Origin of the sequence: Streptomyces sp. NPDC102402 (assembly GCF_044765765.1) — a bacterium.
Taxonomy (GTDB): domain Bacteria; phylum Actinomycetota; class Actinomycetes; order Streptomycetales; family Streptomycetaceae; genus Streptomyces.
This window is the reverse complement of record NZ_JBIWKR010000003.1, coordinates 872,750-928,670: the sequence shown is the minus strand read 5'-3', so window position 1 is coordinate 928,670 and position 55,921 is coordinate 872,750. Positions and strand designations below refer to the sequence as shown.

The 55,921-nt window shown below is 70.9% G+C and carries 54 protein-coding genes, 1 pseudogene and 1 riboswitch (2 of these 56 cut by a window edge); of the genes and pseudogenes, 18 read left to right on the top strand and 37 right to left on the bottom strand.

Annotation, left to right across the window (positions count from 1 at the left end; genetic code table 11):
* From ACIRJR_RS13745 to ACIRJR_RS13730, 4 genes are all read left to right on the top strand, one after another.
* On the top strand, positions 1–218 hold the 3' end of the coding sequence (locus ACIRJR_RS13745; protein WP_403778641.1) for a thiazole synthase. The gene continues 577 nt to the left of window position 1, outside the view; the window shows 218 of its 795 coding nt (coding positions 578–795); its start codon lies beyond the left edge, outside the window; the stop codon is at positions 216–218.
* Between the two features lie 124 nt (positions 219–342).
* Positions 343–2,268: a Stk1 family PASTA domain-containing Ser/Thr kinase gene (pknB, locus tag ACIRJR_RS13740; RefSeq protein ID WP_403778638.1), complete on the top strand. Its 1,926-nt coding sequence runs from the start codon at positions 343–345 to the stop codon at positions 2,266–2,268.
* Positions 2,269–2,366: 98 nt separating this feature from the next.
* Positions 2,367–3,224: a deoxyribonuclease IV gene (locus ACIRJR_RS13735; protein ID WP_403778635.1), complete on the top strand. Its 858-nt coding sequence runs from the start codon at positions 2,367–2,369 to the stop codon at positions 3,222–3,224.
* 80 nt (positions 3,225–3,304) lie between these two features.
* Positions 3,305–3,787, top strand: coding sequence for a DUF4396 domain-containing protein (locus tag ACIRJR_RS13730; RefSeq protein WP_403778632.1), 483 nt, complete (start codon positions 3,305–3,307; stop codon positions 3,785–3,787).
* 17 nt (positions 3,788–3,804) lie between these two features.
* On the opposite strand, the gene ACIRJR_RS13725 is transcribed toward ACIRJR_RS13730, so the two are convergent.
* Complete coding sequence (locus tag ACIRJR_RS13725; protein WP_403778629.1) at positions 3,805–4,437, bottom strand: sulfite oxidase-like oxidoreductase; 633 nt, start codon at positions 4,435–4,437, stop codon at positions 3,805–3,807.
* Between the two features lie 156 nt (positions 4,438–4,593).
* Between ACIRJR_RS13725 and bfr the strand changes: the two genes are divergently transcribed.
* Positions 4,594–5,073 (top strand): bacterioferritin, encoded by a 480-nt coding sequence (gene bfr, locus ACIRJR_RS13720; RefSeq protein ID WP_383567477.1) that lies wholly within the window; start codon positions 4,594–4,596, stop codon positions 5,071–5,073.
* 38 nt (positions 5,074–5,111) lie between these two features.
* Here the strand turns inward: bfr and ACIRJR_RS13715 are convergent, their stop codons facing one another.
* On the bottom strand, positions 5,112–5,381 hold the full coding sequence (locus ACIRJR_RS13715) for a bacterioferritin-associated ferredoxin (protein ID WP_403778738.1): 270 nt from the start codon (positions 5,379–5,381) through the stop codon (positions 5,112–5,114).
* A 161-nt stretch (positions 5,382–5,542) separates the two neighbouring features.
* Positions 5,543–6,889, bottom strand: a complete 1,347-nt coding sequence (locus ACIRJR_RS13710) for a class II 3-deoxy-7-phosphoheptulonate synthase (RefSeq protein ID WP_403778625.1) — start codon at positions 6,887–6,889, stop codon at positions 5,543–5,545.
* 91 nt (positions 6,890–6,980) lie between these two features.
* Between ACIRJR_RS13710 and ACIRJR_RS13705 the strand changes: the two genes are divergently transcribed.
* Positions 6,981–7,049 carry a trp operon leader peptide gene (locus ACIRJR_RS13705; protein WP_383567791.1) on the top strand — a complete coding sequence of 23 codons (69 nt, stop codon included), beginning with the start codon at positions 6,981–6,983 and terminating at the stop codon, positions 7,047–7,049.
* A 96-nt stretch (positions 7,050–7,145) separates the two neighbouring features.
* Positions 7,146–9,032: an anthranilate synthase family protein gene (locus ACIRJR_RS13700; protein ID WP_403778622.1), complete on the top strand. Its 1,887-nt coding sequence runs from the start codon at positions 7,146–7,148 to the stop codon at positions 9,030–9,032.
* Between the two features lie 161 nt (positions 9,033–9,193).
* Here ACIRJR_RS13700 and ACIRJR_RS13695 read toward each other — a convergent pair whose 3' ends face one another.
* The 5 genes and pseudogenes from ACIRJR_RS13695 to ACIRJR_RS13675 form a co-directional block, all read right to left on the bottom strand.
* Positions 9,194–10,198 carry a 2-hydroxyacid dehydrogenase gene (locus tag ACIRJR_RS13695; RefSeq protein ID WP_403778619.1) on the bottom strand — a complete coding sequence of 335 codons (1,005 nt, stop codon included), beginning with the start codon at positions 10,196–10,198 and terminating at the stop codon, positions 9,194–9,196.
* A gap of 114 nt (positions 10,199–10,312) precedes the next feature.
* Positions 10,313–10,471, bottom strand: a pseudogene (locus ACIRJR_RS13690) (6-phosphofructokinase); the annotation flags it as partial.
* Positions 10,472–10,512: 41 nt separating this feature from the next.
* Complete coding sequence (locus ACIRJR_RS13685; protein ID WP_403778616.1) at positions 10,513–11,205, bottom strand: response regulator; 693 nt, start codon at positions 11,203–11,205, stop codon at positions 10,513–10,515.
* Positions 11,202–12,419 (bottom strand): MacS family sensor histidine kinase, encoded by a 1,218-nt coding sequence (macS, locus tag ACIRJR_RS13680; protein ID WP_403778613.1) that lies wholly within the window; start codon positions 12,417–12,419, stop codon positions 11,202–11,204. Before macS ends, ACIRJR_RS13685 begins: the two co-directional genes overlap by 4 nt.
* A 60-nt stretch (positions 12,420–12,479) precedes the next feature.
* A complete protein-coding gene (locus tag ACIRJR_RS13675; RefSeq protein ID WP_403778610.1) occupies positions 12,480–13,199 on the bottom strand; it encodes a lysophospholipid acyltransferase family protein in 720 nt (239 codons plus the stop codon).
* Between the two features lie 215 nt (positions 13,200–13,414).
* Here ACIRJR_RS13675 and ACIRJR_RS13670 point away from each other — a divergent pair, with 215 nt between their 5' ends.
* Positions 13,415–14,194 carry an alpha/beta hydrolase gene (locus tag ACIRJR_RS13670; protein ID WP_403778608.1) on the top strand — a complete coding sequence of 260 codons (780 nt, stop codon included), beginning with the start codon at positions 13,415–13,417 and terminating at the stop codon, positions 14,192–14,194.
* Complete coding sequence (locus ACIRJR_RS13665; protein WP_403778605.1) at positions 14,187–14,858, top strand: hypothetical protein; 672 nt, start codon at positions 14,187–14,189, stop codon at positions 14,856–14,858. Before ACIRJR_RS13670 ends, ACIRJR_RS13665 begins: the two co-directional genes overlap by 8 nt.
* 92 nt (positions 14,859–14,950) lie before the next feature.
* Here the strand turns inward: ACIRJR_RS13665 and ACIRJR_RS13660 are convergent, their stop codons facing one another.
* The 6 genes from ACIRJR_RS13660 to ACIRJR_RS13635 form a co-directional block, all read right to left on the bottom strand.
* The gene (locus ACIRJR_RS13660) at positions 14,951–15,712 is read right to left on the bottom strand and encodes an endonuclease/exonuclease/phosphatase family protein (protein ID WP_403778602.1); all 762 of its coding nucleotides are present in this window, start codon (positions 15,710–15,712) and stop codon (positions 14,951–14,953) included.
* A gap of 72 nt (positions 15,713–15,784) precedes the next feature.
* On the bottom strand, positions 15,785–16,726 hold the full coding sequence (locus tag ACIRJR_RS13655; protein ID WP_376378623.1) for an ROK family glucokinase: 942 nt from the start codon (positions 16,724–16,726) through the stop codon (positions 15,785–15,787).
* Between the two features lie 75 nt (positions 16,727–16,801).
* A complete protein-coding gene (locus tag ACIRJR_RS13650) occupies positions 16,802–17,293 on the bottom strand; it encodes a DUF5304 domain-containing protein (protein ID WP_403778598.1) in 492 nt (163 codons plus the stop codon).
* A gap of 80 nt (positions 17,294–17,373) precedes the next feature.
* Positions 17,374–18,555 carry an ArsA-related P-loop ATPase gene (locus tag ACIRJR_RS13645; protein WP_403778595.1) on the bottom strand — a complete coding sequence of 394 codons (1,182 nt, stop codon included), beginning with the start codon at positions 18,553–18,555 and terminating at the stop codon, positions 17,374–17,376.
* Between the two features lie 4 nt (positions 18,556–18,559).
* On the bottom strand, positions 18,560–19,009 hold the full coding sequence (locus ACIRJR_RS13640; protein WP_073747652.1) for an SRPBCC family protein: 450 nt from the start codon (positions 19,007–19,009) through the stop codon (positions 18,560–18,562).
* Between the two features lie 120 nt (positions 19,010–19,129).
* Positions 19,130–19,939: a metallophosphoesterase gene (locus tag ACIRJR_RS13635; protein ID WP_403778592.1), complete on the bottom strand. Its 810-nt coding sequence runs from the start codon at positions 19,937–19,939 to the stop codon at positions 19,130–19,132.
* A gap of 280 nt (positions 19,940–20,219) precedes the next feature.
* On the opposite strand from ACIRJR_RS13635, the gene ACIRJR_RS13630 reads away from it, so the two are divergent.
* A complete protein-coding gene (locus tag ACIRJR_RS13630; protein WP_403778589.1) occupies positions 20,220–22,016 on the top strand; it encodes an AMP-dependent synthetase/ligase in 1,797 nt (598 codons plus the stop codon).
* A gap of 90 nt (positions 22,017–22,106) precedes the next feature.
* Here the strand turns inward: ACIRJR_RS13630 and ACIRJR_RS13625 are convergent, their stop codons facing one another.
* The gene (locus ACIRJR_RS13625) at positions 22,107–23,249 is read right to left on the bottom strand and encodes a glycosyltransferase family 4 protein (RefSeq protein WP_403778586.1); all 1,143 of its coding nucleotides are present in this window, start codon (positions 23,247–23,249) and stop codon (positions 22,107–22,109) included.
* 77 nt (positions 23,250–23,326) lie between these two features.
* Between ACIRJR_RS13625 and ACIRJR_RS13620 the strand changes: the two genes are divergently transcribed.
* Positions 23,327–24,580: a glycosyltransferase family 87 protein gene (locus tag ACIRJR_RS13620; RefSeq protein WP_403778583.1), complete on the top strand. Its 1,254-nt coding sequence runs from the start codon at positions 23,327–23,329 to the stop codon at positions 24,578–24,580.
* Here ACIRJR_RS13620 and ACIRJR_RS13615 read toward each other — a convergent pair.
* From ACIRJR_RS13615 to ACIRJR_RS13595, 5 genes are all read right to left on the bottom strand, one after another.
* A complete protein-coding gene (locus ACIRJR_RS13615) occupies positions 24,537–25,790 on the bottom strand; it encodes a hypothetical protein (RefSeq protein WP_403778580.1) in 1,254 nt (417 codons plus the stop codon). The two genes, ACIRJR_RS13620 and ACIRJR_RS13615, sit on opposite strands and share 44 nt — an antisense overlap.
* A gap of 16 nt (positions 25,791–25,806) precedes the next feature.
* Positions 25,807–26,829: an NlpC/P60 family protein gene (locus tag ACIRJR_RS13610; RefSeq protein WP_403778577.1), complete on the bottom strand. Its 1,023-nt coding sequence runs from the start codon at positions 26,827–26,829 to the stop codon at positions 25,807–25,809.
* Positions 26,830–27,066: 237 nt separating this feature from the next.
* Positions 27,067–28,092, bottom strand: coding sequence for an NlpC/P60 family protein (locus tag ACIRJR_RS13605; RefSeq protein WP_403778574.1), 1,026 nt, complete (start codon positions 28,090–28,092; stop codon positions 27,067–27,069).
* Positions 28,093–28,388: 296 nt separating this feature from the next.
* On the bottom strand, positions 28,389–29,750 hold the full coding sequence (locus ACIRJR_RS13600) for an NYN domain-containing protein (RefSeq protein WP_403778734.1): 1,362 nt from the start codon (positions 29,748–29,750) through the stop codon (positions 28,389–28,391).
* A gap of 37 nt (positions 29,751–29,787) precedes the next feature.
* Positions 29,788–30,030, bottom strand: a complete 243-nt coding sequence (locus ACIRJR_RS13595; RefSeq protein ID WP_014156692.1) for a hypothetical protein — start codon at positions 30,028–30,030, stop codon at positions 29,788–29,790.
* 165 nt (positions 30,031–30,195) lie between these two features.
* Here ACIRJR_RS13595 and ACIRJR_RS13590 point away from each other — a divergent pair, with 165 nt between their 5' ends.
* Entirely contained in the window at positions 30,196–30,948 is a 753-nt protein-coding gene (locus tag ACIRJR_RS13590; protein WP_403778571.1) for a rhomboid family intramembrane serine protease, read from the top strand.
* A complete protein-coding gene (locus ACIRJR_RS13585) occupies positions 30,945–31,226 on the top strand; it encodes an Lrp/AsnC family transcriptional regulator (RefSeq protein WP_103513978.1) in 282 nt (93 codons plus the stop codon). The genes ACIRJR_RS13590 and ACIRJR_RS13585 overlap by 4 nt, the downstream gene beginning before the upstream one ends.
* Before the next feature lie 77 nt (positions 31,227–31,303).
* Here the strand turns inward: ACIRJR_RS13585 and ACIRJR_RS13580 are convergent, their stop codons facing one another.
* The 6 genes from ACIRJR_RS13580 to ACIRJR_RS13555 all read right to left on the bottom strand — a co-directional run bounded on the left by ACIRJR_RS13580 (position 31,304) and on the right by ACIRJR_RS13555 (position 38,407).
* Entirely contained in the window at positions 31,304–32,680 is a 1,377-nt protein-coding gene (locus ACIRJR_RS13580; RefSeq protein WP_403778568.1) for an aminotransferase class V-fold PLP-dependent enzyme, read from the bottom strand.
* A 181-nt stretch (positions 32,681–32,861) separates the two neighbouring features.
* Positions 32,862–32,979: riboswitch (SAM riboswitch) on the bottom strand.
* 84 nt (positions 32,980–33,063) lie between these two features.
* On the bottom strand, positions 33,064–34,128 hold the full coding sequence (gene trpD / locus ACIRJR_RS13575; protein ID WP_403778565.1) for an anthranilate phosphoribosyltransferase: 1,065 nt from the start codon (positions 34,126–34,128) through the stop codon (positions 33,064–33,066).
* Between the two features lie 122 nt (positions 34,129–34,250).
* Positions 34,251–35,876: a cytochrome bc complex cytochrome b subunit gene (locus ACIRJR_RS13570; RefSeq protein WP_403778563.1), complete on the bottom strand. Its 1,626-nt coding sequence runs from the start codon at positions 35,874–35,876 to the stop codon at positions 34,251–34,253.
* Positions 35,873–36,925, bottom strand: a complete 1,053-nt coding sequence (locus ACIRJR_RS13565; RefSeq protein WP_403778560.1) for a Rieske 2Fe-2S domain-containing protein — start codon at positions 36,923–36,925, stop codon at positions 35,873–35,875. The genes ACIRJR_RS13570 and ACIRJR_RS13565 overlap by 4 nt, the downstream gene beginning before the upstream one ends.
* Positions 36,922–37,731, bottom strand: a complete 810-nt coding sequence (locus tag ACIRJR_RS13560) for a c-type cytochrome (RefSeq protein WP_403778557.1) — start codon at positions 37,729–37,731, stop codon at positions 36,922–36,924. Before ACIRJR_RS13560 ends, ACIRJR_RS13565 begins: the two co-directional genes overlap by 4 nt.
* A gap of 55 nt (positions 37,732–37,786) precedes the next feature.
* Positions 37,787–38,407 carry a heme-copper oxidase subunit III gene (locus tag ACIRJR_RS13555; protein ID WP_103513972.1) on the bottom strand — a complete coding sequence of 207 codons (621 nt, stop codon included), beginning with the start codon at positions 38,405–38,407 and terminating at the stop codon, positions 37,787–37,789.
* A 187-nt stretch (positions 38,408–38,594) separates the two neighbouring features.
* On the opposite strand from ACIRJR_RS13555, the gene ACIRJR_RS13550 reads away from it, so the two are divergent.
* Positions 38,595–38,996, top strand: a complete 402-nt coding sequence (locus tag ACIRJR_RS13550) for a hypothetical protein (RefSeq protein WP_403778554.1) — start codon at positions 38,595–38,597, stop codon at positions 38,994–38,996.
* Between the two features lie 73 nt (positions 38,997–39,069).
* Here ACIRJR_RS13550 and ACIRJR_RS13545 read toward each other — a convergent pair whose 3' ends face one another.
* The 4 genes from ACIRJR_RS13545 to coxB all read right to left on the bottom strand — a co-directional run bounded on the left by ACIRJR_RS13545 (position 39,070) and on the right by coxB (position 43,548).
* Positions 39,070–40,326 (bottom strand): Ig-like domain-containing protein, encoded by a 1,257-nt coding sequence (locus ACIRJR_RS13545; protein ID WP_403778551.1) that lies wholly within the window; start codon positions 40,324–40,326, stop codon positions 39,070–39,072.
* A 125-nt stretch (positions 40,327–40,451) separates the two neighbouring features.
* Positions 40,452–40,850, bottom strand: coding sequence for a cytochrome c oxidase subunit 4 (locus ACIRJR_RS13540; RefSeq protein WP_403778548.1), 399 nt, complete (start codon positions 40,848–40,850; stop codon positions 40,452–40,454).
* Positions 40,847–42,583 (bottom strand): cytochrome c oxidase subunit I, encoded by a 1,737-nt coding sequence (gene ctaD / locus ACIRJR_RS13535; RefSeq protein ID WP_403778545.1) that lies wholly within the window; start codon positions 42,581–42,583, stop codon positions 40,847–40,849. Before ctaD ends, ACIRJR_RS13540 begins: the two co-directional genes overlap by 4 nt.
* Positions 42,580–43,548 carry a cytochrome c oxidase subunit II gene (gene coxB / locus ACIRJR_RS13530; protein WP_403778542.1) on the bottom strand — a complete coding sequence of 323 codons (969 nt, stop codon included), beginning with the start codon at positions 43,546–43,548 and terminating at the stop codon, positions 42,580–42,582. Before coxB ends, ctaD begins: the two co-directional genes overlap by 4 nt.
* 271 nt (positions 43,549–43,819) lie before the next feature.
* Here coxB and ACIRJR_RS13525 point away from each other — a divergent pair, with 271 nt between their 5' ends.
* A complete protein-coding gene (locus ACIRJR_RS13525) occupies positions 43,820–45,202 on the top strand; it encodes a cysteine desulfurase/sulfurtransferase TusA family protein (RefSeq protein ID WP_403778539.1) in 1,383 nt (460 codons plus the stop codon).
* Between the two features lie 73 nt (positions 45,203–45,275).
* Here ACIRJR_RS13525 and ACIRJR_RS13520 read toward each other — a convergent pair whose 3' ends face one another.
* Positions 45,276–46,250: a carbohydrate kinase family protein gene (locus ACIRJR_RS13520; protein ID WP_403778536.1), complete on the bottom strand. Its 975-nt coding sequence runs from the start codon at positions 46,248–46,250 to the stop codon at positions 45,276–45,278.
* Between the two features lie 159 nt (positions 46,251–46,409).
* Here ACIRJR_RS13520 and ACIRJR_RS13515 point away from each other — a divergent pair, with 159 nt between their 5' ends.
* Both ACIRJR_RS13515 and ACIRJR_RS13510 read left to right on the top strand, forming a co-directional pair.
* Complete coding sequence (locus ACIRJR_RS13515) at positions 46,410–46,607, top strand: hypothetical protein (RefSeq protein ID WP_403778534.1); 198 nt, start codon at positions 46,410–46,412, stop codon at positions 46,605–46,607.
* A 119-nt stretch (positions 46,608–46,726) separates the two neighbouring features.
* Positions 46,727–48,172 (top strand): hypothetical protein, encoded by a 1,446-nt coding sequence (locus ACIRJR_RS13510; RefSeq protein ID WP_403778532.1) that lies wholly within the window; start codon positions 46,727–46,729, stop codon positions 48,170–48,172.
* A gap of 150 nt (positions 48,173–48,322) precedes the next feature.
* Here ACIRJR_RS13510 and ACIRJR_RS13505 read toward each other — a convergent pair whose 3' ends face one another.
* Complete coding sequence (locus ACIRJR_RS13505) at positions 48,323–48,679, bottom strand: iron-sulfur cluster assembly accessory protein (RefSeq protein WP_056784314.1); 357 nt, start codon at positions 48,677–48,679, stop codon at positions 48,323–48,325.
* A gap of 221 nt (positions 48,680–48,900) precedes the next feature.
* On the opposite strand from ACIRJR_RS13505, the gene nadA reads away from it, so the two are divergent.
* Positions 48,901–50,088, top strand: a complete 1,188-nt coding sequence (gene nadA / locus ACIRJR_RS13500) for a quinolinate synthase NadA (RefSeq protein ID WP_403778528.1) — start codon at positions 48,901–48,903, stop codon at positions 50,086–50,088.
* A gap of 107 nt (positions 50,089–50,195) precedes the next feature.
* Here nadA and ACIRJR_RS13495 read toward each other — a convergent pair whose 3' ends face one another.
* From ACIRJR_RS13495 to ACIRJR_RS13475, 5 genes are all read right to left on the bottom strand, one after another.
* The gene (locus tag ACIRJR_RS13495; protein ID WP_403778525.1) at positions 50,196–53,351 is read right to left on the bottom strand and encodes an efflux RND transporter permease subunit; all 3,156 of its coding nucleotides are present in this window, start codon (positions 53,349–53,351) and stop codon (positions 50,196–50,198) included.
* A gap of 187 nt (positions 53,352–53,538) precedes the next feature.
* Positions 53,539–54,228, bottom strand: a complete 690-nt coding sequence (locus ACIRJR_RS13490; RefSeq protein ID WP_403778522.1) for a response regulator — start codon at positions 54,226–54,228, stop codon at positions 53,539–53,541.
* Positions 54,225–55,493, bottom strand: a complete 1,269-nt coding sequence (locus ACIRJR_RS13485) for a sensor histidine kinase (RefSeq protein WP_403778519.1) — start codon at positions 55,491–55,493, stop codon at positions 54,225–54,227. Before ACIRJR_RS13485 ends, ACIRJR_RS13490 begins: the two co-directional genes overlap by 4 nt.
* 130 nt (positions 55,494–55,623) lie before the next feature.
* Positions 55,624–55,902 carry a hypothetical protein gene (locus ACIRJR_RS13480; RefSeq protein ID WP_403778516.1) on the bottom strand — a complete coding sequence of 93 codons (279 nt, stop codon included), beginning with the start codon at positions 55,900–55,902 and terminating at the stop codon, positions 55,624–55,626.
* 10 nt (positions 55,903–55,912) lie between these two features.
* A protein-coding gene (locus ACIRJR_RS13475) for a PspA/IM30 family protein (protein WP_403778514.1) crosses the window boundary here: on the bottom strand, positions 55,913–55,921 show its final stretch. The gene runs 774 nt beyond the window's last position; 9 of the gene's 783 nt are visible here — the last part of the coding sequence; the start codon falls outside the window, past its right edge; the stop codon is at positions 55,913–55,915.

Sequence of the window (55,921 nt, the reverse complement as noted above, 5' to 3'; positions counted from 1 at the left end):
CGGCGCTGGCGATGGAGCTGGGCTGTGACGCTGTGATGCTCGCCTCGGCGGTGACCCGGGCACAGGAACCCGAGCTGATGGCGGCGGCGATGCGGCACGCCGTGGACGGCGGGCGCCTCGCGTACCGGGCGGGACGGATCCCGCGCCGCCATTTCGCGGAGGCGTCGTCCCCGGTGGAGGGCCGTGCGGTGCTGGATCCGGAGCGTCCGGCCTTCTGATCCGGCACCGGGGGGCGTCCCCCGGTCACAGCACGTGCATGCCCCTGTCACGGCTCCGCACCGGAAAGTCCCCCGGGGACCGTGACCTCTCCGCGGTGTCCGTGGCAGCTCGTAGACTCGCTCCGTGGACACGACCCTCCAGGACCCCTTGGTCGGGCAGCTGCTCGACGGCCGCTATCGCATCGATGCGCGCATCGCCGTCGGCGGTATGGCCACGGTCTACCGGGCCGTGGACACCCGGCTCGACCGTGTGCTCGCCCTCAAGGTGATGCACCCGGCGCTCGCGACCGACGCCGCGTTCGTCGAGCGCTTCATCCGCGAGGCCAAGTCCGTCGCGCGGCTGGCCCACCCCAATGTGGTGGGTGTCTTCGACCAGGGCGCCCAGGGCGCATACGTCTACCTGGCGATGGAGTACGTCGCCGGGTGCACCCTGCGTGACGTCCTGCGCGAGCGCGGGGCGCTGCAGCCCCGCGCCGCCCTGGACATCCTCGAACCGGTGCTGGCCGCCCTCGGGGCCGCCCACCGCGCGGGCTTCGTCCACCGCGACATGAAGCCGGAGAACGTCCTGATAGGGGACGACGGCCGCGTGAAGGTCGCGGACTTCGGCCTCGTACGAGCCGTGGGGACCGCCACGGACACCACGGGCTCGCTCCTGGGCACGGTCTCGTACCTCGCCCCGGAGCAGATCGAGCAGGGGACGGCCGACACCCGGTCCGACGTCTACGCCTGCGGTGTGGTGCTCTACGAGATGCTGACCGGCGGCAAGCCCCATGCCGGGGACACCGCCGCACAGGTCATCTACCAGCACCTGAACCAGGACGTCCCAGCACCGTCCGGTGCCGTTCCGGGCCTGGCCGGCGGGCTGGACGAGCTGGTGGCCGTCGCCACGGCACGCGATCCCGATCTGCGTCCCGCCGACGCGGTGGCGCTTCTCGCGCGGTCCCGCGAGATACGCGCGGACCTCACCGAGGAGCAGCTCGACGCGGTGCCCCCGCAGGCGATCGCGGAGTCGCGCGACGCCGCCGAGGACCGTACGAGCGTGATCCCCCGGGTGATCCCGGCCGGCCAGGGCACCGCGCACCACACCAGCCGCCTGGAGATGCCGGCCCCGTCGGTGCCCGGGGAGCAGGGGCGCGGACGCCGCCGGTCCTTCTCCGGCCGGGGCCGTCGCGGGATGCTCGCCGTGATCGTGGCCGTCCTGCTGGTGCTGGGGACGGGCGCGGGCGTCTGGTACATCAACTCCGGTCAGTTCACCCGGGTCCCCTCGCTCCTGGGCCAGACCCAGAGCGCGGCCGAGCGGCGGCTCTCGGACGAGGGCCTCGACCTCAAGGGCGTCGACCGTGCCTACAGCGACACGGTGAAGCGAGGCACGGTGATCAGCAGTGATCCCGGCTCCGGTGAGCGGATCCGGGGCAACGACGCGGTGAAGCTGGTGATCTCGCGCGGCCCTGAGATCGTGAAGGTGCCCGATGTCGAGGGCCTCGCCCTCGCGGACGCCCGGCGCGCGCTCAAGGAGACGGGACTCGCGCCCGGGATGGTGACCCGGGAGTTCAGCGAGGAGACCGACCGGGGCAAGGTGGTCCGTACGGATCCGCGTGCCGGCACCGAGCGCCACCCGGACTCGGCGGTCGCCCTGGTCGTGAGCAAGGGCAGCCCCGTCGACGTCCCCGACGTCACGGGCCTCTCCGTCGAGGACGCCAGGACGGCGCTGGACGAGGCGGGCCTCGACGCCGAGGTGCTGACGGAGCGGGTCAACTCCCCCGAGGCGGCGGGCGAGGTCGCCCGGCAGTCGCCCGGCAGCGGTGCCGAGGCCGCCGAGGGCGACACGGTGGAGCTGACGGTCTCCAAGGGGCCGCGCATGCTCCAGGTCCCCGATGTCACGGGGAAGGACGTCGACGAGGCCCGGGGCACCCTGGAGGACGCGGGGTTCGAGGTCAAGGTCGACCGCCCCTTCCTCTCGTTCAGCGACACGGTCGGGAGCCAGTCGGTCGAGGGCGGCGAGACGGCCGCGGAGGGCTCCACGATCACCATCAGGACCAAGGGGCTCTAGGGTCTCTCCGTTCGGATCAGGCCGGATCGCGGAGCGGGGCACGCGAGCCCGGCATGATCCGGACGAGAGGCCCCGGGCACATCGAGGACAGGCGGAACATGCGCAACCCTGTAGGCGGTCACGTTCCCGTGGCCGGTGGACTGGCCAAGACCGGCCTCGGCTACGCACGGGAGCTGGCGGCGGAGACCGTCCAGGTCTTCGTCGCCAATCCGCGCGGCTGGGCGACGCCGTCCGGCAATCCGGCACAGGACGAGCTGTTCCGCTCGCAGTGCGCGGCCGAGTCGGTCCCGGCGTACGTCCATGCCCCGTATCTGATCAACTTCGGCTCGCACACCGAGGCCACGGTCGAGCGGTCGGTCCTGTCGCTGCGCCACTCGCTGCGCCGGGCGAGGGAGATCGGCGCCCTCGGTGTGGTGGTGCACACCGGCTCGGCGACCGGCGGACGCCCGCGCGAGGAGGCCCTCGCCCAGGTGCGTACGCACATGCTTCCGCTGCTGGACGAGCTGACGCGTGACGACGATCCGTACCTGCTGCTGGAGTCGACCGCCGGCCAGGGCTCCTCGCTCTGCTCGCGGACCTGGGACTTCGGCCCGTACTTCGAGGCCCTGGACTCCCACCCCAAGCTGGGGATCTGCCTGGACACCTGCCACATCTACGCGGCGGGGCACGACCTGACGGGCCCCGTCGGGATGCGGCAGACCCTGGATCTGCTGGTGGAGACGGTCGGCGAGGGGCGGTTGAAGCTGATCCACGCCAACGACTCGAAGGATGTGGTGGGGGCTCACAAGGACCGGCACGAGAACATCGGCGCGGGTCACATCGGTGTCGAGCCGTTCCGTGAGCTGTTCTCGCATCCGGCGACCGAAGGCGTGCCGCTGATCATCGAGACACCTGGCGGCAGGGAGGGCCACGCCGCGGACGTGACACGGCTGAAGGGGCTCCGGGACGCCCGCTGAGCCAGGGCACGGAATACCCCCAGGGGGTATCTCGTTCCCGAGGGTGTCAGGTATCCGCGACCGAGCTCCGGGGGCTTCTCATGCAGCACGGCACACAGCAGGAACACCACGGCACGCACGGCGGCGGAGGTTCGTCCTGGGCCATGGCGGCGCGCGCGACCCTGCACTGCCTCACCGGCTGCGCGATCGGCGAGGTCCTCGGCATGGTGATCGGCACCGCGCTCGGCTGGGGAAACGTGCAGACGATGGCGTTGGCGATCGTCCTCGCGTTCTTCTTCGGCTACGCGCTGACCCTGCGCTCCGTACTGGGTGCCGGCGTGGGCCTCCGCGCGGCCGTGCGGATCGCGCTGGCCGCCGACACCGTGTCCATCGCCGTGATGGAGCTCATCGACAACGGGGTGATCGCGCTCTGGCCGGGGGCCATGGACGCCCACCTGTCGGACGGCGTCTTCTGGACCGTCCTGGCCATCGCCCTGGCGGCGGCCTTCGTCGTCACGACACCGGTCAACAAGTGGATGATCAGCCGCGGCAAGGGGCACGCGGTGGTGCACCGCCACCACTGAACGGCCACCCGGGGGCGTCAGAGTTCGGGGCCGTCCCCGGGCTCCTCCTGGTAGGAGTAGCGCTGCTCGCTCCACGGGTCACCGATGTTGTGGTACCCGCGCTCCTCCCAGAAGCCCCGGCGGTCGGCCGTCATGTACTCGATGCCCCGGACCCACTTGGGCCCCTTCCAGGCATACAGATGCGGTACGACCAGGCGCAGCGGGAATCCGTGTTCGGCGGTGAGCAGCTCGCCGTCCTTGTGGGTGGCGAACAACGTCCGGTCCGACGCGAAGTCGGCCAGCCGCAGATTCGAGCTGAATCCGTATTCGGCCCAGACCATCACATGGGTGACGTGGGGCGCGGGCGGCGCCAGCTCCACGATCTCGCGGGCCAGGATTCCGCCCCATTCGGCACCGAGCATGCTGAATTTCGTCACGCAGTGGAGGTCCGCGACGACGGACGAGAAGGTGAGTGCCGAGAATTCCTGGTGATTCCAGCAGTGCTTGTCACCGTCGGCCGTGGCCCCGAAGACCCGGAACTCCCAGCGGTCCGGTTTGAACTTGGGCACGGGGCCGTAATGGGTGACCGGCCAACCTCGCTGCAGTCGCTGCCCCGGTGGAAGCCCGGACTGCTCTGCTGTGCCGCGTTCCCGGCTTTCCGGCTGACCCATGCCTCCATGGTGACAGACAGGCAGGGGTGGTCATGACCAGGGGAGAGTCGATCCGGGCAACTCGCACTAAGCGTGCACTTACTGGACGGCCGAGTGGCGCGGTGCGAGGATGCGCCGGAAACATGCCCAGTTCACCGGTTGGAAGGAGCCTCTGCGATGCAGGGCGACCCCGAGGTCCTCGAGTTCCTGAACGAACAGCTGACCGCCGAATTGACTGCCATCAATCAGTACTTCCTGCACGCGAAGATGCAGGAGAACTTCGGCTGGACGAAGCTCGCGAAGTACACCCGGGCGGAGTCGTTCGACGAGATGAAGCACGCGGAGCTCCTCACCGACCGGATCCTGTTCCTGGACGGGCTGCCCAACTACCAGCGGCTCTTCCACGTGCGCGTCGGCCAGACGGTCACCGAGATGTTCCAGGCGGACCGGCAGGTCGAGGTGGAGGCGATCGACCGCCTCAGGCGGGGCATCGAGGTGATGCGCGGCAAGGGCGACATCACGTCGGCGAACATCTTCGAATCCATCCTGGAGGACGAGGAGCACCACATCGACTATCTCGACACCCAGCTGGAGCTGGTCGAGAAGCTCGGTGAGCCGCTCTACATCGCCCAGTTGATCGAGCAGCCGGAGAGCTGAACCCCGACGCGGTTCCGCGGCGGTCCCGGGCGGTCCCGTCAGGCGGCGTCGGAGAGCCTGACGTCCGGCGCGGTGCCGAAGGCGACGGGCGAACCGGCCGGAGCGGCCGCCGCCTCCGTACGTCCCTCGACGAGCTCGCGGCGCGGGCACTCACCGCGGCCGAGCAGCGCCTGGATCCTGCGGACGCAGCCACCGCAGTCGGTACCCGCCTTGCAGGCGGAGGCGATCTGGCGGGGCGTGCACGCTCCGCCGTCCGCATGCTTCCTGACCTGGTCCTCCGTGATGCCGAAGCAGGAGCAGACGTACACGCGGTTCACCTCCCGGGGGATCGTTCGCTGCGCCGTCCCGATTTTTCGGTGAGGCTAACCTAACCTTACCCGCGACGTCCCGCACACAAAAGCCCCGGATACGCCTGTGGGGCACGGATCACATCGATCCGTGCCCCACAGGCGTTCACCGAAGGTGATCCCTACTGGTCGCGGTACATCTCCGCCACCAGGAAGGCCAGGTCGAGGGACTGGCTGCGGTTGAGGCGCGGGTCGCAGGCGGTCTCGTAACGCTGGTGCAGATCGTCGACGAAGATCTCGTGGCCACCGCCGACGCACTCGGTGACGTCGTCACCGGTGAGCTCGACGTGGATGCCGCCGGGGTGGGTCCCGAGCTGCTTGTGCACCTCGAAGAAGCCCTTGACCTCGTCCAGGACGTCGTCGAAACGGCGCGTCTTGTGGCCGGACGCGGCCTCGAAGGTGTTCCCGTGCATCGGGTCCGTGACCCACACCACCTGCGCACCGGAGGCGGTGACCTTCTCGACGAGCTCGGGGAGCTTGTCGCGGACCTTGTCGGCACCCATGCGGACGATGAAGGTCAGCCGGCCGGGCTCGCGCTCGGGGTCGAGACGGTCGACGTAACCGAGCGCCTCGTCGACGGTGGTCGTCGGGCCGAGCTTGATCCCGATGGGGTTGCGGATCTTCGAGGCGAACTCGATGTGCGCCCCGTCCATCTGGCGGGTGCGCTCGCCGACCCAGACCATGTGGCCGGAGGTGTCGTAGAGCTGACCGGTGCGCGAGTCTGTGCGGGTCAGCGAGGACTCGTAGTCGAGCAGCAGCGCCTCGTGCGAGGCGTAGAACTCGACCGCCTTGAACTCGGCCGGGTCCGTGCCGCAGGCCTTCATGAAGTTCAGCGCGTTGTCGATCTCGCGGGCCAGCGCCTCGTAGCGCTGACCGGACGGCGAGGACTTCACGAAGTCCTGGTTCCAGGCGTGCACCTGTCGCAGGTCGGCGTAACCGCCGGTGGTGAAGGCGCGGACCAGGTTCAGCGTGGAGGCGGACGCGTGGTACATCCGCTTCAGCCGCTCGGGGTCCGGGACGCGGGAGGCCTCGGTGAAGTCGAAGCCGTTGACGGAGTCGCCGCGGTAGGTCGGCAGGGTGACGCCGTCGCGGGTCTCGGTCGGCTTGGAGCGCGGCTTCGAGTACTGCCCGGCGATGCGGCCGATCTTGACGACCGGCACGGAGGCCGCGTACGTCAGGACGGCGCTCATCTGGAGCAGCGTCTTCAGCTTGGCGCGGATGTGCTCGGCGGACACGGCGTCGAAGGCCTCGGCGCAGTCACCGCCCTGCAGCAGGAACGCCTCGCCCTTGGCGACGGCTCCCAGGCGGGCGCGCAGCTGGTCGCACTCGCCTGCGAAGACGAGCGGGGGATACGACTCGAGGTCCGCGAGTACGTCGCGCAGAGCCTCGGCATCGGGGTACTCGGGCTGCTGCGCCGCGGGAAGGTCTCGCCAGGTGTGGCCACCGGCGACGGAGGTATTGGCGTTCACGGTCACCTTGACAACACTACGGGGTCGTGGGGGCGTCCCATTCTCCCGCTCACCACATGAGACGCGCGCTCGTTTGTCCACCGTTTCGGATATGGTGCGTGGCATGTTCGCGCAGACGACCCAGAACTGGTGGTGGACCGCTCATCCGGCGGCCCGCTGATTCATCGCGCGTACACACTTCGCGAAGGCCGCCCGAGGGGCGGCCTTCTCTGCGTTTCGGTGCCGGGAGCCGTTCCTCACTCAGGAAGGAACGCCCATGCCCGACCGTGCCGTCGACCTCTTGTCAGCCCTGCTCCGTGACGATGCCCCGCCCTTCGCTCTGCTGCGCCGGCGCACCCCCGGCCGTGACCACGACACCGTCGAGCTCCTGACCGGCGAGGTGCGGGAGGTGGCCCGGCTGGCCGACATCCCGGTGCGCGACCTCCCGTCGCTCGCCCTGGTGCCGTTCCGGCAGATCGCCGAGCGCGGGTTCGACGTGCGGGACGACGGCACCCCGCTCGCCGTGCTCGTCGCCGACCAGGCGCACGAGCTGCCGCTGGGCGAGGTTCTCACGCGGCTGCCCGGCCACGACGTACAGGTCGTGGACGGCGCCTTCGACGTCGCCGACGAGGCCTACGCGGACATCGTCCGGCGCGTCGTCGAGGACGAGATCGGGCAGGGCGAGGGCGCGAACTTCGTGATCCGGCGGACCTTCGGCGGCGAGATCCCCGGCTTCGGCCGGGCGGACGCGCTGGCCCTGTTCCGGCGGCTGCTGGCGGGTGAGCGCGGGGCGTACTGGACGTTCGTCGTGCACACCGGGGAGCGGACCCTGGTCGGCGCCAGCCCTGAGGTCCACGTGCGGATGTCCGGCGGGACGGTGGTGATGAACCCGATCAGCGGGACCTACCGCTACCCGGACGAGGGCCCGACGGCCGAGGGCCTGCTGGCCTTCCTCGGTGACCGCAAGGAGACCGAGGAGCTCTCCATGGTGGTCGACGAGGAACTCAAGATGATGTGCACCGTCGGCGACATGGGCGGTGTGGTGGTCGGCCCCCGGCTGAAGGAGATGGCCCACCTCGCGCACACGGAGTACGAGCTGCGCGGGCGCTCCTCGCTGGACGTGCGCGAGGTCCTGAAGGAGACGATGTTCGCGGCGACGGTCACCGGCTCCCCCGTGCAGAACGCCTGCCGGGTGATCGAGCGGTACGAGCCGGAGGGCCGCGGCTACTACGCGGGCGCCCTGGCACTGGTGGGCCGGGAGCCCGGCGGGGCCCAGACGCTGGACTCGCCGATCCTGATCCGCACCGCCGACATCTCCGCGGCCGGCCGGCTGCGCGTGCCGGTGGGGGCCACGCTCGTACGCCACTCCGACCCGGCGGGGGAGGTCGCCGAGACCCACGCCAAGGCGGCCGGCGTACTCGCGGCGCTGGGCGTCCGCCCGGGGCGGCCCGGGTCCGAGTCGGGCCGTCCGCGGCTGGCCTCCGATCCCCGGGTCCAGGGGGCGCTGGACGACCGGCGCGGCGGGCTCGCCCCCTTCTGGCTGCGGATGCAGGAGCGGACGGACGACCTGTCCGGTCACGCGCTGGTGGTGGATGCCGAGGACACCTTCACGGCGATGCTGGCGCACCTGCTGCGCTCCTCGGGCCTCACGGTCTCGGTGCGCCGGTACGACGAGCCCGGGCTGCGGGAGACGGTGCGGGCCCATGAGGGGCCCGTCGTCCTGGGGCCCGGCCCCGGCGATCCCGGAGACACCGCCGATCCGAAGATGCGGCTGCTGAGGGAGCTGACCGCCGAGCTCGTGCGGGACCACCGCCACGGGCTGCTCGGCGTCTGCCTCGGCCACGAGCTGATCGCGGCGGAGCTCGGCCTGGAGATCGTGCGGAAGGAGGTGCCCTACCAGGGGGCCCAGACCCGCGTCGACCTGTTCGGCAGGCCGGAGACCGTGGGCTTCTACAACAGTTTCACCGCGCGCTGCGACGAGGCCGCCGAGGCAGAGCTGGGCGCGCACGGCATCGAGGTGAGCCGGGACGCCGCCACCGGTGAGCTGCACGCGCTGCGGGGCAGGGACTTCGCTTCGGTGCAGTTCCACCCGGAGTCGGTTCTGACGCTGCGCGGCGCGACGATCGTGACCGGGCTGCTGGCGGCACTGCCGGTGGCCGGCTGAGAGGGCCGGAGACCGGGGGCGGCCTGGGGCATGACGCGCCCGGAGACCGGGGCGGCCTGGGGCATGACACGGCAGGGCGCCCGCCGGCAGCGGCGCGACGCGGCGTACGCGGCGTGTCCCTGAGGGGGCACGCCGGGGCCGGGCCCGACGGTGCCCGGCCCCTAACGCGGCGGGAGGGCCGGGACCAGGACGTTCTCGCTGCGGCGGCCGGCCAGGTGGTCGGTGACGTTCCGCACGGTGGCCTCGATGATCTGCCCCACGGCGTCACGCGTGTAGTAGGCCTGATGGGAGGTCACGATGACGTTGGGGAAGGTGACGAGCCGGGCGAGCGTGTCGTCGTCGATGCCCTCCACGGACTTGTCGACGTAGAAGAGCCCCGCCTCCGCCTCGTAGACGTCCAGCCCTACACCGGTGAAGCGGCCGGCCCGCAGTTCGGTGACGAGTGCGCGGCTGTCGATGAGGCCGCCCCGGCTGGAGTTGACCAGGATCGCGTCGTCCTTCATCAAGGAGAGGGCGTCGGCCCCGATGATGTGCTGGGTGGCCGGCAGCAGGGGCACGTGGAGGCTGATCAGGTCCGCCTCCGCGAAGAGCCGCTCCTTGTCCACGTACGTCATGCCGAGGGCGGTGCAGGCCGGGTTCTCGGCGACGTCCCAGCCGAGCAGGTCCATGCCGAAGCCGTGGGCGATCCGGGTGAAGGCCTCGCCGATCTTCCCGGTGCCGACCACACCGGCGGTGCGGCCGTGCATGTCACGGCCGAGGAGCCCGTCGAGCCGGAAGTCGAAGTCCCGGGTGCGGCTCACCGCGCGGACGATCCGGCGGTTGACGGCCATGGCAAGGGTCCAGGCGAACTCGGCGACCGAGTGGGGTGAGTAGGAGGAGACCCTGGCGACGCGCAGGGCGAGCCGTTCGGCGACGTCGAGATCGATGTTGTTGAAGCCGGTGGAGCGCTGGGCGATCATCTGCGTGCCGCCCGCGGCGAGGGTCTGCAGGACCTCACCGCCGAGGTCGGCGTTGACGCTGGTGGAGATGATCTCGTAGCCCGCGGCGATCGGGGCGGTGTCCTTGGTGAGGAAGACGTCCAGGCAGCGGACGTCGTGGAGGCCGGCGAAGGCCTTCTCGATCAGCGGCTTCTCGTCGGACTGCACGCCGAATGCCAGGATTTCCACGACGTCTCCCGGGTGAAGGGGGTGGGGCCGGTCCTCGCGAACACAGGGTCCTCGCGGACACAGGGTCCTCGCGAATATACGGCCCGCACCCCCGGGGCGCCGCTCGGCCGTGGATCAGCCGGAGAAGACCCCCGCTTCCGCGCGGAGGGCCGGGTCGACGGTCTTCAGGCGGGCCGTCGCCTCCGCGATCGGCACCCGGACGACGTCCGTGCCCCTCGGAGCGATCATCACGCCTGAGACGCCCTCGTGCACCGCGTCGACGGCGTGCCGTCCGCGGGACGGTCGATTCCGCTGTGGTGCGCGGCGGTTGCGGGTCACACGTCGTCGAGGCCGGCCTCGATGGCGTACCGCACGAGCTCCACCCGGTTGTGCAGCTGGAGCTTGCCCAGGGTGTTCTGCACATGGTTCTGGACGGTGCGGTGGGAGATGACCAGGCGCTCGGCGATCTGCTTGTACGACAGTCCCTTGGCGACCAGCCGCAGGACCTCCGTCTCGCGGTCGGTGAGCTGCGGGACCTTCGGCCGGTCGGTGGCAGCGGGGGCGGGGTCGGAGGCGAGCCGGCGGTATTCGCCGAGGACCAGTCCGGCCAGGCCCGGAGTGAAGACCGGGTCCCCGGCCGCGGTGGCGCGCACGGCGTCGGTCAGCTCCTGGGTGCTGGCGGACTTGAGCAGATAGCCGGTGGCGCCCGACTTCACCGCCTCCAGGACGTCGGCGTGTTCCCCGCTGGCGGAGAGCACCAGGACGCGCAGCCCGGGGAGGGTGCCGACGAGTTCCTTGCAGACCTGGACACCGGGCATCCCCGGCAGATTCAGGTCGAGCACGAGGACCTCGGGTGCGGCGGCCCTGGCCCGGCGCACGGCACCGGGGCCGTCACCGGCGGTCGCGACCACGTCGAAGCCGGACTCGGCCAGGTCGCGGGCGACGGCGTCGCGCCACATCGGATGGTCGTCGACCACCATCACCTTGATGGCCCGCTCCTCGGACGCCTGTGTGTTCGGTGTACTCATCGGGCCGTTCCCGCCTTCCCCCGTGAAACCTTCGGAACCTTCAACTCGACCTCGGTGCCCTGACCGGGCACCGAGATCAGCTCTGCTGTGCCGCCCAGGTCGCGCAGCCGCCCGCGGATCGACAGGGCGACGCCGAGCCGGCCCTCCCCCGCCGCCTGGTCGAGCCTGCCCTCCGGGATGCCCGGGCCGTCGTCCCGGACCGTGACGATCACCTCGTCCGGTTCGTCCTCGACCAGGATCCACGCCTGGGCGTCCGGCCCCGCGTGGCCCCGTACGTTGTCCAGCGCGGCGCTGACCGCGGCGGCAAGCTCACGCGCGGCACCGGCGGCGAGCAGCACCGGGGCCCCGGGCTCCGCGAAGGTGACCCGGGAGCTCGCGTGCGGGGCGAGCAGCGTGCGCAGGTCGGATTCCGCGCTCTGCGGACCCTCGGCCTCCACCACGCGGACCACCGCGCCCTCGGCGCTGTCCTCGGAGACCCTCGTCGTCGGCACCAGCCCGCTGGAGACCAGGGTCCGCAGGGCGACCTCCTGCTCCCCGGCCATCCGGCCGAGCTCCGCCGCCTCACCGCCCAGCGCCGTGCCGCGGCGCTGGACCATGGCCAGGACCTGCAGGACGCTGTCGTGGATGTCGCGGGCCAGCCGCTCGCGCTCCCTGGTGGCGGCCTCGATCTCCAGTGCGCGGGCCAGGGTGCGTTCACTGGCGCGTGCCACCTCGACCACGTAGCCGATGGCGATGGAGGCGACCCACACCAGCAGCACGTTGTGGAAGGTGTCCTCGCTGGGCTCGCCGCGCTCGACGATGTTGGCGGCGGCGACGAGGGTGGAGGCGAAGGCCGCCCAGCGCCAGCCGCCCTTGAGCGCGAACGCGAGGACGGAGCCGGCGGTCCAGATCGAAGGAAGGGTCGGGCCGTCCGAGTGCTGGGCGTCGAAGTCGGCGAGCGGGGTCAGCAGGATCCCGGTCAGGGCGACGACGAGATCCAGCCCGAGGAAGCGCTTGGTGCAGCTCGCGGCGTTGGCCACCCTGGGGAGGGTGACGGCCGTCCAGAGGGCGAGGAACACCAGGAAGGCGACGGCCACCCAGGGACGCTCGTACTGCTCGCGGCCGAAGCCCGCGAGCAGTGCCGCGTACACGAGGGTCAGCACGCGGTACGCGGTCAGTGCCCGCCACAGCGGCTGCTCGACCGACATCCGTACGACCCGTTCACGCCCAGCCATGTGCCCTCCCCCGGTACCCGCCCCTGTCATGCTGCCCGCTCCGGTCGGCCGGTGGCGCTCCTACGCGCCGGACCGCTCCGTTCCCTTCTTCTTCGCCTCCTCGGCGATCTGCCGCTTGGCCGCCGTCGCGTAGATGTCCACGTACTCCTGGCCGGAGAGCTTCATGATCTCGTACATGACCTCGTCGGTCACCGAGCGCAGGATGAAGCGGTCCCCGTCCATGCCCTGGTAACGGCTGAAGTCCAGCGGCCTGCCGATCCGGATGCCGGGCCGCATCAGCTTGGGCACCACCTGGCCGGGGGGCTGGATCTTCTCCGTGTCGATCATCGCCACGGGGATGACGGGGGCACCTGTGGCGAGCGCCACCCGGGCGAGGCCGCCGGGCTTGCCCCGGTAGAGCCGTCCGTCGGGTGACCGGGTGCCCTCCGGGTAGATACCGAAGAGTCCGCCGCTCTCGATCACCTGGATGCCCGCCCTGATGGCCGCCTCCCCGGCGCCACGTCCTCCGGACCGGTCGACCGGGAGCTGCCCCACACCCTTGAAGAAGGCGGCGGTGAGCTTGCCCTTCACCCCGGGCGCGGTGAAGTACTCCGCCTTGGCGATGAAGGTCACCTTGCGGTCGAGGACCGCCGGCAGGAAGAAGGAGTCGGAGAACGACAGGTGGTTGCTCGCGAGGATCGCGGGCCCGTGTGCGGGGATGTTCTCCAGACCCTCCACCCACGGTCTGAAGGCCAGCTTCAGGGAGCCGCCGATGGAGAACTTCATTGCGCCGTAGATCAACTCGGGTGCCTCCTGTGTGCCGTCGATGAGACCTTAACCCGTGGTGCCGCCACCGCCCCCGCCCCCTCGGAGCGGACTCCCCCGCGGCCGCACCCGCAGGTGACGGCCGCTCGGGCGGTGACGGCCCTGGTCGGTGTCGGTCCGGTCGCGTACGGTGAAGTAATCCTTTTGCACGCCCCCCGCACCCCGCCCCGCTTCATGAACAGGAGACCCCGGTGCCGGTCCTGCCTGGAGCCGAGCCGTTCCGCCACGAGGGCGGAGAGGTCGGCGTCCTCCTCTGTCACGGATTCACGGGTTCGCCGCAGTCGCTGCGCCCCTGGGCCGACCGGCTCGCGGAGCGGGGACTGACCGTCTCGCTGCCGCTGCTGCCCGGGCACGGCACGCGCTGGGAGGACATGGCCGTCACGGGCTGGCAGGACTGGTACGCGGAGGTGGACCGGGAGCTGAGGGCCCTGCGCGCCCGCTGCGAGCAGGTCTTCGTCTTCGGCCTCTCCATGGGCGGGGCCCTGGCACTGCGCCTCGCCGCGAAGCACGGTGACGAGATCGCCGGCCTGGTGCTGGTGAACCCGGCCAACAAGGTGCACGGCCTCTCGGCGTACGCCCTGCCGGTCGCCCGGCACCTGGTGCGGACGACGAAGGGGCTGACCAGCGACATCGCGCTGGAGGGCTCCGAAGAGGTCGGTTACGACCGGGTGCCGCTGCATGCCGCGCACTCCGTGCGGGCGTTCTTCCGGCTGGTCGACGCCGATCTGCCCCAGGTGACCCAGCCGATCGTGCTGCTGCACAGCCCGCAGGACCATGTCGTGCCGCCGGCGGACTCGGCGCGGATCCTCAGCCGGGTCTCGTCCCGGGACGTCCAGGAGATCCTCCTGGAACAGAGCTACCACGTGGCGACGTTGGACCACGACGCGGAGCGGATCTTCGACGAGGGCTTCCGGTTCATCGACCGCCTCGCACTCGACGCTGGCAAGAAGGGGAGCACGTCCGGTGGCTGAGCACGACGCGGAGCGCGCGGGCAGTGACGAGGAGCGCGAACCGCGCCCCACGGAGGGAAGGGCCGTGCCCGAGGGCACGGAGGGGGCCGGGCCGTTCGACGAGGCCGCGGCCTGGGAGGCGATCGTCGCGGGGTACGGCGAGGAGCCGCCGGACCCTCCGGGCGCCAAGCCGTTCAAGTCGATCGAGGACCTGGTCCTGCTGGAGGACGACCAGGTGAACGTCCTCGGCCCCGAGCCGGAGTCCGGCGCGGGCGAGGACGCGGACAAGGGGGTGAGCGGGAAGGCGCCCGGGGGGCCGGCGGAGAAGAAGCCGCTCGGCGGGTCGGTCGTCTTCGCCCCCGGGGTCGCGGGTCCGCGTGACTACGACCTGGAAGAGCCCGGGGACGACGACATCGACGATCCGGACGACAGCGAGGAGGGGCACTTCGTCCCCCCGGAGCCGCCGCCGCTTCCCGAGGCCGACGTGACGGCGAAGTTCGCCTGGCTCGCGGTCGTCGGCGGCCCGGTGCTGATGCTGATCGCGGTGCTGATGCAGTGGGAGATGACGTGGTGGCTCACCACGCTCTCCATCGGCGGCTTCCTGGGCGGCTTCGCCACCCTGGTGGCCCGTATGCCCCACGACGACGAAGAGGACGACGATCCGGGGCGCGGCGCGGTCGTCTGACCCGTACGAGCGGACCCCGGGGCGGTACGGCGGGCGGGGCCCGGTGGGCGGGAGAGCGGGGGCGCCCGCCTCTCCCCCGGCCCCGCGGCTGCTCAACCCGTCGCCGGCACCCTGAGGGCGGCCAGCACGGGCAGATGGTCCGTGGCCGCCCGCAGATCCGCTCCGGTGACGCCGGGCAGGCCGGCCGGGACTCCGCAGCCGAGGACCTCGACGCCGTCCGTCGCGAACACCGCGTCGATGCGCTTGCGCGGTGCGCCGGGCGGGAAGGTGAGCTCGCCGCCCCACGGGCGTACGGTCCGGCAGTCCTGAAGGCTCCCGGCCAGCCGCCGGAAGGCGAGTCCCTCCGGTACGTCGTTGAGGTCGCCGGCCACGACGGCGTGCGGGACGCCCATGGCCTCGACCCGCTCCAGCAGCATGCCCGCCTGGGCCTGCCGCTCCTCACGCTGCAGGCTCAGATGGCAGCTCACGACACCGAGCCTGGCCCCGGCGAACCGTACGACCGCTGTCGCCAGGCCGCGCCTGTGCAGACCGGGGGTGAGCGGCAGCAGGACGTCCTCGGTGCGCTCCACGGTGGCGCGCAGTGAGCAGAGCAGCAGCGGCCCGGCCGCCGTGGCACCACCGCTGAGGATCACCAGGTCGGTCATGGCCGCGAGCCTGGCCGCCGCCTTCCGCCAGCGGAAGAAGCGCGGGGCCTCCTGGACGCACACCAGGTCGGGTGCGCAGGCGCGGATGACACGGGCCAGCGCCTCGGTGTCGTCGCGCAGCGAGCGGACGTTGTAGCTGAGCACCCGGATGACGGCTGAACCGTCCGGCTCGGTACGGGAGTCGGGCAGGGGCATCGGCGTCGTGACCATGGGAGGCACGATACGACGGACGCCCGCCGCACCCCGGAGGGCGCGACGGGCGTCGGACGTGCTGGGGTGGGGTCAGCCCTGGCGTGCCAGGTCCGCCGCACCTACCAGGCCCGCCTTGCCGCCCAGTTGGGCCGCCAGGACCTGGGCGTGCGGGCGCCACTCGCCGCCGATCAGCCAGCGCCGGAACGACTTGCGGATCGGGTCGAGGACCAGCTCGCCCTCGTCCGAGACACCGCCACCGACGATGAAGGCGGACGGGTCGAAGAGCGACGCGAGGTCGGCCAGTCCGGCGCCGGCCCAGCGGGCCAGCTCACGGAAGGAGTCGACGGCCACGGGGCAGCCCTGGCGGGCGGCCTCGCTGATGTGCTTGCCCTCGATGCCCTCGACCGTGCCGTCGCCGAGGCTCAGCAGGATCGTGGCGTTCTCCGGGGTGGCGTTGGCACGCTGCTTCGCGTACCGGACGAGCGCGCGCCCGGAGGCGTACTGCTCCCAGCAGCCCTGGCTGCCGCAGCCGCAGAGCAGTCCGTCCGGGACGACCCGGATGTGACCGAATTCCGCCGCCACACCGAAGCGACCGCGGCGGAGCTTGTTGCCGATGATGATGCCGCCGCCCAGCCCGGTGCCGAGCGTGATGCAGATGACGTCGTCGTGCCCCTGGCCGGCGCCGAAGCGGTATTCGCCCCAGGCCGCCGCGTTGGCGTCGTTCTCGACGACGACGGGCAGGCCGACGCGCTGCTCGACCTTGTCCTTGAGCGGCTCGTGGCGCCAGTTGATGTTCGGGGCGAACAGCACGGTGGCGCGCTTGTCGTCGACGTATCCGGCCGCGCCGATGCCTACGGCCTCGACGTCGTGTCCCTCGCTCGCCCCGGCCACGGCGGCGCTGATCGCGTCCACGATGCCTTCTGCCGTCGGCGGGGTCGATACCTTGAACGTCGAGAGGATCCGGCCCTCTTCGTCGACCACTCCAGCCGCGATCTTCGTGCCGCCGATATCGACGCCGATGGTGAGTCCCATGAATCCCTCAGTTTCGGTCGAGCCCCGCTACGGCCAACCGTACCCGAGCCGGGGACGGGTATTTCCTGCCCAGGGTCAGTCCAGGTCGATGTGTTCGCTGCCGCCGGTGCCTTCGTCACGCGGGTCCGAGGGGTCCTCGGCCGCCTTCTTCCCGGCACCGGGGGTGCTTCCGGTGCCGCCGGAGGCGCCACCGGCGCCCTCGGTACCCCGGGTCCAGCGGCCCTCCTGGCCCTCGACGGCGGAGCGGTAGGCGGCCAGGAGCTCGCTTCCCGCGGCGGCGAGATGATCGAAGAGTTCCGGGTTGCGCTCGATGACGGGTTCGACGGCGGACTTGGCCTGCCGGATCACCTGCTGGACGGTGCCCTGGGTGGCCATGCCGAGCAGGGGCGACTGCAGGGAGGTCACCTTGTCGGCCACGGCGTCGATCAGCTTGCGCAGCTCATCGGCGGCGGAACCCGGCTGCTGTCCGTACTGGGCCCGCCGGCGGGCCTTCTCGGCTTCGAGGTCCTCGGCGCAGGCCTCCGCCCACGCGTCGTCGTCGACGGGACGATCGGTGGCTTCACTCATGGCGGACTCCTGCGACGCGGTTGCCTGCGTGGCCGTGCGAGCCACGTACTACCGACGTTACCCGAACGGTGGTACGCCGTTCATTGTGTCCGGGGCCAGAGCGCGGGGTCAGGTGTGAACCGGACACGCAGGACGCCGTCGGTCAGCGCGGCTCCGGAGACGGTGCAGCGGCGCAGCGCGGACTCCAGGCGCACGGTCCGGTGGAACGGCCCCGCGGTGAGGAGCAGTTCGTCGCCGCGCCGTACGAGACCGAGGTCCTCCTTGACCGCACCGGGCAGGGGCAGGCACCAGGCGATGACGCCGTCGCCGGCGTCCTCGGTCCACCAGGGGCCCCCGGCGTGTCCCGGTTCCCTGTCGTCCGGGGCGCACGCCTCGGCGAGCAGAGCCAGGTCGTCGAGGGTGCGCGGCTCGCGGCCGAGGTGGGCGGTCTCGCGTACGGGGGTCCCGGGCGCCCACTCCTGGTGCCAGTGGTCCAGGCACTTCTCCTGGCCGGCGGCGAGATCCGCGAACCAGGGGTCGCCGGAGTGGCGGGGCAGGACCTTGGCGGCCACGACGGCGTCGACGCGCAGTCCGTGCAGGGCGAGTCCCGTGCGGGCCGCGCCCAGTGCCTCCCCCGCGGCCTGCCCGGGCTCCGCGACGAGCCGCACGGTGGTCGCGTCGTCCTCGATCAGCACCTGGACGGCGGCCAGTTCGGCGTCCTTGCGGGCGGCGGCCTCGTACAGCCACTGCGCCGGCATGGGGACGCCCGCGAGCTGGGCGAGCACCGGGCGCAGCGCGCGGGCGGCCTGGCGTTCCCGGGGCAGGAGACGGCGGAGGTAGCGGCGCAGCTGTCCGGGCAGCGCGAGCAGCGCGAGGGCGTCGGCGAGCGGGGGCAGATCGACCACGAGGACCTCGTAGCCGGCCTCGGACCAGTCGCCCTCGGCGACCCGGCGCAGGGTGTGCAGGACGGCGAGCTGCGCGCTGCCCGGCAGCTCGGTGAGCTCCTCGCGGTCGAGCCGGTTGGCGCCGAGCAGGTCGAGCACCCCGGACGCCCGGCTCTGGAGCTCGATGAGCTCCTCGCGGAAGTGCGCGGCGGAGTCGATGCGGGCGAAGTCGAGCCGCTCGGCGGCCTCGGTGGGCCCGGCGCCCGCGGGGAAGGCGGGCACCGCGTCGGCGGAGACCAGGAGGGTGCGCCGGCCGCCGCGGGCCGAGGCGAGCGCGGTCGCCGCCGCGATGGTGGTACGGCCCGCGCCGCCGGGGCCGGTGACGAGGACCGTACGCACGGGATCAGGCCTTCGGGACGGACTCGACGCGCTTCTTCAGCCCGGCGAGGGCGCGGTCGATGATGACCTTCTCGGCCTTGCGCTTGATCATGCCGAGGAGCGGGATCTTCACGTCGACGGCGAGCCGGTAGGTGACCTCGGTGCGGTCGCCGTCGCCCAGCGGCGCCAGCGCGTAACTGCCGTCGAGGGCGCGCAGCATCTGGGACTTGACGAGGGTCCAGCCGACCTCGTACGGGCTGTTCCAGGTGTAGGCGAGGACGTGGTCGTCCTTGATCGCTCCGGCGTCCAGGACCAGGCGGACCTGCTCGGCACGGCCCTGGTCGTCGGTGGCCAGGATCTCGGCCTCCTTCACCTCGCCGGTCCATTCCGGATAGCGCGCGAAGTCGGCGATCACTCCCATGACGTCGGCCGGTGCCGCCTCGATCGTGATGCTCGAGCTGGTGTGTTCAGCCATCGCCGTGGCCCTCCAGTGCGGTGTACCGGTCGCGTTCGGCAGAGGCCTGCCGTGTGCAGGCTATCGCGTGACCGCGGCCCTCCCGTCCGCGCCCCGGCCCGCGGGCCCCGGCCGTGTCGCTCACCACTCCAGGGCCCAGGGACGGCCGGTGGAGGCGAAGTGTCCGACGTTGACGCACTCGGTGACGCCGACCCGCATCCGGCGGACCAGCGGCTGGTGCACATGGCCGAAAATCGCGTAGCGGGGCCGGGTGCGGTGGATGGCGTTGAGGATGGCGCGGCTGCCGCGTTCGAAGCGCCGGGCCACGGTGTCGTACGTCAGCTCCGGGACGTCCGGCGGGATGTGGGAGCAGAGGACGTCCACGGGGCCGAGCGCCTCGACCTTGGCGGCGTACTCCTCGTCGCTGATCTCGTACGGGGTGTTCATGGGGGTCCTGAGCCCGCCCCCGACGAAGCCGAACACCCGGCCGCCGATCTCGATCCGCTCGCCGTCGAGCACCGTGGTACCCGAATTGGCGTACTCGGGCCAGAGCGTGGGGACATCGACGTTGCCGTAGGTGGCGTACGTCGGGGTGGGCATCACGGCGAACATCTCGGCGTACTGCTTGCGTACGGCGGACAGGATCGCCGCGTTGCGGTCCAGGCCCGCCCACAGCTGGCGGCCGAAGGCGCGCGCCTCCTCGAAGCGGCGCGCGGTGCGCAGCTCGACGATCCGGTCGGCGTTGGCGACGCCGAACAGGTCGGGGAAGATGCCGCGCGAGTGGTCGGCGTAGTCGAGGAAGAGGACGAGGTCCCCCAGGCAGATCAGGGCGTCCGCGCCGTCCCCGGCGCGTGCCAGTGCCTCCACGTTGCCGTGCACGTCACTGACCACGTGCACGCGTGTCCGCGGAGTGGGGGTCGTGTGCTGATTGTGCGGTGTGCCGGCTCGCATGGAGATCACCCTAGGTCTCCGGTCGCTGCTCTGGGTAGAGGCCGCCGGACCTGCGATTACTTCCGGATCGGGACACGGGTGGACTAATGTGCGCCGAAGGACCACCGATATGTGTGATGCATGAGACATCTGGCCGGAAACCCCTTTCCGGAATCGAGTACCGGTGGGTAACGTCCCGCCAGTCCAGTCGTGCTCACCCCACTGAGCATCTGCCAGTCTTGGACCGATCCGGTGCGTCGCACAGAGCCGTGGAACCGGAGCCCGATGAGGAGCAGCAGTCTTGCGCGAGTTCAGCCTTCCGGCCCTGTACGAGGTCCCTACGGACGGCAACCTGACGGATCTCATCCGCCGCAACGCCGCTCAGCATCCCGATGTCGCGGTGATGAGCCGGAAGGTCGCCGGTGTCTGGACGGACGTCACGGCGACCCGGTTCCTCGCTGAGGTCAGAGACACGGCCAGAGGCCTGATCGCGTCGGGCATCCGGCCCGGTGACCGGGTGGCGCTCATGTCGCGGACCCGCTTCGAGTGGGTCCTGCTCGACTTCGCCATCTGGAGCGCGGGCGCCGTCACCGTTCCGGTGTACGAGACCAGTTCGCCCGAGCAGGTCCAGTGGATACTCGGCGACTCGGGTGCGGTCGCGGTGGTCGTGGAGAGCGACACCCACGCGGACTCCGTCGCCGCCGTGCGAGACCGGCTTCCCGGTCTGCGGCACGTCTGGCAGATCGACCGCGGTGCTGTCGGCGAGCTCGTCGCGGCGGGTGCCGGAGTCTCCGACGAGACCCTGGACCTGCGCATGGTGAGCGCCAAGGCCGACGACCCGGCGACGATCGTCTACACCTCGGGCACCACCGGCCGCCCCAAGGGCTGTGTGCTGACGCACCGCAGCTTCTTCGCGGAGTGCGGCAACATCGTGGAGCGGCTCAAGCCCCTCTTCCGCACCGGCGAGTGCTCCGTCCTGCTCTTCCTCCCCGCCGCGCACGTCTTCGGCCGGCTGGTCGAGGTCGCCTCGGTGATGGCTCCGATCAAGCTCGGCTGCGTGCCGGACATCAAGAACCTCACCGACGAGCTGGCCTCCTTCCGGCCGACGCTCATCCTCGGTGTGCCCCGCGTGTTCGAGAAGGTCTACAACTCGGCGCGCGCCAAGGCGCAGGCCGACGGCAAGGGCGGGATCTTCGACCGGGCCGCCGACACGGCGATCGCCTACAGCCGCGCGCTGGGCACTCCGGAAGGGCCCTCGGTGGGCCTGAGGGTCAAGCACAAGGTCTTCGACAAGCTGGTGTTCAGCAAGCTGCGGGCCGTGCTCGGCGGTCGCGGCGAGTACGCCATCTCGGGCGGCGCGCCGCTGGGCGAGCGGCTCGGCCACTTCTTCCGCGGCATCGGCTTCACGGTCCTGGAGGGCTACGGCCTCACCGAGACCTGCGCCGCCACGGCCTTCAACCCGTGGGACCGCCAGAAGATCGGTACGGTCGGCCAGCCGCTGCCGGGTTCGGTCGTGCGCATCGCCGACGACGGCGAGGTGCTGCTGCACGGCGAGCACCTGTTCACCGGGTACTGGGGCAACGAGTCGGCGACCGCCGAGGCACTGGCCGACGGCTGGTTCCACACGGGAGACATCGGCACGCTCGACGAGGACGGCTATCTCGCGATCACGGGCCGCAAGAAGGAGATCATCGTCACGGCGGGCGGGAAGAACGTCGCTCCGGCGGTGATCGAGGACCGGATCCGCGCGCACGCCCTGGTCGCCGAGTGCATGGTGGTCGGTGACGGACGGCCGTTCGTCGGCGCGCTCCTCACCCTCGACGAGGAGTTCCTCTCCCGCTGGGCCGAGGAGAACGGCAAGCCGGCCGGTTCGACGGCGGTCTCGCTGCGTGAGGACCCCGAGCTGCTGGCCGAGGTGCAGCGGGCGGTGGACGACGGGAACGCCGCGGTCTCCAAGGCCGAGTCCGTGCGCAAGTTCCGTGTCCTGGCGGCGCAGTTCACCGAGGAGGCGGGCCACATCACCCCCTCGCTGAAGCTGAAGCGCAACGTCGTGGCGAAGGACTTCGCCGACGAGGTCGAGTCGATCTACCGCGGCTGAGCCCGGACGCCTACGACGCCGGACACGCACGACGCAGGGCCCGCACCGGTCATGGTGCGGGCCCTCGTCGCGTCCGCGGTCCGCGCGCGCTCAGAGCAGCGCTTCGAGCTTTCCCGCGAGAAGGTCCCAGCGCCACTTCTCCTCGACCCACGCGCGGCCCCGCTCCCCCATGCGCCGGCGCAGCTCCGGGTCCCCGAGGAGGGTGACGATCCGGTCGGCGGACTCCTCGGCGGAGCCGCCCCGGACCACCCACCCGGTCTCGCCGTCGAGCACGGCGTCCGGGGCACCGCCGGAGTCGCCCGCCACGACGGGGAGTCCGGTCGCGGACGCCTCCAGGTAGACGATGCCGAGGCCCTCGACGTCGAGCCCGCCGCGCCGGGTGCGGCAGGGCATGGCGAACACGTCGCCCGCCCCGTAGTGAGCGGGGAGCTCCTCCCAGGGCACCGGCCCGGTGAAGCGCACGGAGTCCTGGACGCCGGTCTCGGCGGCCAGCTTCTTCAGCTGCCCGGCGTACGGGCCGCCGCCGACGATCAGCAGGACGGCGTCCGGCACCCGCGCCAGGATCGCGGGCATGGCGAGGATCAGGGTGTCCTGGCCCTTGCGCGGGACGAGCCGTGACACGCACACGACGACGGGCCGGTCCGTCAGTCCGAGCCGTGCCCTGATCCGGTCGCCGCCGGAGTCCGGGCGGAAGGTCTTCTCGTCGACCCCGGGCGGCAGCTGCGCCATGCGGCCCGCGGCCTCCGGTGTGAGCGCGGCGGCGATCCTGGACCGGGTGTACTCGCCGAGGTAGGTGAGGGTGTCGGTCCCCTCGCCGATGCGGCGCAGCAACTGCCGGGACGCGGGCAGCTGGGCCCAGCCCGCCTCGTGGCCGTGCGTGGTGGCCACGATCCGCCGGGCGCCGGCCCTGCGCAGCGCCGGCGCCATCAGCCCGAGGGGTGCGGCCGCGCCGAACCACACGGAGGCGCAGCCGTGTTCACGCAGCAGCCCGGCGGCCTGCCGGGTGACCCGCGGGGTGGGCAGCAGCATCGTCGTACGGTCGCGTACGACGGTGAAGGGCTGCTCGGCGTCGAAGGCGGCGGTGGCCTCGGCGCCCTCCGCGCCGCGCTTCCAGGTGGAGGCGTAGACGACGAGCCGCTCGGGGTCCATGCGCAGCGCCATGTTGTGCAGGAATGCCTGGATGCCGCCGGGGCGCGGCGGGAAGTCGTTCGTCACGATCAGCGTCTTGTCCATCGCCGCCGACAGTACCGGGCGGCCCGACGGCCCTGCCTGACGGCTCCCGTACGGGCGGGGCCTGCATCATGGCGGTCATGACAGGTACGAGTGGCCGGGGAGGCCGGGCTCCGTCCCTCGCCGTGTGGGGCCTCACCCGGGCGGTGCTGCTGCTCTGCGTCTTCAAGGTGTTCACGGTGCCGGGCCCCGATGTCACGAGCGACGTCTCCGCGATCTACCGGGGCTGGTACGAGGTGCTGCGCGACGGCTCGTACCCGCTGGACGACGTCACCTGGCAGTACCCGCCCGCCGCCGCGCTCGCCGTGCTCTCGCCGGATCTGCTGCCCTTCCTGGAGTACGCCTCCGCCTTCTTCGTCCTCGTCCTGCTCTGCGACGCCCTGGTGTTCGGGCTGCTGCTGTACGCGGGGAGCCGTCCGGGCGCGCGTGCCGCGGGCGCGTGGCTGTGGGTGGCGGGTGTGCCGCTGCTGGGGCCGACCGTGTACGCCCGCTACGACCTGATGGTGACGGCCGTGGCGGTGGCGGCGCTGCTGGCGGGTGTGCGGCACCCGAGGGTGCTGGGGGCGCTGGCCGCCTTCGGCACCCTGCTGAAGGTGTGGCCGGCGCTGCTGCTGGTGGGCACCGCCCCGGGCAGGGACACGCGCCGGTCCTGGTCGGCCGCGGCCGTGACCGCGGCCGCGCTGGCCCTGGTGTCGGCGGTGGCACTGCCCGGCGCTTTCGCCTTCCTCACGTTCCAGCGGGACCGCGGGCTGGAGATCGAGTCGCTGGGGGCCCTGGTCTTCCACGTGGCCCGGCAGTTCGGCTGGGAGGGCCGGGTGGAGCTCCGCTACGGCTCGATGGAGTTCGCCGGACCGCACGTGGCGCTGGTGAGCACGCTGGCCCTGGCGCTGAGCGTGCTGGCCTTCGGCTGGCTGCTGGTCTGGCGGCTGCGGGCCCGGACGTTCTCCGTTCACACCCCGGCGGACGCGGCGTTCACCGCGGTGCTGCTGTTCACCGTGACCAGCCGTGTCATCAGCCCGCAGTACATGGTGTGGCCGCTCGGTGTCGGCGCGGTGTGCCTGGTGTTCCGGGGCAGCCGGATGGCGCCGCCCGCGTGCCTGGTGCTGGTGGCCACCGCCGTCACGCTGCTGGAGTTCCCGCTCGGCTTCGCGCACGTGGTGGCCAGTGACGCCGAGGGCGTGGCGCTCATGGCCGTACGCAACGGCCTGCTGGTCGTGGCGGCGGTGAGCGCGGGCCGGCGGCTGTGGCGGGAGACCGTGCCGGGGGCGCGCGAGGGGCGGGGGGCGGAGATCAGGCCAGCCGGTCGCGCAGATACTCCCGCCAGCGCGCCGTGAAGTCCGCGGGCGTGGTGCCGAGCACCGTGTGCATGGCCTGCTCCACGGCCCCGTCCCGCTCCGAACGGCTCCCCACGGCCTTGTAGAAGGCGATCAGCCTCTCCTCGCCCCAGTCCCGGGCGATCAGCTCGCAGGCCAGCCAGCTGCTCTCGTAGGCCCGCGCGAGCTTCGCGGCGTCCCCGCCGAAGCCGAAGTCCTCGTCATCCGGCAGCCGCGCGGGAAGGTCACCGCGCCGGACCGCCTCGGCGAGCTCCGGGGCGATCTCCGGGGCGGTGCGGCTCTCCTGGCGGTAGGCGGTCCGGTCCGCGAGGCCTTCGGAGAGCCAGACCGGGGTGGCCGCGGACGTGTGCGCGCGGGTCGCCACATGGGTGGTCTCGTGGGTGAGGACGACCCGCTGCCCGAAGTCGCCGAGCATGCCGTACGCCTGCGGATTGACGATCACCCGGTCCGCCGGGGCCCGGCCGCCGCCGCCGACCTCACCCGTGGTGACGGCTGCTATGCCCCGGTAGCTGGCAGCGGGTGAGGCGAGGAGCCCCGCCATGTCCTCCACGGACCCCGGGACGAGCACCACGACCCGTTCCGCCCAGGGTTCCGGCCAGGAGCCGGTGACGGCCGGGACGGCCCGGTCCGCGGTGGCGGCGATGCGGCGCAGCTCCGCCGTCCTCCGCCCGACCCCGAGGACCAGGCTGTGCGTGCCCCGTACGACCTCGACGTCCCCCTGCTGCCAGAGCTGGCCCGGGGCGCCGTCGGCGGACCGGTCGGCGGCTATGTACCAGGTGCGGCCCTCGCCGCGGCGGACCAGCTCCACCGTGCGCGAGGAGGACACGGGCGCCTCGTCGTAGCCCTCGATCCGGTAGCGCAGCTCGACCTCGGCGGTGACCCGGCCCGCCCCTCCACCGGTCACGCCCTTCACCTCGTACGCCCATGACTCCAGCGGTACGTCGGAGAGGTTGTGCAGCTCGGTGCGCTGCGCCGCACGGAAGGAGGCGGCCCCGGGGTCGAGCGCGGCCAGGTAGGCGGCGGTGTCGTGCTCCATGACCGCCGCCGCCCGGCGGTCCAGGGTGGCCCCGACCTCCTGGGCGGTGATCCCGGTGGCGGTGTCCCGGGGGCCGGAGCACGCGGGCGCGAGCAGCAGGGCGGCGAGCACGGCGCCTGCCGTGCCCCGCCTGCGGGTGCGCTCCCGCCTCGCGTCCTGCGTCCGAACAGCCATCCCGCCGATCGTACGGTCAGACGCGGGTGACCGAGGAGACGGGCATCATGCCGACGGGGTCGTAGCGCACCGGGGCGCCGGGGTACGGGGCGTGGATGACCCGGCCGTTCCCCGCGTACATCCCGATGTGGCCGGCGTCCGCGCGGTAGGCGACCAGGTCTCCGGGCCTCGCCTGCGAGAGCGGCACCATGCGGCCCGCGTACCGCTGGGCCTGCGAGGTGCGGGGCAGACCGACCCCCGCCTGCGCGTACGCCCACTGCATCAGGCCGGAGCAGTCGAACCCCGAGGGCCCGTTGGCGCCCCACACGTACGGGCGGCCCAGAGCCCCCCGGGCCGCCACGAGCGCCGCCAGACCGCGCGCGGAGCCGGGGGCCTCGGCTCCGAGCGCCGTGTCCGGGCCTGAGCGCGACGCACGGCCGAGCGACTCGCGGTCGGCGGCGGGCAGCGCCTGCAGCAGCTGCCGGGCCCGGGCCAGTCTGCCCTCCACGGTGCGCTTGTGGCGTGCCACGGAAGCCCGGTCGCGTTCCGCGGCGGCCAGGGCCCCGGTGGCCTCGGCACGGATCTGGGCGATCCTGTGCTGGGCCCGGTGGAGCTTGTGCAGCGTCACGGCCCTGCGCTCGCCGACGCGGTCCAGGGCGGCGGCCCGGTCCAGGAAGGTGTCCGGGTCCGAGGAGAGCAGCAGGGCGACCGAGGGGTCGATGCCTCCGGAGCGGTACTGCGCGCCGGCCATCGATCCGAGGGACGCCCGCATCCGGTTGATGTCCTCCTGCGCGCGGGCCGCCGCGTCCTGCGCCCCGGCGATCCGGTCACGCTGCCGGCCGAGGTTCTCCCGGGCCGCGTTGTACTGCTCGGTGGCGCGCTCGGCCTCCGCGTACAGCCGGTCGACCGCGGCCCTGGCCGTCTCGTGGGTGTCCTCCGGGACGGCGCCCGCGGGCGCGGCGTTGAGGGTGGCCGCCGCGGTGGCCGCGGCGGCGGACAGGACGGTGGCCCGGACGCCACGGTTGAGGCCGGGCCGGGTGGGGCGGCGATGCGACACCACAGGAAGCCGCACTCCCTTCCGCTGTACGCAGACGTGCGCAGCCCCTGCCGCCCGGGGCGGGCGGGCCGACGACCGGGAGCTGCACGGCAGCGCAGACAGTAACCGGACGACTACGCGGCGGCCAAAGGGCACGCCGGGAGGCGGACGGGCCGGAAACGACGGCGCCCCGCCGGAGACCTGTGGTCTCCGGCGGGGCGGGGTGTCGTCGCGGGGTGCCGTGATTCGCCCGTTCGGGCGTCAGGGGCGCACGCCGAACTGGAAGGTGCCCATGTAGTCCATCGACTCGTAACGGACCACGGCACCGGGCTTCGGCGCGTGCAGGATCTGGTTGTTCCCCGCGTACAGGCCCACGTGCGAGGTGTTGTTGAAGAAGACCAGGTCGCCCGGCTTTAGGGCGCTGCGGCCGATGCGGGGGCCGTCGTTGATCTGGGTGTACGTGGTGCGGGTGAGCTGGACGCCGGCCTGGGCGTACGCCCACTGGGTCAGACCCGAGCAGTCGAACGAGTTGGGGCCGGTGCCGCCGGAGACGTAGGGCTTGCCCTGCTGCGTGGAGGCGGCCTGGAGGGCCGCGGCGCCGCGTGCGGACGCGGGGACCTCGTTGCCGAGGTCGACCCGGTCACCGGCCGCGCGGCTGGCGCGCTGCTCCTCCTCGGCCATCTTGGCCCGCTCGGCGGCGGTGAGGGTGTTCAGCAGCTTCTGGGCGTCGGCGAGCTTGCCCTGGTACTTCTTCTTGTTCTCGTTCAGGGTCTCGCGGACGTCGGCGAGGTCGGCGAGCTTGGCCTGCGCCTCGGTGCGCTGCTGCGCCAGGGTCCGCTGCTTCGCCTGGATCTTCTGCAGCGACTCGGCCTGCTTGGCCGTCAGCTGGTCGAGCGCGGAGGCCTGGTCGAGGAAGCTGTCCGGGTCCGAGGAGAGCAGCAGCTGGACCGACGGGTCGAGGCCGCCGGAGCGGTACTGCGCGGTGGCCAGCGAACCGAGCTCGCCGCGCAGGGAGTTGAGCTCGTCCTGGCCGCGCGCGACCTTGTCCTGGAGTGCGTCGGCCTGCTTCTTGAGCTCGTCCTGCTGCTCCTTGGCGCCGTTCGCCTTCTCGGTGGCGACCTCGGCCTCGTGGTAGAGCTTGTCGACCTTCGCCTTGACCTCGCTCTTGGTCGGCTTGGGGTCGGCGTGGGCTGCCTGGGAGGTCAGGGCCACGGCTGCGGCTGCGGTCGCGGTGAGCACGGTCACACGGGTGCGGCTCGGCTGCTTGGGACGACGGTGGGACGCCACGAAGGCGAGCTCCTTCTTCCTCGAGCCGCCTACCGGGCTGTGGGGGACAGATACGAATCCCCGGCTCCGTGCACGTCACGGACTCGGCGGTTCCTTCGCTGTCACCCCGGATGGGCAATCAACCGTGCGAAGGTTCGAGGCCTGACCCTAGTGACCATCTTGTGATCAGTTCAAATCCTCACGAGCAAAATCTCGTCACACCAGGCACTTCTTTACTTTCATCACACTGCGCGTAGCGGAGAGTTGACGGTACGTTCCCCGAATTCCGGCAAGCCGCCCATGTCTCACAAGACGCCTCAGACGCGCGAAAGCCGCTTCAGGAGCAAGGCGGACGCGACCGGCCTCGCCCCCGCCTTCGCCACCCCGTCGGCGACCTCACGGTCCGTGGAGACCACGACGACCGGTCTGCCCGGCGGTTCGGCACGGGCCAGTTGGCGGATCAGTTCGTCCGCGGTAACCCCGGCCTTGCTGAACAGCACGCGGACTCCGCGGGGCGGCGCCAGCAGCACCGGAACGGCCAGTTCGGCGCCGTCGAAGACACAGGTCATCTCGGCGCCGGTCTGGGCCGCGAGGACCGAGAGACCGCCCAGGAGGCGCAACCGCTGCTTCTCCAGCGGCATCTGCGGATAGCCGGTCTTCGTGACGTTGTAGCCGTCGACGATCAGATGCGCCTGCGGCAGGGCGAGGAGCTGGTCGAGGAGCGCCGGATCGGTCTCCGAAAGGGCCCTGGCCGCGATGTCCTTCGGCGACATCCGGCCGGGTTCCACCGCCTCGACACCGTCCGCCGGGCGGATCGACGAGGGAGGCAGGGCCAGTTCACGGCGCAGGCCCTGAGCCGCGTCGAGCACGGTGTCCAGGAGCAGCCGCAGCCGCATGTCCTCGACCGACCTGCCCTCCCTGGCGGCCCGGCGTCCCGCCTCGACGGAGGCCTCGGCCTCCGCCAGCCGCGCCTTGAGCCGGCGGGACTCGCTCTCGGCGGCGGAGACCTGGGCCGCCGCCTCGGCCCGCACGGCGTCGGCCTCGGACCCGGCCTTGCGCAGAGCGGCCTCCCCGCGCTTCACCTCGCTGAGCGCGCTGCGCAGCTTGCGGTGCAGGGAGTCGGTCTCCTTGCGGGAGGCCTCCAGCTCCGAACGCAGCCTCTCGGTGTCGGCCCTGGTCTGCCCGCGCGCGTGGTCGAGCTCTTCGCGCAGCCGCTCCAGCTCGCGCCTGGTCTCCTCGTCGGCCCGTTCGGCGTGCGCCCGCTGGACCTCCTCGCCCGCCGCCGACACGAGCTTGGCCCATCCGGCGGGGCGCAGCACGTAGGCGGCGGCCGCCACGTCGACCGGGTCGGCCGCGGCGGGGGGAGCACCGGAGGTGAGCGCCTCGGTCAGCTCAGGCTGGGTCTGGCCGATGCGTTCGCCGATGCGCCGCCGGAACGCGGGATCGCTCTCCAGCGCGGCGGCCATCGCGTTGCCCGCGAACTTGGCGCGCCTGCTCGGGGTGAAGCGGGCGTACTGCCGTAGCTGGGAGGGCAGTTCGCCGACGGTCAGGCCGCCGAAGGCATCGGAGACCAGCGCCACGACCTTGCGCCGCACGCCCTCGGGCAGCGGACGGTCGAGCGACTCCGCGGTGCCGTCGGCCGCGTCGGCCGGCCCGGCGCCGCCTGTCGGCTGCTCCACCATCCATCACCCCAATATGTCTGTCCGCACGGCCCCGTCAGGAGTCGGCACCCGGCCTGTCGACCAGCTCGATCTGGTCCACCGCGTTGCACCAACGGCAGCGCACCGACTCGATGGTCTCACTGACCACCTCACGCTCCTCGACACTCGACTCCCCGGCCAGGTCGAGATGCACGTACTCCACGACCTTCGAGGAGCGCGTCACATCGAAACGGGTGAGGTTGCCGCAGAGCGTGCAGCGCCAGCGGGTCCCGTCCGTCGGCTGGGGAACCGTCGTCATCGTTGCGTCCTCTTTCGTCGGGTGTCTCGTGCGTGCCCAGGTCTTCGATCTCGCGGTGCGCCGTCGAACTGCGGATGTCCTGCCGCAACCCTACGGCCTCGCGCATACCTATCGACACGGCGAGGCGGTCTGTCCCGTTCTCACCGGGTGCGTCATGCTCTGTACGTGATCGATCGAGGGGACGTCCACTGGCGGGAGCGGGCCCGGGAGCTCGGGGCGGCGGCCGTGGCGGGCGGCGCCCCGGTCACGTACGGGATCGTCGCGCTGTGCTGCGCGGTGTTCCTGATCAGCCCGCTCTCCGGGTTCAACCCCGCCCACGGCAGCGCCGACGCGCTCCTGGCCGCCCAGGCCGGGTACTTCGAGCGGTGGGGCGTGATCCCCAGCGAGCTGCTGGACGGCTCGGCCCACGCCGCGCTGACACCGCTGACCGCGTTGTTCGTGCACGGCAGCTGGCTGCACCTGCTGGGCAACCTGCTCTTCCTGTACGTGTTCGGCGCGATGACCGAGGAGCGTATGGGCCGCGCCGAGTTCACCTTCTTCTACCTCGCCTGCGGCTACTTCGCCCTGGTGGCCTACGCGGTGGCGCACGCTGATTCCGACCAGACGCTGGTCGGCGCGTCGGGGGCGATCTCGGCGGTGCTCGGCGCCTTCCTCTACCTCTTCCCCCGGGCACGCGTCACCAGCCTCTTCCCCTTCCTCTTCTTCCTCCCGCTGCGCTTCCCCGCCTGGATCGTGCTCGTGTTCTGGTTCGCCCTGCAGTGGCTGGCGGCGCGGAGCGCGGGCAGCGGCCCGGGCGTGGCGTACCTCGCGCACGTCGCGGGGTTCGTGGCCGGGTTCCTCTACGCCTGGGTGCGCTTCCGGGGTGGGACTAGAGTGAAGTCTCCAGCCACGGCCACCGAGGGAGAAAGCCAGCCGTGATCACCGCGATCGTGCTCATCAAAACCAGTGTCGACCGGATTCCCGAGATCGCCGAGGCTGTCGCCGCGCTGGACAGCGTCAGCGAGGTCTTCTCGGTCACCGGTACGTACGACCTGATCGCCATGGTCCGGGTGGCCCGGCACGACGATCTGGCCGATGTCATCCCGGGCCGGATCAGCAAGATCCAGGGCGTGGAGGCCACCGACACCCACGTGGCGTTCCGCACCTACTCGCAGCACGACCTCGAGGCGGCCTTCGCCATCGGCCTCGACGCCTAGACCGGCTGCGCGTACGGCTCCGGCCGGGGACGGGAGGTGACGCCTCCCGTCCCCGGCCGGAGCCGTATCCGGACCGGTCAGACCTGTGCGGCGCCCCGGTCGGGCACGCAGCGGCCCTCCTCGGTGCGGTAGGTCCAGCGGGCGCCCTTGCTCACCAGCTCCCGGACGGCCCCGACGAACCGCTCGATGTGCTCGTCCGGCGTACCGGCGCCGAAGCTCACCCGGATGGCGTTGAGGGACCTCTCCCCCGGCGCGGCCTCCGGGGCGCCGCACTCGCCCGGGTCCTGCGGCTCGCTGCCCAGCAGGGTCCGCACCAGCGGGTGGGCGCAGAACAGTCCGTCGCGCACGCCGATGCCGTACTCGGCGGAGAGCGCCGCGGCGAAGTGCGAGCTGTTCCATCCCTCGACCACGAAGGAGATGACGCCGACCCTCGGGGCGTCGTCACCGAAGAGGGAGAGCACCTTGACCTCGGGGACGCCGGCCAGGCCCTCCCGGACGCGGCTCACCAGCCGCTGCTCCCGTGCGACGAGCGAGTCGAAGCCCGCCTCGGTCAGGGCCTTGCAGGCGGCGGCGATGGAGTAGACGCCGATGACGTTGGGCGATCCGGCCTCATGGCGTGCCGCGGTGGTGTGCCACTCGACGTCCACACCGCCGTCGGTGCGCCGGGCGACCTTGCGGGAGGCGCCTCCGCCCGCGAGGTAGGGCTCCGCGTCCACCAGCCAGTCGGCCCGGCCCGCGAGGACGCCCGAGCCGAAGGGGGCGTACAGCTTGTGGCCGGAGAAGGCGACCCAGTCGACGTCCAGTCCGGCGATGTCCACCGGGTGGTGGGGCGCCAGCTGCGCCGCGTCGAGCACGATCCTCGCACCGTGGGCGTGGGCGGCGGCGGCCAGCTCCCTCACCGGCCACAGCTCACCGGTGACGTTGGACGCGCCCGTGACACAGACCAGCGCGGGCACGTGGGGGTCACGGCCGGCCAGCGCCCGCTCCAGCGTGGCGACCGCCTGCTCCGGGGTGCGCGGAGCGTCGAGGTAGGTCACCCGGGCGTCCCGCCACGGCAGCAGGGAGGCGTGGTGCTCGGTCTCGAAGACGAACACCTGGCAGCCGGCGGGCAGCGCGGCGGCCAGCAGGTTGAGGGAGTCGGTCGTGGAGCGGGTGAAGACCACCTGGTCGTCGGCCCTGCAGCCGAGGAACTCGGCCACGGTCACCCGGCTGCTCTCGAACAGGTCGGTGGAGAGCTGCGAGAGGTAGCCGGCACCGCGGTGCACGCTGCCGTAGTACGGGGCGTAGGCGGCGACGTCGTCCCACACCCTCTGGAGGGCCGGGGCGCTGGCCGCGTAGTCCAGGGCGGCGTAGGTGACATCTCCGCCCGTCACCAGCGGAACGGTGACATCCGATCCCAGAACCGGCAGAGGCGCACAAACGGACTGGTCGGCGGCAAGGGTGGAGACAGACATGACGAACTCCCGTGAGAGGCAGGCGAGATCCTCGCGCCGGCGATCCGAGCAGGACGCGGCAGCGCGGGAATGAAGAAAGAGGGGTGCGCGAAGAAGGGCGTCGAGCCCTATCGCATTCGCTTGCTCACAAGAGTCTCCCTGGGACCAGGACCCCAAGGGGTGGCATACGTCGATGCCGAGGGGCCCGCGCTTGCCGCAGACCTCGCTGCCTGCGGCCTGGTCTTCACCCGGGGCACCCCGCCACGGACGGAGGGTTGCCGGACAGCGGGCCGGGGCCGTAGTCGCTGTCACTCATGACCTGCGCAGCATCTTGCCATACCCGTGCCCACGCGCAAGGGCGCGGTCCGCGATGCGGACCACGCCCTTGCTCACACCCGTGGTCCTCAGGCGTTGCTGGCCGCCACCCAGCGCTCCAGCGCCCTCTGGGCAGCGCCCGAGTCGATCGACTCGGCTGCCCGTGCCATGCCGGCCGCGATCCGCTCGTTCAGCGGGCCCTCGCCCGGGTCCAGGGCGACCAGCGCCGCGGCGGAGTTGAGCAGCACCGCGTCGCGTACGGGGCCGGTCTCCCCGCCGATCAGCCGCCGGGCCACATCCGCGTTGTACGAGGCGTCGGCGCCGCGCAGCGCCTCGACGGGGACCAGGTCCAGGCCGACGTCGCGCGGGTCGAACGCCTCCTCGCGGACGACGCCCTCGCGGACGGTCCAGACCCGCGAGGTCGCCGTGGTGGTCAGCTCGTCCAGTCCGTCGTCGCCCCGGAAGACGAGCGCCGAATTCCCCCGGGCCGCCAGCACGCCCGCCACGATGGGCGCCATCCTCGCGTCGGCGACCCCGACGGCCTGGGAGCGCACCCGGGCCGGGTTGGTGAGCGGGCCCAGGATGTTGAAGGTGGTCTGCGTGCCGAGCTCCTTACGGGCCCTCGCCGCGTACCGCAGGGCCGGGTGGAACTTCACGGCGAAGCAGAAGGTGATGCCCGCTTCCTCGGCCACCGTCACGACGCGCTGCGGCGTCAGGTCGAGATTGACGCCGAGCTTCTCCAGGACGTCGGAGGCCCCGCTCGCCGAGGAGGAGGCCCGGTTGCCGTGCTTGACGACCTTCGCGCCCGTCCCCGCGACGACGATCGCGGACATGGTGGAGATGTTGACCGTCTTGGCCATGTCGCCACCGGTCCCCACGATGTCGACCGTGCGGCCGGGCACGTGGATGGTGTGGGCGTGCTCGTACATGGCACGGACCAGCCCGCTGACCTCCTCGACGGTCTCGCCCTTGGCGCGCAGCGCGATCGCGAAGCCGGCGATCTGCACGTCCGAGGCCTCGCCGCTCATGATGCGGTCCATGGCCCAGGCGGTGTCGTCCTCGCTCAGGTCCTCACCGCGCAGGAGGGGGGTCAGCACGCCGGGCCAGGTAGGGACCGCCACGCTGTCGCCGCCGTCCGGGGTCACAACGTTCATGGTCCGCTCCTGGGGTCCACAGCCGGTACAAGGATGCCTCCACCCTATCCAGCCCCGGGGGCAGCGAAGAGCCCCGTCCATCGGATGGACGGGGCTCCTGCTGTGGCGTTCAGCTGAGGCGATCAGTGGTGGCCGTGGCCGCTGGTGATCTCCTTGTACTCCTCGGCGGTGGGCTTGGCGATCTGGTTGTCCTCGCCGTAGTAGCTCCGACTGAGCCTGGCCCGCAGCTTCTGGAGCGCCGACGGCTTGCACTCGACACCGTTCTCGTCGACCGTCGGGCCGATCTCGACCGGCTTGTACTGCTCGTGCGCCGTGAGCGTGTGGAGCTGCCCCGGGCCGAGCGGCTCGTGGATCTCCACGAACTCACCGTGCGGCAGGCGCTTGATGGTGCCGGACTCGCGCCCGTGCAGCACCTTCTCCTTGTCGCGGCGCTGGAGGCCGAGGCAGATCCGCCGGGTGGCGACGAACGCCAGGACCGGGCCGACGAAGAAGGCGATCCGTACGAACCAGCTGATCGCGTTGAGCGACAGGTCGAAGTGGGTCGCCCAGATGTCGTTGCCGCCGCCGATCAGCATGACGAAGTAGATCGTCACCCAGGCGACACCCAGACCGGTGCGGGTCGGAGCGTTGCGCGGACGGTCCAGGATGTGGTGCTCGCGCTTGTCCCCGGTGATCCACGACTCGATGAACGGGTAGAGCGCCAGCGCCCCGAGGATCAGCCCGAACAGGACCAGTGGGATGAGCACGCCCAGGACCAGTGTGTGGCCCCAGAGGTTGATCTCCCAGCCCGGCATCACACGGACGAAGCCTTCCGCGAAGCCCATGTACCAGTCCGGCTGGGCGCCCGTGGACACCTGGTCGGGACGGTAGGGGCCGAGCGCCCAGATCGGGTTGATCGTGGCGATCGCCGCGATGATCGCGATGAAACCGAAGACCAGGAAGAAGAAGCCCCCGGCCTTGGCCATGTAGACCGGCAGCAGCGGCATGCCGACGACGTTCTTGTTCGTGCGTCCGGGACCCGCGAACTGCGTGTGCTTGTGGAAGAAGACCAGGATGAGGTGGCCGACCACGAGCCCGAGCATGATGCCCGGCAGCAGCAGGATGTGGATCGAGTAGAACCTGGCGATGATGTCTCCGCCGGGGAACTCCCCGCCGAACAGGAACATCGAGATGTACGTGCCCACGATCGGCATCGACAGGATGGCGCCCTGCGTGAAGCGCACACCCGTGCCCGAGAGCAGGTCGTCCGGGAGCGAGTAGCCGGTGAACCCGGTGAACATGCCGAGGACGAAGAGCAGGAAGCCGAACAGCCAGTTGATCTCACGCGGCTTGCGGTACGCGCCGGTGAAGAACACCCGGAACATGTGCACGAACATGCCGGCGAGGAAGATCACCGCTGCCCAGTGGTGGATCTGCCGGACGAGCAGACCACCGCGGACGTCGAAGCTGATGTCCAGGGTCGAGGCGTAGGCCTCGGACATCCGGATGCCCTGCATCGGCTCGTAGGAGCCGTGGTACACGACCTCGTTCATGCTCGGGTGGAAGAACAGCGTCAGGTACACACCCGTGAGGATGATGATGATGAAGCTGTAGAGGCAGATCTCACCGAGCATGAAGGACCAGTGGTCCGGGAAGATCTTGCGCATGTTGGCCTTGGCCAGGCCGTAGATGCCGAGCCGGCCGTCCGCCCAGTCGGCCACCCGCTCACCGGCGGGCGCCTTGCGCTGTGTTTCCGTCGCAGTACTCATCCGCGCTCCCAGAAGGCAGGACCGACGGGCTCTTCGAAGTCACCGAGCGCCTCGAGGTTGCCCTCGCTGTTCACGCCGATCCGCAGCTGCGGAAGGGCGTGACCGGCCGGACCGAAGATGACGCGGGCGCCGTCGGAGAGGTCGAAGGTGGACTGGTGGCACGGGCAGAGCACGTGATGCGTCTGCTGCTCGTACAGGCTGATCGGGCAGCCGACGTGGGTGCAGATCTTGGAGAAGGCCACGATTCCCTCGTGGGCCCACTCGCGCTCGCGCTTGTCCTTGATGTTGTCCGGCTCGATGCGGATGATCATCAGGGCGGCCTTGGCGATCTGCGTCTGGAAGTCGTGCGCGTCCTCCTCCAGGCCCTCGGGCATGGCGAAGGTCAGCGAACCGACGACGACGTCCTCGGGACGCAGCGGCTCCATGGTGTTCATGTTGACGAGCTGCTTGCCCTTGGCCCACAGGGTCGAGCGGAGCTTCTTCTCCGGCAGCGGACCGAGGTCGCGCAGCAGCACCACACCGGAGAGCGGCACCAGGGCCAGCGCGCCGAACATGGTGTTACGGATCAGCTTGCGCCGCCCGATCGCGGACTCCGCGGCACCGGCCGCGAAGTCGGCCATGACCTTGGCCTTGACCTCGGGGGTCGCCTCGATGGCGTGCCGGTCGTCGGCCACCTCCACGTCGGACATCAGGGTGCGCGCCCAGTGGACGGCGCCCGCGCCGATGAAGAAGAGCGCCAGCCCCAGGGTCAGACCCAGGGAGAAGTTGAGCGCGCTCACATGGCCGAACGGCCAGATGTAGACGATCTTGTCGACCGGGAAGATGACGTAACAGGCGATGAAGCCGATCGTCGCCAGCATCGACAGCGTGAACATGAACGCGACGGCTCGCTCGGAGCGGTTCGCGGCACGTTCGTCGATGTCCTGGATGCGCGGCCTGTGGGCCGGCAGCCCGGGGTCGGCGAACGGGTCGCCCGCACCCTCTACCGCGCCGTGCGCGGTGCCCTGCTCTACCGGCAGGTTCTCTTCTGGAATCTGTTGGCTACTCATGACTTCTTGGCCTTAGCGGTGTGGGCCGCGACCCATACGGCGATGGCGACCAGGCCGCCCAGGCCGAAGATCCAGCCGAAGAGACCTTCACTGACGGGGCCGAGGCCACCGAGCGAGAGCCCGCCGGGGGTCTCGGACTCATCACCGTTGACGGTCTTGATGTACGCGATGATGTCTTTCTTCTCCTGCTCCGGCATGGTGCTGTCCGGGAAGGAGGGCATGCTCTGCGGGCCGGTCTGCATGGCCTCGTAGATGTGCTTCGGGCTCACGCCTTCGAGGCTCGGGGCGTACTTGCCCTTCGTCAGGGCACCGCCCTCACCGGTGAAGTTGTGGCACTGCGCGCAGTTCGTGCGGAACAGGTCGCCGCCCTTGGCCACGTCGGCGCCCGAGGGGTCGACCTGGCTCTTGGTGGGCGTGATCGGACCGGCGCCCAGGGACGAGACGTAGGCGGCGAGCTGGTCGATCTCGGCCTGGTTGTAGATGACCTTCTTCTTCGGGACCTGGGCACCCGGCTGCTGAGCCGGCATGCGTCCGGTACCGACCTGGAAGTCGACGGCGGCGGAGCCGACGCCCACGAGGGACGGCCCGTCGGTGGTGCCCTGACCGCCGGATCCGTGGCAGCTTGCACAGCCCACGGAGTAGAGCTTCTTGCCCTCGTCGATGGCGAGGGACTGGGCGGTTTCGTCGGCCTGCGCCTTACCCGCAGGCGCGAACGCGGCGTACAGCCCCCCGGTGGCCGCCAGCGCGAGGAGTAGTACGACGACCGCCGCCAGCGGATGGCGTCGTCGTGCGGAGAGCTTTTTCACGGATTACCCCGGTGTCAGGATCTTCTGCGTCGATGATGGGCGGGTGCGAGCCCGGCTACTTGATCATGTAGATCGTGGCGAACAGGCCGATCCAGACGACATCGACGAAGTGCCAGTAATAGGACACGACGATGGCCGCGGTGGCCTGCTCGTGGGTGAATCTCGAGGCCGCGTATGTCCTGCCCAGGACGAGCAGGAAGGCGATGAGACCGCCTGTCACATGCAGACCGTGGAAGCCGGTCGTCAGGTAGAACACCGAACCGTACGGGTCGGAGGACAGGGAGAGACCCGCCTCCTTGACCAGCTCGGTGTACTCGAGGACCTGGCCTCCGATGAAGATCGCACCCATCACGAACGTGATGATGAACCAGGTGCGGAGCTTCTTCACATCGCCCCGCTCCGCGGCGAAAACGCCGAGCTGGCAGGTGAGAGAGGAAAGCACCAGGATCGTGGTGTTCGTCGCCGAGAACGGGAAGTTCAGATGGTGAGCCATCTCCTTCCAGTGTTCGGGTCCCATCACCGATCGCAGGGTGAAGTACATCGCGAAGAGGGCCGCGAAGAACATCAGCTCGGAACTCAACCAGATGATGGTTCCGACGCTGGTGAGGTTCGGCCGATTGACCGACGGGTGCGCGTGCCCGGTTTCTACTGTCGTTGCTGTCGCCACGACCGACATTATGTCGGTCGCTTATCCCGCCCTCACTCCGGGGGGTGCCGTTCGGTGTGTCAGCGCTGTGTGTCCTCACCGAACGGCCCATCGAATCGCTGTCTTTACCGGTGCTGACAGGCAGTCCACCGGAGTACGATCCGCCCATCGGTTCATGCCCGGAGAGCCCCGAAGACACAGACGTCACGGAGGAACAATGCAGCCGACCGCCACGGTCCTGGTCTACAGCGACGACGCCAACACCCGCGCACAGGTGAGGCTGGCAGCCGGGCGCAGGCCCGCGGCGGACGTGCCGCCGGTGGAGTTCCTGGAGTGCGCCACCCTGCCCGCCGTGCTGAGCGCACTGGACCGGGGCGGTGTCGACGTCTGCGTGCTGGACGGTGAGACGGCCCCCGCGGGCGGCATGGGCGTCTGCCGGCAGATCAAGGACGAGATCTTCGACTGCCCGCCGGTCCTGCTGCTGATCGGACGTCCGCAGGACGCCTGGCTGGCCACGTGGAGCCGCGCGGACGCCGCTGTGACGCACCCCGTCGACCCCGTCGACTTCGCGGACGCCCTGGCCGCCCTGCTGCGCCACAGGCTGTCCGTGGGAGCCTGAGCGGGGGCCCGGGACGGAGGGGCCCCGATCCCCTCCGCGGTGTCCTTCCCGGGCGTGGCGCACTCCCTGCGCGTCAGACCTGGGGGCGCAGCCGCGCCGTCTCGACGTCGGTACCCGAGTCCGGGGTGCCGCCGCCGTGCAGCGCGCTGCCCTTCAGCCAGGCGTCCCACTCCAGGTTCCAGTCACCGAAGCCGTTGTCGAACGGGGTCATCGTCTCGCCGTCGCTCCCGACGACCTTGACGATGTCGCCCTCGCGCACGGTCTCGAAGAACCACTGGGCGTCGGCGGTGCTCATGCCCGTGCAGCCGTGGCTGACGTTGGCGTTGCCCTGTGAACCCGTCGACCAGGGCGCCGCGTGGACGTACTCACCGCTCCAGGTGACGCGTGTCGCCCAGTAGACGGGCAGGTCGTAGGACTCCGAGGAGCCGGCGGCGATGCCGATGCTCTCGCCGCGCATGCGTACGAACTGTTCCTTGGCCAGCACCACCTTGACGCCGTTGCGCGTGTCGAAGCCGGGCTTGCCCGTGGTGACGGGAATGGTGTTGATCACTTCACCGTTGCGCAGAACGGTCATGGAGTGGTCGGAGGCGTCGGTGATCGCTTCTATGCGGTCACCGGTGGTGAGCTTCAGGGGTTTCGTGACGGCGCCGTAGAGGGCGTTGGTGACCTTGATGCCCTTGAGGTTGCTGCGGACGTCGATGCTGGCGTCGGCCGGCCAGTACTCCTTGGGCCGGTAGTGCAGGGTCTTGGCGTCGACCCAGTGCCAGGAGCCCGTGACGGCGGGGGCGGACCGGACCTGCAGCCCACGCTCCACGGTGGCTCGGGCCGCCCGGCCGGTGACCGGAGCGCTGAGTTCCGCTGTGAGGGGCTGTCCGACCCCGTAGGTGCCCTTCTGCGGGCCGAAGGTGACCTTCAGGAACTTCTTGGCCGAGGTCGTGCCGAACGCGTACGTACGGCTGCCGGGGGCCCCGTCGCCGTTCTCGGTGGAGACCTTGACGGTGTACCGGGTGCCGGCGGCGAGCGAGGTGGTGGAGTGCCACCGCTTGCCGTCGGCGTCGAGCTCGCCCGCCAGATGGCGGCCCTCGGTGTCGACGGCCGTCACGTCCGTGATCTTCGCGTCGTCGTCCTTGACGGTGACTTCGAGGGGCTTGTCGGGGTCGGCCTTCTCGTCCTTGGACGGGCCGTTGAAGGAGACGAGGTCGGCCGCGTCGTGGGGCTTCAGCGACAGCGGATCACCATCGGTCTCGCCACAGGCGGTCGCACCAGCGACCAAGGTCACGACCAGCAGGGTGCAGCTCACTACGGTGCGGATGCGCGGCGTGTGGTTCATGAACCCACGCTAAGAAGATTCATCCGATCCAGCGCGTTCAGTGACTGCAAACGGGGGCCCGGCCCGCTCATCACTGAGCGTTCCGGGCCCCCGTACGGGTGCTGCACGTCCTGTGCGGGCGTGTCCTACTGGGTGCGGTTCTCGCCCCGGTAGTACTCGAAGACCCAGCCGAAGAGGCCGATCAGGAGCAGCGGGGCCGAGAAGTAGGCCAGCCACCAGCCGAAGACGACGGACATGAAGAGGAAGGCGCCACCGATGGCCAGCGAGAGCGGCTGCCAGCTGTGCGGGGAGAAGAAGCCCACGTCACCGGCTTCGTCCGCGACATCGGCCTCCTTGTTGTCCTGAGCCATCGCGTCGACCCTGTTGGCCGTGAAGGCCAGGTAGAAGCCGATCATGATGGTCAGCCCGAAGGCCAGGACGAGCGCGGTGGTGCCGACCGGCTCCTTGGACCAGACGCCGTACGTGACGGCCATGGCCAGCATGAAGACGCTCAGCCAGATGAAGAGCTTGCCCTGGATCTTCACTTGCCGTCCTCCTTGCCGCCCACGAGGACCTTCTCACCCTCGGACAGGTGATCCAGCTGCTCGAGCGCCGCGATCTCCGGGTGGTGCAGGTCGAACGCCGGGGATTCGGAACGGATCCGCGGCAGGCTGAGGAAGTTGTGGCGCGGGGGCGGGCAGGACGTCGCCCATTCGAGCGAACGGCCGTAGCCCCAGGGGTCGTCGACCTCGATCTTCTTGCCGTACTTGGCGGTCTTCCAGACGTTGTACATGAAGGGAAGCATCGACAGTCCGAGCACGAACGAGGAGATCGTCGAGATCGTGTTCAGGGCGGTGAAGCCGTCGGCCGCGAGGTAGTCCGCGTAACGCCGCGGCATGCCCTCCGCACCCAGCCAGTGCTGCACGAGGAAGGTGCCGTGGAAGCCGATGAACAGCGTCCAGAAGGTCACCTTCCCGAGCCGCTCGTCCAGCATCTTGCCGGTGAACTTCGGCCACCAGAAGTGGAATCCGGCGAACATCGCGAAGACCACGGTGCCGAAGACGACGTAGTGGAAGTGCGCGACGACGAAGTACGAGTCGGAGACGTGGAAGTCCAGCGGCGGCGAGGCCAGGATCACGCCGGTCAGACCACCGAAGGCGAAGGTGATCAGGAAGCCGACGGACCAGAGCATCGGTGTCTCGAAGGACAGCGAGCCCTTCCACATCGTGCCGATCCAGTTGAAGAACTTCACACCGGTCGGGACCGCGATGAGGAAGGTCATGAAGGAGAAGAACGGCAGGAGCACGCCGCCGGTGACGTACATGTGGTGCGCCCAGACCGTCACCGAAAGGCCGGCGATGGAAATCGTCGCCGCGATGAGGCCGATGTAGCCGAACATGGGCTTGCGGCTGAACACCGGAATGATCTCGGAAATGATTCCGAAGAATGGTAGCGCGATGATGTACACCTCTGGATGGCCGAAGAACCAGAAGAGGTGTTGCCAGAGCAATGCGCCGCCATTGGCCGCGTCGAATACATGTGCGCCGAATTGACGGTCGGCCTCGAGCGCGAAGAGCGCGGCGGCCAGGACCGGGAAGGCCAGCAGGACCAGGACACCGGTCAGCAGGACGTTCCAGGTGAAGATCGGCATGCGGAACATCGTCATGCCGGGGGCGCGCATGCAGATGATCGTGGTGATGAAGTTGACCGAGCCGAGGATCGTGCCGAAGCCGGAGAAGGCCAGACCCATGATCCACATGTCGGCACCGACGCCCGGCGAGCGGACCGCGTCCGACAGCGGGGAGTAGGCGAACCAGCCGAAGTCGGCCGCACCCTGCGGGGTGAGGAACCCGGCCACCGCGATGATCGAGCCGAAGAGGTACAGCCAGTACGCGAACATGTTCAGCCGCGGGAACGCCACGTCGGGCGCGCCGATCTGCAGCGGCATGATCCAGTTCGCGAATCCTGCGAACAGCGGCGTCGCGAACATCAGCAGCATGATCGTGCCGTGCATCGTGAACGCCTGGTTGAACTGTTCGTTCGACATGATCTGCGTACCCGGACGGGCCAGCTCGGCGCGCATGAAGAGCGCCAGGAGGCCACCGATGCAGAAGAACGCGAACGATGTGACCAGGTACATCGTGCCGATCGTCTTGTGGTCAGTGGTGGTCAGCCACTTGACGACGACACTCCCCGGCTGCTTGCGCCGCACCGGCAGCTCGTCCTCGAACGAGTCGTCTGCTGCCGCGGCACCCTGGGATTCGTTGAGGATGCTCACAGTTTGTTCGTCTCCGCATTCCTGGCCGGGTCCGTCTGCTCGATGCCTGCCGGCACGTAGCCCGTCTGACCCTTCTCCGCCAGCTCCTTGAGGTGCTGCTGGTAACGCTCGGGAGAGACGATCTTGACGTTGAAGAGCATCCGGGAGTGGTCGACGCCGCAGAGCTCGGCGCACTTACCCATGTAGGTGCCCTCCTTCTTCGGCGTGACCTCGAAGGAGTTGGTGTGGCCCGGAATGACGTCCTGCTTCATGAGGAACGGCACCACCCAGAAGGAGTGGATGACGTCGCGCGAAGTCAGTACGAAGCGGACCTTCTCGCCCTTCGGCAGCCACAGGGTCGGACCCGGGTTGCCGTTCTGCGGGTTGCGCGTCCCGGGGATGCCCACGTCGTAGACGCCACCGGCGCCCTCGGGGAAGTCCTCACGGAACTTGTCGGGGATGGCGTCGAGCTCCTTGGGGATCTCGTTGCCGGCGGAGGGCTGGCCCTCCACCTTCTCGATGTAGTTGAAGCCCCAGCTCCACTGGTAGCCGACCACGTTGATGGTGTGGGCCGGCTTCGGGCTGAGCTCGAGGAGCTTCGATTCATCGCGCGCGGTGAAGTAGAAGAAAACCGAGACGATGATGAGGGGGACCACTGTGTACAACGCCTCGATGGGCATGTTGTACCTGGTCTGCTGGGGTACCTCCACCTTGGTCCTGCTTCGCCGGTGGAAGATGACGCTCCAGATGATCAGCCCCCAGACAAGGACGCCCGTGGCGAGCGCTGCCGCCCACGAGCCCTGCCAGAGGGAGAGGATCCGAGGGGCCTCTTCCGTTACCGGGGTGGGCATACCGAGGCGGGGGAAATCCTCCCAGTTGTACGAACAACCGGAGGCCGTCGCCAGGACCAGGGCCGCAGTCAGCACCTGCGGCAGCTTCCGCCGCATCGGGCGCCGCGACGAGCGGTCGGAGCCGTTGGGACTCACGTAGCGCCTTCCCGAGAGTCTCGCCCGCACGGTCGGCGCGGCCGTCTCACTTGGTCGGTCGCCGGCCCTGACGCGGGCAGGGGTTTGGATGTTTATGCGGACCAAACCCTACTGGACGCTATTTGGGGTCGCGCGGGGAGGGTGCCCAACGCGCCGCACGACACCCCGAAGGGATGGAATGCGAGCCTCCGGCCGCCATCTGACGCCCCTTCGCCCCGTCACCGCGACGGCCGGTCACCTGGTCGCGCCCCCTGCGGGCTAGCGTGACGGTGTGCCCTACTTCGACGCGGCTTCCTCCGCCCCCCTGCACCCCGTCGCCCGCCAGGCGCTGCTTGCCTCCCTGGACGAGGGCTGGGCCGATCCCGCCCGCCTCTACCGCGAGGGGCGGAGGGCCGCACTGCTGCTCGACGCGGCCAGGGAGACCGCGGCGGAGGCGGTCGGCTGCCGCCCGGACGAGCTCGTCTTCACCACTTCGGGCACACGGGCGGTGCACTCGGCGGTGGCAGGAGCGCTGTCCGGGCGTCGGCGTGTCGGCCGCCATATGGCGCTCTCCGCGGTCGAGCACTCCTCGGTGCTCCACGCGGCCGCCGCCCTCGAAGCGGAGGGCGGGACCTTCACCGAGGTGCCGGTGGACCGGACGGGGGCCGTGGACCCCGCGGCGTACGGCCGGGCCCTCCGTCCGGACACCGCGCTGGCCTGCCTGCAGTCCGCCAACCACGAGGTCGGCACCGAGCAGCCGGTGGCGGAGACCGCCGAGGTCTGCGCCGAGGCCGGGGTGCCCCTGCTGGTGGACGCCGCGCAGTCGCTCGGCTGGGGGCGGGTTCCCGGCCGCTGGTCGCTGCTGGCCGCGAGCGCCCACAAGTGGGGCGGGCCTGCCGGGGTCGGACTCCTCGCCGTGCGCAAGGGGGTCCGGTTCGCTCCTCAGGGCCCGGCCGACGAGCGGGAGTCGGGCCGGGCCGCCGGTTTCGAGAACATCCCGGCGATCGTGGCGGCCGCGGCCTCCCTGCGCGCGGTGCGTGCGGAGGCCGGGGCGGAGGCCGCGCGGCTGCGCGCCCTGGTGGACCGTGTCCGGGCCGCGGTGGGGACGCTGGTGCCGGATGTGGAAGTGGTCGGCGATCCGGCACGGCGCCTTCCGCACCTGGTGACCTTCTCCTGTCTCTATGTCGACGGAGAGACCCTGCTCCACGAGCTGGACCGGGCCGGCTTCTCCGTCTCGTCCGGCTCCTCCTGCACGAGCAGCACCCTGACGCCCAGCCATGTCCTCAAGGCCATGGGGGTGCTCACGGAGGGCAACGTGCGCCTCTCGCTCCCCGCCGGGACGACGGAGGAGGAGGTCGACGGCTTCCTCCGCGTACTGCCGGGTGTGGTCGCCGAGGTGCGGGAGAGGCTCGGCGCACCCGCTCCGACGTCCCCCTCCCCCGCGGTACGGACGTCGCTCACCGTCGACGCGCTCGGCAGGCGCTGCCCGATCCCGGTGATCGAACTCGCAAAGGTGATCGAAGAGGTACCCGTGGGCGGCACGGTGACGGTGCTCTCCGACGACGAGGCCGCCCGCCTCGACATCCCGGCCTGGTGCGCGATGCGTGAACAGGAGTACGTGGGAGAGGAGCCGGCGGACCGCGGCTCGGCCTATGTGGTCCGCCGGCTCCTGTGAGTCCGTACCGCTCGCGTACGGGCCCGCGCCGTCGCCGCCTCCCCTGCCCGGGAGAGGCGCTTCCCGGCCTCCGCTAGGAGAGGTGCTTACGGACCTCGGAGGCCGCCTCGTCGCCGTACGCCTTGGTGAAGCGGTCCATGAAGGAGCTGCGACGCAGGGTGTACTCCTGGGTGCCGACCGTCTCGATGACCAGGGTCGCGAGCATGCAGCCGACCTGGGCGGCGCGCTCCAGGCTCACGCCCCAGGCGAGACCGGAGAGGAAACCGGCGCGGAAGGCGTCGCCGACGCCGGTGGGGTCGGCCTTGCGCTCCTCCTCCGCGCAGCCGACCTCGACGGGGTCCTGACCGGTCCGCTCGATCCGGACGCCCCGGGCGCCGAGGGTGGTGACGCGGTGGCCGACCTTGGACAGGATCTCCTCGTCGCTCCAGCCGGTCTTGGTCTCGATGAGCCCCTTCTCGTACTCGTTGGAGAAGAGGTACGTCGCACCGTCGAGGAGGATCCGGATCTCCTCGCCGCCCATCCTGGCGATCTGCTGCGAGAAGTCCGCGGCGAACGGGATGCCCCTGGAGCGGCACTCCTCCGTGTGGCGGAGCATCGCCTCGGGGTCGTCGGCACCGATCGACACGAGGTCGAGGCCGCCGACGCGGTCGGCGACGCTCTTGAGCTCGATCAGCCGGGCCTCGCTCATGGCCCCGGTGTAGAAGGAGCCGATCTGGTTGTGGTCGGCGTCCGTCGTGCAGACGAAGCGCGCCGTGTGCAGGACCTCGGAGACCCGGACCGATCCGGTGTCGACGCCGTGCCGGTCGAGCCAGGCGCGGTAGTCGTCGAAGTCGGCCCCGACGGCGCCGACGAGGATCGGCTCCGTGCCGAGCACGCCCATGCCGAACGCGATGTTGGCGCCGACTCCCCCCCGGCGTACGTCGAGGTTGTCTACCAGGAACGAGAGCGAGACCGTGTGCAGCTGATCCGCGACCAGCTGGTCGGCGAATCGGCCGGGGAAGGTCATGAGGTGGTCTGTGGCGATGGAGCCGGTGACTGCGATGCGCACGGGGTGGCTGCTCCTGCGGAAGGCGGAGGGAGCGGGTGAGCGCCCCTCCGGGACGGCATGACAGTTCACGCTACCCGGTGGCGCCACCGTGCCCGAATGGTCAAAACTACCCGATAGTAGCTCTTTCTACCTGGGTGCTCCTGTGCCTACGGTGCGGATATGTCGAACACGATCGTTCCCCGTGAGTCCGAGATGAGCCTGGCCGAGCTGCGCGGCGACTGCGCGCGGATGGCGCCGCACTGGGTCGTACCCGAGAAGGCCGCCGCGAAGCCGGTGGAGCCGGCCCGTATCCACGGGGTCACGGTTCCTCCGTCCTCGGCCCGGATGGTCGACTCCATGTCCGACTACGGGGACTGAGCCGGGCGGCCCCCCGCAGCCGGGAACCGTCCGCTCCTCCGCTCCGTCCCACCGTCGTCGTCCCCACCAGGGGACCGGCGACGAGCCAGTGGCGGCCATGCAGTCGAAGGAGCGATCCGGTGAGCAGCGAGCGACCCGAGAAGGACGTGACCGACACCCGGCGGCGTCGGCCGATCGTCGTGGCCTCGGTGGCCGCGGCGGTGCTGCTGGCCGGGGGCGGCGGCGCGTACTGGGCGTCGAACACCTCGGGCGAAACGGCCGGTGGCCTCCGGCCCGGTACCGGCTCGCCCCCTCCGCTCTCCCTCGACGCGCCGGCCGGCAGCGGGCCGACGGCGCCCCCGGAGGGCATCGCACCGGGTGAGCCGGATCCGCACGGCGGCGGGACCGTCTACCGCGCCTCGGGGAAGCTCCCCGAGGGCCCGGACGAGGCCGCCGTGCACCGAGCGAAGGGCACGGTGACCGCGGCGGAGGTGGCACGGCTCGCGAAGGCACTGGGGGTGGAGGGCAGCCCGCGCGCGGACGGCACGGCCTGGAAGGTGGGCAGCGAGGGTGACGGGTCCGGCCCGTACCTCCGGGTGAACAAGCAGGCGCCGGGGACCTGGACCTTCGCCCGGTACGGCTCCGGCGGCCCGGACGCGTGCGAGTCGCCCACGGTCTGCGCGAAGGACGCGTCACCGGGCACGGACAGCGGCTCGCCGGTGAGCGCGAAGGCGGCGAAGGCGGCGGCCGTTCCGGTCCTGAAGGCCGCGGGGCAGGACGGCGCGGCTCTCGACGCCGATCAGCTGATGGGATCCGTACGCGTGGTGAACGCGGACCCCGTGGTGGGCGGGCTGCCGACGTACGGGTGGTCGACCGGGATCCAGGTGGGCGCCGGGGGCGAGATCGTCGGCGGCAGCGGGCATCTGAAGGGGCTGGAGAAGGGGGACAGCTACCCGGTGACCGGCGCGGACGATGCACTGAAGCAGCTGAACGCGGAGTCGGAGAGCCCGCGGGCCCCGAAGGGCGGTGTCGGCGGCTGCGCGACCTCCGTGCCCCTGGAGGACGATCTCGCGCCGGAGCCCGACTGCGGCGCGTCGGGCGGGACTCCGCCGGCCACCACGGCGACGGTCGAGAAGGCCGAGTTCGGGCTCGCGGCGCGGTACGCGGACGGCAAGCAGATCCTCGTGCCTTCCTGGCTCTTCTCCGTGCGGCCCGAAGGGGGCGGCCCCGCGAACACGGTCGCCCAGGTCGCGGTGGAACCGGAGCACCTGACGCGGGAGAGCGCCTCGCCCTCACCGGAGCCCACGAAGGACCCGGACGCCTCGGACACGGAGATCACCTCGTACAGCGCGGACGGACGGACGCTGGAGGTGACCTTCTGGGGCGGCGTGTGCAGCACGTACGCGGCGCGCGCCTCGGAGGACGGCACGACGGTGCGGGTCGCGGTCACCGCGTCCACGCCGGATCCGGAAAAGGTCTGCATCCTGGTCGCCGAGGAGCTGACCCGCACGGTGACGCTCGACGCCCCGCTGGACGGCCGGAAGGTGGTCGCCGCGGGGTCGGGCGAGGCCGTACCGCGCGCCTGACGGGCCGTGGGCGGACATGACGGCGGCGGGGGGGGCCGCCCCCCCCGGGGGGCCCCCCCCCGCCGGGGCGGCGGGGGGGGGGGGGGGGCGGGGGGGGGGCCCCCCCCCCCCCCCCCCCCCCCCCCCCCCCCGCCGTCGTACGTCTCAGGTCTAGCTGAAGGAGTCACCGCAGGCGCAGGAGCCCGTGGCGTTCGGGTTGTCGATCGTGAAGCCCTGCTTCTCGATGGTGTCCACGAAGTCCACGGAGGCACCGCCCAGGTACGGGGCGCTCATCCGGTCGGTGACGACCTTGACGCCACCGAAGTCCTTCACGACGTCGCCGTCGAGCGAGCGCTCGTCGAAGAAGAGCTGGTACCGCAGGCCCGAGCAGCCTCCGGGCTGTACGGCGACGCGCAGCGCGAGGTCATCGCGGCCCTCCTGCTCGAGCAGGGTCCTGACCTTGTCTGCGGCGGCGTCGGACAGGAGGATGCCGTCGCTCACGGTGGTGGTCTCGTCCGATACGGACATCTGCTTCTCTCCCGGGTTGTACGGACTGCTTGCCGACGGGTCCAACCATCGGGGCCGCGGATTCATTCCGGGCCAGGCGCTTGTCTGTTCCCTTCATGCTCGCACACCACCCGCGTGAGGGGATGCGTCACATCGACGCTATCGGCATCGTCAAGCTGACGTGAAGCGGTTATGATAGATAACGTCAATTCGACGAAAAGGCTTTTCGCGGAAAAGAAAGGGTGCGTGTCGTGACCACCGCCCAGCCCCTGGATGTCCAGCCGACACCCCTCGCCCTGCTGCTGCTCGGCCGCGAGGCCGACCCGCGGAGCGAGCGCGGGGTCGAATGCCCCGGTGACCTGCCCTCGCCGTCCGACCCGGACCTGGTGGAGCGGGCCCGTGCGGCCAAGGAGAAGCTCGGGGACAAGGTCTTCGTGCTCGGCCACCACTACCAGCGCGACGAGGTCATCCAGTTCGCGGACGTCACCGGCGACTCGTTCAAGCTCGCCCGGGACGCGGCGGCACGGCCGGAGGCGGAGTACATCGTCTTCTGCGGTGTGCACTTCATGGCGGAGTCCGCGGACATCCTGACCGGTGACGAGCAGAAGGTCGTCCTGCCGGACCTGGCCGCCGGCTGCTCCATGGCCGACATGGCCACCGCGGAGCAGGTCGCCGAGTGCTGGGACGTGCTGACGGAGGCGGGGGTCGCCGACCAGGTCGTGCCGGTCTCGTACATGAACTCCTCCGCCGACATCAAGGCCTTCACCGGCAGGCACGGTGGCACGATCTGCACCTCGTCCAACGCGAAGAGGGCCCTGGAGTGGGCCTTCGAGCAGGGCGAGAAGGTGCTCTTCCTCCCGGACCAGCACCTGGGCCGGAACACGGCCGTGCGGGACATGGGCATGAGCCTGGAGGACTGCGTCCTCTACAACCCGCACAAGCCGAACGGCGGCCTCACCGCCGAGCAGCTGCGCGACGCGAAGATGATCCTGTGGCGCGGGCACTGCTCGGTGCACGGGCGCTTCTCGGTGGAGTCCGTCGAGGACGTACGGGCGCGGATCCCCGGCGTCAACGTGCTGGTGCACCCGGAGTGCAAGCACGAGGTCGTAACGGCCGCGGACCAGGTGGGCTCGACGGAGTACATCATCAAGGCTCTGGAGGCGGCTCCGGCCGGCTCGAAGTGGGCGATCGGCACGGAGCTGAACCTGGTGCGCCGGCTGGCGAACCGTTTCGCCGCTGAGGACAAGGAGATCGTCTTCCTCGACAAGACGGTCTGCTTCTGCTCGACGATGAACCGGATCGACCTGCCGCACCTGGTGTGGACGCTGGAGTCGCTGGCGGAGGGGAACCTCGTCAACCGGATCCAGGTCGACCCGGAGACGGAGAAGTACGCGAAGCTGGCGCTGGAGCGGATGCTGGCACTGCCGTAGCGCGCCGCCTGCCTCCGCCCGGACCGTCCGCGCGTACGAGAAGGGCCCCGGCGCCGTCCCTGTGGACGGCGCCGGGGCCCTTCCGGCTGTCGGGGCTTCCCCCTCTGTCAGGCCTTCGCGGGCTCCGGGGCCTCGGCGGTGACTTCCTCCGCCGTCCCCGGGTCCGCGGCGCCGGACCGCGCGTCGCGCTTGGCCGCCTTCTTCTTCGCGCGGCGCTCCTTGCGGAGCTCGACCATCGCGTAGAGCGTCGGCACCAGGAGCAGGGTCAGCAGCGTGGAGGTGATCAGACCGCCGATCACCACGACCGCCAGCGGCTGGGAGATGAAGCCGCCCTCACCGGTGACGCCGAGCGCCATCGGGAGCAGGGCGAAGATCGTCGCCAGTGCCGTCATCAGGATCGGGCGGAGGCGGTGGCGCCCGCCCTCGATCACGGCTTCGACGACGCCCATGCCCTGCGACCTGTACTGGTTGATCAGGTCGATCAGAACGATCGCGTTGGTCACCACGATGCCGATCAGCATCAGCATGCCGATCATCGCCGGGACGCCCATCGGGGTACCGGTGAGGACCAGGAGGCCGATGGCGCCGGTCGCCGCGAAGGGGATGGAGACCAGCAGGATCAGCGGCTGGACGAGCGACCTGAAGGTGGCGACCAGCAGCATGAAGACGATCGCGATCGCCGCCAACATGGCCAGGCCCAGCTTCATGAAGGCGTCGTTCTGGTCCTCGGAGACACCGCCGATGGTCGCGGTGGCGCCGTCCGGGAGGTCCAGGGCGTCGATCTTCGTCTGGAGCGAGGCGGTGACCGCGCCCGTGTTGTCGCCGGTCGGCTTGGCGGTGATCGTCGCCGCGCGCTGACCATCGATCCGGGTCATCGAGACCGGGCCGGGGACCAGCTTCACGTCGGCGATCTGACCGAGCTTCACCGGGCCCAGCTGAAGCGCCTTCAGCTCGGCCGTCGTGGTGGCCGGCGAGGCCGGCTTCACCAGGACGTCACGCTCGGTGTCGTCCATGATCGCCGAGCCGGAGGGGGTGCCCCGCACCGCGCCGGCGACCGCCGCGCCGAGCGTGGCCTCGTTGAACCCGGCGTCGGCCGCCTTGTCGTTGGCCTTGACCGAGATGCGCGGCACGCTCTGCGCCAGGTCGCTCTGGACGTCGGTGACGTCCTTGAGCTTCGCGACCTCGCCCTGCACCGCTGCGGACGCCTTCTTCAGGACGTCCGCGTCGGCGGCCTTGACCACGACGCTGAGGTCCTGGCTGGCGAAGCCGTCGCCGGCGGCGATCGTGGTGTCGCCGATGCCGTCGAGCTTGCCGAGGGCCTCGTCGATCCGGTCCTGGGTGGCGTCGAAGTCCGCCGAGTCCTTGAGGGTGACCTGGTAGGAGGCCTGGTTGGCCCCGGTACCGCCCCCGAAGGCCGCCATGAAGCCGGACGAGCCGACGGTGACCTGGTAGTCCTCCACGCCCTTGTCCGCGGCGAGGACCTTCTCGACCTTCCGCGCGGCCTCGTCGGCGGCGGCCAGGCTCGTGCCGGGGGTCAGCTCCTGCTTGACGGAGAGGACCTCCTGCTCGCCCTGGTCGAAGAAGTTCGTCTTCAGCAGCGGGGCCATGCCGAACGTGCCGAACAGGACCACGAACGCGAGGACGATGCTGGTGATACGGCGCCGGGTCGCGAAGCGCAGCACCGGGACGTAGATCCGCTGGAGCCGGCTCGCGGCTTCCTTCTCCTCGGCCTTGCGGCGCGCCTCGTCCGGGTCGGCCGCGGTGCCCTTGGGGGCCCGCAGGAACCAGAACGAGAGGACCGGGACCACGGTCAGCGAGACCAGCAGGGAGGCCAGCAGGGCCGCCGTGACCGTGAGGGAGAACGAACCGAAGAGCTGGCCGACCATGCCGCCGACCAGACCGATGGGCAGGAAGACCGCGACGGTGGTGAGTGTGGACGAGGTGACCGCGCCGGCCACCTCCTTGACCGCGGTGATGATCGCCGCCTGGCGCTCCTCGCCGTAGCCGAGGTGGCGCTTGATGTTCTCCAGCACGACGATCGAGTCGTCGACGACGCGGCCGATCGCGATGGTCAGCGCGCCGAGGGTGAGCATGTTCAGCGACAGGTCACGGGTCCAGAGCACGATCAGCGCGAGGACCACGGAGAGCGGGATGGAGACCGCGGTGACCAGGGTCGAACGGATCGACGCGAGGAACACCAGGATCACGACGACCGCGAAGAGCAGACCGAGCGCGCCTTCGGTGGTCAGACCGGAGATCGCCTTGGAGACGGCGGGTCCCTGGTCGGAGACGACGGTCAGCTCGGCGCCCGCGCCGAGGTCCTTGCGCAGGTCGGGGAGCTTGTCCTGGACCGCGTCCGAGATGGCGACGGCGCTGCCGTCCTTGTCCATCGTCGCCATGACGGCGAGGCTCGGCTCGCCGTTCGTGCGGGTGATGGAGACCGCGGCGGCGGGCTCCTGCTTCACCGTGGCGATGTCACCGACGCGGACCGGCTTCCCGGACTTCCCGGTGGCCGGGTTCGCCGCGGAGACCTTGAGGTCCTCGATCTGCCGGAGCGAGGTGAAGGAGCCGCCCACCTGGATGGTGCGGCTCTTGCCCGCCTCGGAGAAGGAGCCGGCCGGGACCGTGGCGCCGCCGGCCTTGAGCGCCTCGGCCAGCGACGCGGCGTTCAGGCCGGCGGCGGCGAGCTTCTTGTCGTCGGGGACGACGGAGACCTGGAGCTCCTGGACGCCGTCGACCGCGACCTGGCCGACGCCGTCGATGTCCTCGAGCGCCGGAACGACCGTACGGTCCAGCTGGTCGGCGAGGGCCTGCTGGTCCTTGTCGGAGGTGACGGCGAGGACGACGGTCGGGATGTCGTCCGTCGAACCGGCGATGACCTGCGGGTCCACGTCCTCGGGCAGCTGGATGCGGGCGCGGTTCACCGCCTGCTGGATGTCGGCGACGAGCTGCTTCGTGCCCTCGTCGCCGAAGTCGAAGGTCGCCATGACGACGGCGTTGCCCTCGCTGGCGGTCGAGGTGACTCCCTCGACACCGTCGACGGCCTTGATGGCGTTCTCGAGAGGTTCGACGACCTGCTTCTCGACCACATCGGGGGACGCGCCCTGATAGGGGGCCAGCACCGACACCATCGGGAGCTCGATGGTGGGCAGCAGCTGCTGCTTGAGCTGCGGGATCGCAATCGCTCCGAATACGAGCGCGACGATCGAGATCAGCCCGATCAGCGCCCTCTGTGCGAGGCTGAATCTGGACAGCCAGGACATGGGTGGGTCTCTCTTCTGTGGCGTACGCGGCAGGTGGGTGGCTGTTCGGCGACCGCCGGTCCGGCGATCGCGGGGGACACAGTCCGCCCGTCTATACGATCGCCGGTTCCGTGAGCGAAAGCGTCGGCCCCCGGGTTGCCTTTTTATCCCGCGCATACCGCAGCTGGAGTAGCCGGGTCTCCACCCGTCACTCCACCCGGGGACGGACCAGGCCCGATTCGTACGCAATGACCACCAATTGGGCCCGGTCCCGCGCGCCCAGCTTCGCCATGGCCCGGTTGACATGGGTCTTCACGGTGAGGGGGCTGACCACGAGCCGGTCGGCGATCTGGTCGTTGGAGTGCCCGCCCGCGACCTGGACGAGCACCTCGCGCTCGCGCCCGGTGAGCGCGGCGAGCCGCTGGGAGTACCCGGCTCCGTCGAGGCCCTCGCCACCGCTGCCGCCCTGGGCGAGGAAGGTGGCGATGAGGCCCTTGGTGGCGACCGGGGAGAGCAGCGCCTCACCGGCCGCGGCGACCCGGATGGCGTTGAGCAGCTCGTCCGGTTCCGCGCCCTTGCCCAGGAACCCGGAGGCTCCCGCGCGCAGGGACTGCACGACGTACTCGTCGACCTCGAAGGTGGTGAGCATGACGATCCGGACCCCCGCGAGGTCCGGGTCAGCGCTGATCATCCGCGTCGCGGCGAGCCCGTCGGTGCCCGGCATCCTGATGTCCATCAGCACGACGTCGGCGCGGGTCGAGCGGGCCATCGCCACGGCCTGTTCCCCGTCGGCGGCCTCGCCGACGACCTCCATGTCGGGCTCGGAGTCGACCAGCACCCGGAACGCGCTGCGCAGCAGCGCCTGGTCGTCGGCGAGCAGCACCTTGATGGGCGTCACGCACGTCCCTCCGTCATCGTCCCCGTCGTCCCCGGCCGCTCCGGCGCCCGGGTGCGGGACGTGACGGGCAGGATCGCATGGACCCGGAATCCTCCACCGTAGCGGGGACCCGCGGTGAGGGTGCCGCCGAGGGCGGTGACCCGCTCGCGCATGCCCAGCAGGCCGTGTCCGCCCCCGTCCGCCTGAGCGGGCGGCAGATGCGCTCCCGTGCCGTTGTCGAGCACGGTGATCTCCGCGGTCTCCCCGACCCGTACGACGCTCACCTCGGCTTTCACACCGGTGCCCGCGTGCTTGCGCACGTTGGTCAGGGCCTCCTGGATGATCCGGTAGGCCGCGAGGTCCACCGCCGCGGGCAGCGGGCTGTCCGGGTCGGTGCAGGCCACCTCCACGGGGAGCCCGGCGTTGCGGAAGGTGCCGAGCAGGGTGCCGAGGACGGCGAGCCCCGGGGCGGGCTCGGTGGGTGCCTCGGGGTCGCCGGACTGGCGCAGCAGCCCGACCGTGGCGCGCAGCTCGTTGAGCGCGGAGCGGCTGGCCTCCCGTACGTGGGCAAGCGCCTCCTTCGCCTGGTCGGGGCGCTTGTCCATGACGTGGGCCGCGACTCCGGCCTGGACGTTGACCAGGGCGATGTGGTGGGCGACGACGTCGTGCAGGTCCCGGGCGATCCTCAGCCGTTCCTCGGCGACCCTCCGGCGGGCCTCCTCGTCGCGGGAGCGCTCCGCGCGTTCGGCCCGTTCCCTGATCGCGTCGATGAACGCGCGCCTGCTGCGGACCGCGTCGCCGGCGGCACCGGCCAGGCCGGTCCAGGCGAGGACGCCCAGGTTCTCCTGGCTGTACCAGGGCGTCGTACCGGCCGCCATCGCGGACACGGCCAGCCCGCCCATGGTGAGCAGGCCGACGCGCCAGGTGGTGGGACGGTCGGTGCTGGCCGCGACGGTGAAGAGCGCGATGACCGCGCTCATGACGACGGGGGCGGGCGGGTCCATGAGGACGAACTCGACGACGGACAGGAGTCCGGTCACTCCGAGGACCGCCATGGGACTGCGCCGCCGCTGGACGAGTGCTCCGGCGCCGAGCACCATCAGCAGCACGCTCGACGGCTCGGGCACGCGCGCGCCGAAGACGGGGCCGTGGCCCGGTTCGGGCTCGGCGAACGACGCGCAGATCATGCAGGCGAGCACGGCGAGGGCCAGGCCGCCGTCGAAGGCGAGGGGATGGCCGCGCAGCCAGCGGCGGGCGCGTACGAGCCCGGTTCCGAGGGTGGTCACGTCGTACCACGGTACGGCGTGCCGTCGCGGGGCCGGTCCGTCCGGCCTCCGGCCCACGTCACGGCACGGTGCCCCGCGCCGGACGGACCGGGGCGGGGCACGGTGGGGAGTGCGGGGCGGGCGGGCCCGGTCAGCCGGGGATGAGCCCGTCGTCGCGGAGCATGGAACGCACCTCTTCGAGGGTGGCGCCGGGCGCCGGCAGGATCAGTTCGGACGGCTCCAGGGAGTCGTCGGGGAGCGGCGAGCCGAGCTCGCGCACCTTGTCCAGCAGCGCGTGGAGCGTGGTGCGGAAGCCGGGTCCGTCACCGCTCTCCATCTCCGCGAGGAGTATGTCGTCGAGCTCGTTCAGCTCGGCGACATGACTGTCGGCCAGGCTGACCTGGCCCTCCCCCATGATCCGTACGATCATGACGCCGCCCTCACTGCTT

Coding starts and splice junctions, on each gene's coding strand:
- ACIRJR_RS13735 (WP_403778635.1), top strand. CDS start 2,367: ATGCGCAACCCTGTAGGCGGTCACGTTCCCGTGGCCGGTGGACTGGCC.
- ACIRJR_RS13730 (WP_403778632.1), top strand. CDS start 3,305: ATGCAGCACGGCACACAGCAGGAACACCACGGCACGCACGGCGGCGGA.
- ACIRJR_RS13725 (WP_403778629.1), bottom strand. CDS start 4,437: ATGGGTCAGCCGGAAAGCCGGGAACGCGGCACAGCAGAGCAGTCCGGG.
- bfr (WP_383567477.1), top strand. CDS start 4,594: ATGCAGGGCGACCCCGAGGTCCTCGAGTTCCTGAACGAACAGCTGACC.
- ACIRJR_RS13700 (WP_403778622.1), top strand. CDS start 7,146: ATGCCCGACCGTGCCGTCGACCTCTTGTCAGCCCTGCTCCGTGACGAT.
- ACIRJR_RS13685 (WP_403778616.1), bottom strand. CDS start 11,205: ATGAGTACACCGAACACACAGGCGTCCGAGGAGCGGGCCATCAAGGTG.
- macS (WP_403778613.1), bottom strand. CDS start 12,419: ATGGCTGGGCGTGAACGGGTCGTACGGATGTCGGTCGAGCAGCCGCTG.
- ACIRJR_RS13660 (WP_403778602.1), bottom strand. CDS start 15,712: ATGGTCACGACGCCGATGCCCCTGCCCGACTCCCGTACCGAGCCGGAC.
- ACIRJR_RS13655 (WP_376378623.1), bottom strand. CDS start 16,726: ATGGGACTCACCATCGGCGTCGATATCGGCGGCACGAAGATCGCGGCT.
- ACIRJR_RS13650 (WP_403778598.1), bottom strand. CDS start 17,293: ATGAGTGAAGCCACCGATCGTCCCGTCGACGACGACGCGTGGGCGGAG.
- ACIRJR_RS13640 (WP_073747652.1), bottom strand. CDS start 19,009: ATGGCTGAACACACCAGCTCGAGCATCACGATCGAGGCGGCACCGGCC.
- ACIRJR_RS13635 (WP_403778592.1), bottom strand. CDS start 19,939: ATGCGAGCCGGCACACCGCACAATCAGCACACGACCCCCACTCCGCGG.
- ACIRJR_RS13625 (WP_403778586.1), bottom strand. CDS start 23,249: ATGGACAAGACGCTGATCGTGACGAACGACTTCCCGCCGCGCCCCGGC.
- ACIRJR_RS13620 (WP_403778583.1), top strand. CDS start 23,327: ATGACAGGTACGAGTGGCCGGGGAGGCCGGGCTCCGTCCCTCGCCGTG.
- ACIRJR_RS13615 (WP_403778580.1), bottom strand. CDS start 25,790: ATGGCTGTTCGGACGCAGGACGCGAGGCGGGAGCGCACCCGCAGGCGG.
- ACIRJR_RS13595 (WP_014156692.1), bottom strand. CDS start 30,030: ATGACGACGGTTCCCCAGCCGACGGACGGGACCCGCTGGCGCTGCACG.
- ACIRJR_RS13580 (WP_403778568.1), bottom strand. CDS start 32,680: ATGTCTGTCTCCACCCTTGCCGCCGACCAGTCCGTTTGTGCGCCTCTG.
- trpD (WP_403778565.1), bottom strand. CDS start 34,128: ATGAACGTTGTGACCCCGGACGGCGGCGACAGCGTGGCGGTCCCTACC.
- ACIRJR_RS13570 (WP_403778563.1), bottom strand. CDS start 35,876: ATGAGTACTGCGACGGAAACACAGCGCAAGGCGCCCGCCGGTGAGCGG.
- ACIRJR_RS13565 (WP_403778560.1), bottom strand. CDS start 36,925: ATGAGTAGCCAACAGATTCCAGAAGAGAACCTGCCGGTAGAGCAGGGC.
- ACIRJR_RS13555 (WP_103513972.1), bottom strand. CDS start 38,407: ATGTCGGTCGTGGCGACAGCAACGACAGTAGAAACCGGGCACGCGCAC.
- ACIRJR_RS13550 (WP_403778554.1), top strand. CDS start 38,595: ATGCAGCCGACCGCCACGGTCCTGGTCTACAGCGACGACGCCAACACC.
- ACIRJR_RS13545 (WP_403778551.1), bottom strand. CDS start 40,326: ATGAACCACACGCCGCGCATCCGCACCGTAGTGAGCTGCACCCTGCTG.
- ACIRJR_RS13515 (WP_403778534.1), top strand. CDS start 46,410: ATGTCGAACACGATCGTTCCCCGTGAGTCCGAGATGAGCCTGGCCGAG.
- ACIRJR_RS13505 (WP_056784314.1), bottom strand. CDS start 48,679: ATGTCCGTATCGGACGAGACCACCACCGTGAGCGACGGCATCCTCCTG.
- ACIRJR_RS13495 (WP_403778525.1), bottom strand. CDS start 53,351: ATGTCCTGGCTGTCCAGATTCAGCCTCGCACAGAGGGCGCTGATCGGG.
- ACIRJR_RS13480 (WP_403778516.1), bottom strand. CDS start 55,902: ATGATCGTACGGATCATGGGGGAGGGCCAGGTCAGCCTGGCCGACAGT.